Source organism: Nonomuraea sp. NPDC003201, assembly GCF_053590415.1.
Genome location: NZ_JBSFTC010000037.1, coordinates 1 through 56807, shown reverse-complemented (window position 1 = coordinate 56807; position 56807 = coordinate 1). Strand labels below are relative to the sequence as shown.

The 56807-nt window shown below is 70.2% G+C and carries 48 protein-coding genes and 1 pseudogene (1 of these 49 running past the window's edge); 22 read left to right on the top strand and 27 right to left on the bottom strand.

What is annotated here, in order from left to right:
• Positions 1-739: the 3' portion of a hypothetical protein gene (locus tag ACWDX9_RS16940; protein ID WP_449954462.1), read on the top strand. 563 nt of this gene lie to the left of the window's left edge; only the last 739 of its 1302 coding nucleotides appear in the window; its start codon lies beyond the left edge, outside the window; it ends in the stop codon at positions 737-739.
• 54 nt (positions 740-793) lie between these two features.
• Here ACWDX9_RS16940 and ACWDX9_RS16935 read toward each other — a convergent pair whose 3' ends face one another.
• The 7 genes from ACWDX9_RS16935 to ACWDX9_RS16905 all read right to left on the bottom strand — a co-directional run bounded on the left by ACWDX9_RS16935 (position 794) and on the right by ACWDX9_RS16905 (position 8113).
• Complete coding sequence (locus ACWDX9_RS16935) at positions 794-1546, bottom strand: succinate dehydrogenase/fumarate reductase iron-sulfur subunit (protein WP_350725602.1); 753 nt, start codon at positions 1544-1546, stop codon at positions 794-796.
• Positions 1543-3441, bottom strand: a complete 1899-nt coding sequence (locus ACWDX9_RS16930) for a fumarate reductase/succinate dehydrogenase flavoprotein subunit (protein WP_449954459.1) — start codon at positions 3439-3441, stop codon at positions 1543-1545. The genes ACWDX9_RS16935 and ACWDX9_RS16930 overlap by 4 nt, the downstream gene beginning before the upstream one ends.
• Positions 3442-3453: 12 nt before the next feature.
• Positions 3454-4239, bottom strand: a complete 786-nt coding sequence (locus ACWDX9_RS16925; RefSeq protein ID WP_449954456.1) for a hypothetical protein — start codon at positions 4237-4239, stop codon at positions 3454-3456.
• A gap of 195 nt (positions 4240-4434) precedes the next feature.
• A complete protein-coding gene (locus ACWDX9_RS16920) occupies positions 4435-4884 on the bottom strand; it encodes a response regulator (RefSeq protein WP_449954453.1) in 450 nt (149 codons plus the stop codon).
• The gene (locus tag ACWDX9_RS16915; RefSeq protein WP_449954450.1) at positions 4877-6022 is read right to left on the bottom strand and encodes a sensor histidine kinase; all 1146 of its coding nucleotides are present in this window, start codon (positions 6020-6022) and stop codon (positions 4877-4879) included. Before ACWDX9_RS16915 ends, ACWDX9_RS16920 begins: the two co-directional genes overlap by 8 nt.
• Complete coding sequence (locus tag ACWDX9_RS16910; RefSeq protein WP_449954448.1) at positions 6019-7152, bottom strand: PP2C family protein-serine/threonine phosphatase; 1134 nt, start codon at positions 7150-7152, stop codon at positions 6019-6021. Before ACWDX9_RS16910 ends, ACWDX9_RS16915 begins: the two co-directional genes overlap by 4 nt.
• Before the next feature lie 31 nt (positions 7153-7183).
• A complete protein-coding gene (locus ACWDX9_RS16905) occupies positions 7184-8113 on the bottom strand; it encodes a LysR family transcriptional regulator (protein ID WP_185068521.1) in 930 nt (309 codons plus the stop codon).
• Between the two features lie 134 nt (positions 8114-8247).
• Between ACWDX9_RS16905 and ACWDX9_RS16900 the strand changes: the two genes are divergently transcribed.
• The 4 genes from ACWDX9_RS16900 (at position 8248) to ACWDX9_RS16885 (ending at position 13550) form a co-directional block, all read left to right on the top strand.
• Complete coding sequence (locus ACWDX9_RS16900) at positions 8248-8997, top strand: succinate dehydrogenase cytochrome b subunit (RefSeq protein WP_449954444.1); 750 nt, start codon at positions 8248-8250, stop codon at positions 8995-8997.
• Entirely contained in the window at positions 8997-10919 is a 1923-nt protein-coding gene (locus tag ACWDX9_RS16895; protein ID WP_449954442.1) for a fumarate reductase/succinate dehydrogenase flavoprotein subunit, read from the top strand. Before ACWDX9_RS16900 ends, ACWDX9_RS16895 begins: the two co-directional genes overlap by 1 nt.
• Positions 10916-11656, top strand: coding sequence for a succinate dehydrogenase/fumarate reductase iron-sulfur subunit (locus ACWDX9_RS16890; RefSeq protein WP_449954439.1), 741 nt, complete (start codon positions 10916-10918; stop codon positions 11654-11656). The genes ACWDX9_RS16895 and ACWDX9_RS16890 overlap by 4 nt, the downstream gene beginning before the upstream one ends.
• A 424-nt stretch (positions 11657-12080) precedes the next feature.
• Positions 12081-13550, top strand: a complete 1470-nt coding sequence (locus ACWDX9_RS16885) for an AAA family ATPase (RefSeq protein ID WP_449954436.1) — start codon at positions 12081-12083, stop codon at positions 13548-13550.
• A 55-nt stretch (positions 13551-13605) separates the two neighbouring features.
• Here ACWDX9_RS16885 and ACWDX9_RS16880 read toward each other — a convergent pair whose 3' ends face one another.
• Positions 13606-14253 (bottom strand): winged helix-turn-helix transcriptional regulator, encoded by a 648-nt coding sequence (locus ACWDX9_RS16880; RefSeq protein ID WP_449954433.1) that lies wholly within the window; start codon positions 14251-14253, stop codon positions 13606-13608.
• Positions 14254-14348: 95 nt separating this feature from the next.
• Between ACWDX9_RS16880 and ACWDX9_RS16875 the strand changes: the two genes are divergently transcribed.
• Both ACWDX9_RS16875 and ACWDX9_RS16870 read left to right on the top strand, forming a co-directional pair.
• Positions 14349-14636 carry a DUF4287 domain-containing protein gene (locus ACWDX9_RS16875; protein ID WP_449954430.1) on the top strand — a complete coding sequence of 96 codons (288 nt, stop codon included), beginning with the start codon at positions 14349-14351 and terminating at the stop codon, positions 14634-14636.
• Positions 14637-14787: 151 nt separating this feature from the next.
• Positions 14788-15942 carry an RtcB family protein gene (locus ACWDX9_RS16870; RefSeq protein WP_449954428.1) on the top strand — a complete coding sequence of 385 codons (1155 nt, stop codon included), beginning with the start codon at positions 14788-14790 and terminating at the stop codon, positions 15940-15942.
• On the opposite strand, the gene ACWDX9_RS16865 is transcribed toward ACWDX9_RS16870, so the two are convergent.
• Positions 15930-16724 (bottom strand): SDR family NAD(P)-dependent oxidoreductase, encoded by a 795-nt coding sequence (locus ACWDX9_RS16865; protein ID WP_449954425.1) that lies wholly within the window; start codon positions 16722-16724, stop codon positions 15930-15932. The two genes, ACWDX9_RS16870 and ACWDX9_RS16865, sit on opposite strands and share 13 nt — an antisense overlap.
• Positions 16721-18145 carry a DHA2 family efflux MFS transporter permease subunit gene (locus tag ACWDX9_RS16860; RefSeq protein WP_449954422.1) on the bottom strand — a complete coding sequence of 475 codons (1425 nt, stop codon included), beginning with the start codon at positions 18143-18145 and terminating at the stop codon, positions 16721-16723. Before ACWDX9_RS16860 ends, ACWDX9_RS16865 begins: the two co-directional genes overlap by 4 nt.
• Positions 18146-18225: 80 nt before the next feature.
• Here ACWDX9_RS16860 and ACWDX9_RS16855 point away from each other — a divergent pair, with 80 nt between their 5' ends.
• The 3 genes from ACWDX9_RS16855 to ACWDX9_RS16845 are packed head-to-tail and all read left to right on the top strand — an operon-like array spanning position 18226 to position 19556.
• The gene (locus ACWDX9_RS16855) at positions 18226-18849 is read left to right on the top strand and encodes a TetR/AcrR family transcriptional regulator (protein WP_449954420.1); all 624 of its coding nucleotides are present in this window, start codon (positions 18226-18228) and stop codon (positions 18847-18849) included.
• 54 nt (positions 18850-18903) lie between these two features.
• On the top strand, positions 18904-19152 hold the full coding sequence (locus ACWDX9_RS16850) for a hypothetical protein (protein WP_185068507.1): 249 nt from the start codon (positions 18904-18906) through the stop codon (positions 19150-19152).
• On the top strand, positions 19149-19556 hold the full coding sequence (locus tag ACWDX9_RS16845) for a hypothetical protein (protein ID WP_364242112.1): 408 nt from the start codon (positions 19149-19151) through the stop codon (positions 19554-19556). Before ACWDX9_RS16850 ends, ACWDX9_RS16845 begins: the two co-directional genes overlap by 4 nt.
• Positions 19557-19617: 61 nt before the next feature.
• Here the strand turns inward: ACWDX9_RS16845 and ACWDX9_RS16840 are convergent, their stop codons facing one another.
• Together ACWDX9_RS16840 and ACWDX9_RS16835 are read right to left on the bottom strand one after the other, a co-directional pair.
• Entirely contained in the window at positions 19618-19833 is a 216-nt protein-coding gene (locus ACWDX9_RS16840) for a hypothetical protein (protein WP_357733298.1), read from the bottom strand.
• An 87-nt stretch (positions 19834-19920) separates the two neighbouring features.
• Positions 19921-21000 (bottom strand): serine hydrolase domain-containing protein, encoded by a 1080-nt coding sequence (locus ACWDX9_RS16835; RefSeq protein ID WP_449954415.1) that lies wholly within the window; start codon positions 20998-21000, stop codon positions 19921-19923.
• Positions 21001-21061: 61 nt separating this feature from the next.
• Here ACWDX9_RS16835 and ACWDX9_RS16830 point away from each other — a divergent pair, with 61 nt between their 5' ends.
• Both ACWDX9_RS16830 and ACWDX9_RS16825 read left to right on the top strand, forming a co-directional pair.
• Positions 21062-21562 (top strand): GNAT family N-acetyltransferase, encoded by a 501-nt coding sequence (locus ACWDX9_RS16830; RefSeq protein WP_449954412.1) that lies wholly within the window; start codon positions 21062-21064, stop codon positions 21560-21562.
• Positions 21563-21572: 10 nt separating this feature from the next.
• Positions 21573-22253: a phosphotransferase gene (locus ACWDX9_RS16825; RefSeq protein WP_449954409.1), complete on the top strand. Its 681-nt coding sequence runs from the start codon at positions 21573-21575 to the stop codon at positions 22251-22253.
• A gap of 7 nt (positions 22254-22260) precedes the next feature.
• Here the strand turns inward: ACWDX9_RS16825 and ACWDX9_RS16820 are convergent, their stop codons facing one another.
• The 5 genes from ACWDX9_RS16820 to ACWDX9_RS16800 are packed head-to-tail and all read right to left on the bottom strand — an operon-like array spanning position 22261 to position 29271.
• A complete protein-coding gene (locus ACWDX9_RS16820; protein WP_449954406.1) occupies positions 22261-22881 on the bottom strand; it encodes a phosphotransferase in 621 nt (206 codons plus the stop codon).
• 48 nt (positions 22882-22929) lie between these two features.
• Positions 22930-23610 (bottom strand): respiratory nitrate reductase subunit gamma, encoded by a 681-nt coding sequence (gene narI, locus ACWDX9_RS16815; protein ID WP_449954403.1) that lies wholly within the window; start codon positions 23608-23610, stop codon positions 22930-22932.
• Entirely contained in the window at positions 23607-24173 is a 567-nt protein-coding gene (gene narJ / locus ACWDX9_RS16810; RefSeq protein ID WP_449954401.1) for a nitrate reductase molybdenum cofactor assembly chaperone, read from the bottom strand. The genes narI and narJ overlap by 4 nt, the downstream gene beginning before the upstream one ends.
• On the bottom strand, positions 24170-25777 hold the full coding sequence (narH, locus tag ACWDX9_RS16805) for a nitrate reductase subunit beta (protein WP_449954398.1): 1608 nt from the start codon (positions 25775-25777) through the stop codon (positions 24170-24172). Before narH ends, narJ begins: the two co-directional genes overlap by 4 nt.
• Positions 25777-29271: a nitrate reductase subunit alpha gene (locus ACWDX9_RS16800; protein ID WP_449954396.1), complete on the bottom strand. Its 3495-nt coding sequence runs from the start codon at positions 29269-29271 to the stop codon at positions 25777-25779. The genes narH and ACWDX9_RS16800 overlap by 1 nt, the downstream gene beginning before the upstream one ends.
• Before the next feature lie 45 nt (positions 29272-29316).
• On the opposite strand from ACWDX9_RS16800, the gene ACWDX9_RS16795 reads away from it, so the two are divergent.
• From ACWDX9_RS16795 to ACWDX9_RS16785, 3 genes are all read left to right on the top strand, one after another.
• Positions 29317-30567, top strand: a complete 1251-nt coding sequence (locus ACWDX9_RS16795) for an MFS transporter (protein ID WP_449954393.1) — start codon at positions 29317-29319, stop codon at positions 30565-30567.
• A gap of 77 nt (positions 30568-30644) precedes the next feature.
• Entirely contained in the window at positions 30645-32333 is a 1689-nt protein-coding gene (locus tag ACWDX9_RS16790; RefSeq protein ID WP_449954391.1) for an ABC transporter transmembrane domain-containing protein, read from the top strand.
• Positions 32334-32472: 139 nt separating this feature from the next.
• Positions 32473-34230 carry an ABC transporter ATP-binding protein gene (locus ACWDX9_RS16785; protein WP_449954388.1) on the top strand — a complete coding sequence of 586 codons (1758 nt, stop codon included), beginning with the start codon at positions 32473-32475 and terminating at the stop codon, positions 34228-34230.
• A 519-nt stretch (positions 34231-34749) separates the two neighbouring features.
• Here the strand turns inward: ACWDX9_RS16785 and ACWDX9_RS16780 are convergent.
• Complete coding sequence (locus ACWDX9_RS16780) at positions 34750-35631, bottom strand: MBL fold metallo-hydrolase (protein WP_449954385.1); 882 nt, start codon at positions 35629-35631, stop codon at positions 34750-34752.
• A 66-nt stretch (positions 35632-35697) separates the two neighbouring features.
• On the opposite strand from ACWDX9_RS16780, the gene ACWDX9_RS16775 reads away from it, so the two are divergent.
• The gene (locus tag ACWDX9_RS16775) at positions 35698-36351 is read left to right on the top strand and encodes a MarR family winged helix-turn-helix transcriptional regulator (protein WP_449954382.1); all 654 of its coding nucleotides are present in this window, start codon (positions 35698-35700) and stop codon (positions 36349-36351) included.
• Between the two features lie 108 nt (positions 36352-36459).
• Here ACWDX9_RS16775 and ACWDX9_RS16770 read toward each other — a convergent pair whose 3' ends face one another.
• A complete protein-coding gene (locus ACWDX9_RS16770; protein ID WP_449954379.1) occupies positions 36460-37860 on the bottom strand; it encodes an alpha/beta fold hydrolase in 1401 nt (466 codons plus the stop codon).
• 240 nt (positions 37861-38100) lie between these two features.
• Here ACWDX9_RS16770 and ACWDX9_RS16765 point away from each other — a divergent pair, with 240 nt between their 5' ends.
• Positions 38101-39024, top strand: a complete 924-nt coding sequence (locus tag ACWDX9_RS16765) for an ABC transporter permease subunit (RefSeq protein ID WP_449954376.1) — start codon at positions 38101-38103, stop codon at positions 39022-39024.
• A gap of 186 nt (positions 39025-39210) precedes the next feature.
• Here the strand turns inward: ACWDX9_RS16765 and ACWDX9_RS16760 are convergent, their stop codons facing one another.
• Entirely contained in the window at positions 39211-41274 is a 2064-nt protein-coding gene (locus tag ACWDX9_RS16760; RefSeq protein WP_449954373.1) for a prolyl oligopeptidase family serine peptidase, read from the bottom strand.
• Between the two features lie 72 nt (positions 41275-41346).
• On the opposite strand from ACWDX9_RS16760, the gene mshB reads away from it, so the two are divergent.
• From mshB to ACWDX9_RS16745, 3 genes are read left to right on the top strand one after another with little or no spacing between them, the layout of a single operon-like run.
• Positions 41347-42252 (top strand): N-acetyl-1-D-myo-inositol-2-amino-2-deoxy-alpha-D-glucopyranoside deacetylase, encoded by a 906-nt coding sequence (mshB, locus tag ACWDX9_RS16755; protein ID WP_449954370.1) that lies wholly within the window; start codon positions 41347-41349, stop codon positions 42250-42252.
• Positions 42253-42263: 11 nt separating this feature from the next.
• Positions 42264-42680 (top strand): DUF6113 family protein, encoded by a 417-nt coding sequence (locus tag ACWDX9_RS16750; protein WP_449954367.1) that lies wholly within the window; start codon positions 42264-42266, stop codon positions 42678-42680.
• 39 nt (positions 42681-42719) lie between these two features.
• A complete protein-coding gene (locus ACWDX9_RS16745) occupies positions 42720-43202 on the top strand; it encodes a flavin reductase family protein (protein WP_397373206.1) in 483 nt (160 codons plus the stop codon).
• Positions 43203-43253: 51 nt separating this feature from the next.
• Here the strand turns inward: ACWDX9_RS16745 and ACWDX9_RS16740 are convergent, their stop codons facing one another.
• Positions 43254-44150 (bottom strand): hypothetical protein, encoded by an 897-nt coding sequence (locus ACWDX9_RS16740; protein WP_449954364.1) that lies wholly within the window; start codon positions 44148-44150, stop codon positions 43254-43256.
• Between the two features lie 135 nt (positions 44151-44285).
• Between ACWDX9_RS16740 and ACWDX9_RS16735 the strand changes: the two genes are divergently transcribed.
• Positions 44286-44708, top strand: coding sequence for a hypothetical protein (locus ACWDX9_RS16735; protein WP_364242060.1), 423 nt, complete (start codon positions 44286-44288; stop codon positions 44706-44708).
• A gap of 59 nt (positions 44709-44767) precedes the next feature.
• Here ACWDX9_RS16735 and ACWDX9_RS16730 read toward each other — a convergent pair whose 3' ends face one another.
• Both ACWDX9_RS16730 and ACWDX9_RS16725 read right to left on the bottom strand, forming a co-directional pair.
• Entirely contained in the window at positions 44768-45619 is an 852-nt protein-coding gene (locus ACWDX9_RS16730) for a hypothetical protein (RefSeq protein WP_449954361.1), read from the bottom strand.
• An 87-nt stretch (positions 45620-45706) separates the two neighbouring features.
• Positions 45707-48193 (bottom strand): penicillin acylase family protein, encoded by a 2487-nt coding sequence (locus ACWDX9_RS16725; protein ID WP_449954470.1) that lies wholly within the window; start codon positions 48191-48193, stop codon positions 45707-45709.
• A 291-nt stretch (positions 48194-48484) separates the two neighbouring features.
• Here ACWDX9_RS16725 and ACWDX9_RS16720 point away from each other — a divergent pair, with 291 nt between their 5' ends.
• On the top strand, positions 48485-49732 hold the full coding sequence (locus tag ACWDX9_RS16720) for a serine hydrolase domain-containing protein (RefSeq protein ID WP_449954358.1): 1248 nt from the start codon (positions 48485-48487) through the stop codon (positions 49730-49732).
• 83 nt (positions 49733-49815) lie between these two features.
• Here ACWDX9_RS16720 and cysS read toward each other — a convergent pair whose 3' ends face one another.
• The 4 genes and pseudogenes from cysS to ACWDX9_RS16700 all read right to left on the bottom strand — a co-directional run.
• Complete coding sequence (cysS, locus tag ACWDX9_RS16715; RefSeq protein WP_449954356.1) at positions 49816-51171, bottom strand: cysteine--tRNA ligase; 1356 nt, start codon at positions 51169-51171, stop codon at positions 49816-49818.
• Between the two features lie 18 nt (positions 51172-51189).
• Complete coding sequence (locus ACWDX9_RS16710; RefSeq protein WP_449954353.1) at positions 51190-52965, bottom strand: sigma factor-like helix-turn-helix DNA-binding protein; 1776 nt, start codon at positions 52963-52965, stop codon at positions 51190-51192.
• 119 nt (positions 52966-53084) lie between these two features.
• Positions 53085-54902, bottom strand: coding sequence for a UvrD-helicase domain-containing protein (locus ACWDX9_RS16705; RefSeq protein ID WP_449954350.1), 1818 nt, complete (start codon positions 54900-54902; stop codon positions 53085-53087).
• Positions 54903-54906: 4 nt separating this feature from the next.
• Positions 54907-56807, bottom strand: a pseudogene (locus ACWDX9_RS16700) (hypothetical protein); the annotation flags it as partial.

Below are 56807 nucleotides of genomic sequence, written 5' to 3'. Positions count from 1 at the left end.
GGCGCTGGTGCTGGTCCTGCTCGCGCTCTTCGCGGTCCTGATCTTCGAGGGACGCCTCCGCCGGATGGCCCACGTGGCGGCGGTGCGCAAGGCCGGGCCGCAGATGGGCCGGCCGGACATGCCTCCGCCTCCTCCCGGCGGCTACCCTGCGGGGCCCGGCTACTACGCCACGGCGGGTTTCCCCGCGCCCGGCTACCCGGGCGGCACGGCGTACGCGCCGATCATCAGCTTCGTCCCCGTGCAGACGTATCCGAGCGGCCCGGTCCCCGGCGGCTACGAGGAGCACCCGTACCCGTCCCAGGGCTACGCGCAGGAGCCCCCGCCGCAGCCGGTGGCGGAGCCCATGGTGCTGCACCCGGACGAGTTCGACTCCTTCAACCACGAGCCGCCCAAGCCCAAGGAGTTCCGCGACCCGTTCGAGCCGCTGGTCCCGGCGGACCCGCCGCCGGCGGACATCCCGCCGGGCGGTGGCGACCCGTACGAGGTCCCCGGCCAGGAGCGCCCGCTCGGCCCGGTCGCGGCGTCGGAGTCCGGCGACTCGGAGCCGTGGCAGGGTGGCCAGTCCCTGTTCGACCCGCCGGACCGGAACCAGGAGCAGCAGGCGTACGACCCGCCGCCCTACCTGGCGCCCGACGCGGAGGCGACCGTCGTCCAGCCGCTGCCGCCGGAGCCCGGGCAGCCGGAGCAGACCAAGGAGATGCCGGACCCCAAGCGCCGGCGCTTGGGCCGCAAGAAGTAGCCGGGAAACGAAATGAGGGGGGCTGGATCTCCAGCCCCCCTCATTCGTACGTGCCTACTTGGCGCGCTTGAAGATCTTGTTGCCGAGCCACACCAGCGGGTCGTACTTGCGGTCCGCCACGCGCTCCTTCATCGGGATCAGCGCGTTGTCGGTGATCTTGATGTGTTCGGGGCAGACCTCGGTGCAGCACTTGGTGATGTTGCAGTAGCCGAGGCCGTGCTGGTCCTGCGCCGCCTCCTGGCGGTCGGCCACGTCGTACGGGTGCATGTCCAGCTCGGCGATCCGCATGAGGAACCGGGGGCCGGAGAAGTCGGCCTTGTTCTCCTCGTGGTCACGGATGACGTGGCAGACGTTGTTGCACATGAAGCACTCGATGCACTTGCGGAACTCCTGGGACCGCTCGACATCGACCTGCTGCATCCGGTACTCGCCGGGCCGGACGCCGGCCGGCGGCGTGAAGGACGGGATCTCCCGCGCCTTCTGGTAGTTGAACGACACGTCCGTCACCAGGTCCTTGATGACCGGGAACGTCCGCATCGGCGTGACCGTGATGGTTTCGTCCTCCTCGAAGGTGGACATCCGGGTCATGCAGCCCAGCCGCGGCTTGCCGTTGATCTCCATGCTGCAGGAGCCGCACTTGCCGGCCTTGCAGTTCCAGCGCACCGCCAGGTCGGGCGCCTGCGTGGCCTGCAGCCGGTGGATGATGTCGAGGACGACCTCGCCCTCGTTCACCTCGACGGTGAAGTCCTCGAGCTTGCCCTCACCGCCCTCACCGCGCCAGACCTTGAACTTCGCCTTGTAGCTCATTTCGAAATCCCGTCGAACTCGGTCATCTCTTCGTCGGTGAGGTACTTCTTCAGCTCGTCCCGGTCGAACAGGGTGATCAGGTCGTCGCGCATGCTCGACTGGAGCTTCTCCTCGACCTTGACCGTCGAGCCGTCCTCGGTGGAGCAGACGAGCAGCTTGCGGCGCCATTCCGGGTTCATCCCGGGGAAGTCGTCGCGGGTGTGCCCGCCGCGGCTCTCCTCGCGCAGCAGCGCGGCGCGTGCCACGCACTGCGAGACCAGCACCATGTTGCGCAGGTCGATCGCGAGGTGCCAGCCGGGGTTGTAGATGCGGGACCCGGCCGCGCCGACCACCTGGGCGCGCTCCTTGAGCTTCTCCACGACCTGGAGCGCCTCGGCGACCTCCTCGGCCTTGCGGATGATGCCGACCAGGTCGTTCATCGTCCTCTGGAGCTCGTGGTGGACCTCGTACGGGTTCTCGCCGTCGCGCCCCAGCGGCTCCAGCGCCTCCTGGCGGGCCTCCTCCACGAGCTCGGGCAGGACCCGGGGCCTGGCCTCCAGCGAGTCCACGTACGCCGCCGCGCCCGCGCCGGCCCGCCGCCCGAACACCAGCAGGTCGGACAGCGAGTTGCCGCCCAGCCGGTTGGAGCCGTGCATGCCGCCGGACACCTCGCCCGCGGCGAAGAGCCCCGGCACGGCCGCCGCGCCGGTGTCGGCGTCCACCTCGACGCCGCCCATGATGTAGTGGCAGGTCGGGCCCACCTGCATGGGCTCGGCGGTGATGTCGACGTCGGCCAGCTCCTTGAACTGGTGGTGCATCGACGGCAGCCGCTTCTTGATCTCCTCGGCGGGCAGCCGGGTCGAGACGTCGAGGAAGACGCCGCCCTGGGGTGAGCCGCGGCCGGCCTTCACCTCGGCGTTGATCGCGCGGGCCACCTCGTCACGCGGCAGGAGCTCCGGCGGGCGCCGGTTGTTGGCCTGGTCGGTGTACCAGCGGTCGCCCTCCTCCTCCGTGGTCGCGTACTTGTCCTTGAAGACGTCCGGGATGTAGTCGAACATGAAGCGCTTACCCTCGGAGTTGCGCAGCACGCCGCCGTCACCGCGGACGGACTCGGTGACGAGGATGCCGCGCACGGAGGGCGGCCAGACCATCCCGGTGGGGTGGAACTGGATGAACTCCATGTTGATCAGCTTCGCGCCGGCGAGCAGGGCCAGAGCGTGGCCGTCGCCGGTGTACTCCCAGGAGTTGGACGTGACGACGTACGACTTGCCGATGCCGCCGGTGGCCAGGACCACGGTGGGCGCATCGAAAAGCACGAAATTTCCGGTCTCGCGCCAGTAGCCGAACGCGCCCGAGATCCGCTCCTCGTCCTTGAGCAGCCGCGTGATCGTGCACTCGGCGAAGACCTTGATGTAGGCCTCGTAGTCGCCGTACTTCTCGTAGTCCTCCTGCTGGAGGGCGACGACGCGCTGCTGCAGCGTGCGGATCAGCTCCAGGCCGGTACGGTCGCCCACGTGTGCGAGCCGCGGGTACTCGTGCCCGCCGAAGTTCCGCTGGCTGATCTTGCCGTCCTTGGTGCGGTCGAACAGCGCGCCCCAGGCCTCCAGCTCCCAGACGCGGTCGGGCGCCTCCTTGGCGTGCAGCTCGGCCATCCGCCAGTTGTTGAGGAACTTGCCGCCGCGCATGGTGTCGCGGAAGTGCACCTGCCAGTTGTCGGCCGGGTTGACGTTGCCCATCGCGGCGGCCGCGCCGCCCTCGGCCATGACGGTGTGCGCCTTGCCGAACAGCGACTTGCACACGATCGCCGTCTTCTTGCCCTGCTGGCGGGCCTCGATCGCGGCCCGCAGGCCGGCGCCGCCCGCGCCGATGACGACGACGTCGTATTCGTGACGCTCTGTGTTAAGCGAGTTATCCACTGAAGCTGGTCCTTACGCGTACGGGAAGGCGATGATGCCCTTGGCCACCAGGCGGACATACAGGTCGGCGCCCATGACGGAGAACATCGAGGCCCACGCGAGGGGTTGGTGCTTGGCGTTGAGCTTGGACACGAACGTCCAGGCCCGGTACCGCAGCGGGTGGCGAGAGAAGTGGTTGAGCCTGCCCGCGGTGATGTGCCTGCAGGAGTGGCACGACAGCGTGTAGGCGTTGATCAGGACGGCGTTGACGACCAGGATCCAGGTGCCCAGGCCGATCGGCTTGTGGACCAGCGCCAGGACGGCGTCGTAGGCCAGGATGAGGCCGATCACGATGGCCGCGAAGAAGAAGTAGCGGTGCACGTTCTGCAGGATCAGCGGGAAGCGCCGCTCGCCGGTGTACTTGCCGTGCGGCTCCTGGACGGCGCACGCCGGAGGCGAGAGCCAGAAGGAGCGATAGTAGGACTTGCGGTAGTAGTAGCAGGTAAGCCGGAAACCGCCCGGCAGGCCGAGAATCAGCAGCCCCGGCGGCAGTGCGTACCAGTCGCCGAACGGCGCCAGGCCGAACAGCCGGGCCCCCTCGGGACACGACGTCGCCAGACAGGGCGACGAGAACGGCGCTATGTAGGGATCGACGAAATAGCTGTTGTCGATGATCGCCCACACGCCGTAGACAAGGAATGAGCTGAGCCCGAGGAACGTCAGCAGCGGAACAAGCCACCATCTGTCGGTACGCAGGGTGCGCACCTTGACTTGCGCTCGCTGCCTTCTGACCGGAGCGTCGGGCGTAGTCTGGGTCATCGCGGACCTCTCCACCTCCCGCGGACCCGTGTCGCGCAGGGGGTCCGTGGTTTTCGTATTCGCTGGGCGCGCGGCGGCGAGCGACGGCTCAGGCGCGCGTTGGTGGGGGATACGTTACGACGACAGCATGCGAATTTGTGAGCGGGGTCACTCACAATTTCGATGCTTAGCTGTGATTCCTGTCACGTACGCCCGTCAGGGGCGCTGCCCTTGGGCGGGCAACTTAACCACAGTCACGAAAAAATCGTCTATCTGCCGGACAACCCGGATAAATTGCTCAAAATCCACCGGCTTGGACACATACGCGTTGGCATGCAACCGGTAACTGTGCAGGATGTCCTCCTCCGCCTCAGAGGTCGTCAGGATCACCACCGGGATCGTCCGCAACCCGGCGTCGGCCTTGATCTCGGCCAGCACCTCCATGCCGCTCATCCTCGGCAGGTTGAGGTCGAGCAGGACGAGGTCGGGCCGCGGCGCGTCGGTGTATCCGTCCTCGTTGCGCAGGTACGCCATCGCCTGCTCACCGTCGTTGACCACGTTGAGCCGGTTTCGGACCTTGTTGAAGTCGAAGGCCTCCTTGGTGAGCAGGATGTCACCCTGGTCGTCCTCCACCAGAAGCACCTCGATGGGGCGCCCCTCATTCATCGTCGTCTCCCGCGGCCGGCAGTGTCCAGCGGAACGTCGTGCCCTGGCCCTCGGCATCGCCGTCGAGCCAGAGCTGTCCGCCGTGGTACTCGACGATCTTGCGGCAAAGTGCCAGCCCGATGCCAGTACCCGGATACACGTCGCGGGGGTGGAGTCGCTGGAAGATCAGGAAGATGCGGTCGGCGTACTTGGGCTCGACCCCGATGCCGTTGTCGGAACAGCTGAACTCCCACATGTCGCCGGACCTGGTGGCCCCGATGTGGATGCGCGGGGACGCCTCGGAGCGGAACTTGATCGCGTTCTCGATCAGGTTCTGGAACAGCTGCGTGAGCTGGACCCGGTTGCCCTTGACGGCGGGCAGCTCGTCCCTGGTGACCGTGGTCTCGGTGTCCTCGATCGTGGCCGACAGGTTCTCCAGCGCCGTGTCGAGCGCCTTCCCCGCGTCGACCGTGGTCCGCTCGCCGGTCACCCGGCCGACCCTGGAGAAGTCGAGCAGGTCGTTGATCAGCAGTTGCATGCGCTTGGCGCCGTCGACGGCGTAGTGGATGTACTGCTTGGCCCGATCGTCGAGCTGGGAGCCGTAGCGCTGCTCCAGCATCTGCGTGAAGCTGGCGACCTTGCGCAGCGGCTCCTGGAGGTCGTGACTGGCCACGTACGCGAACTGCTCCAGCTCCCCGTTGGACCTGCGCAGCTCCTCGGCCTGGTCGTCGGCCGTCCGCCAGGCCGACACGATGCGGCCGCGCATGGAGTCGACGTGGCTGGACAGCTCGGCCAGCTCCGCCGGCCTGTCGACGTGCAGGGTGTGGTCGAAGTCGCCGGCCGCCACGGTGCGGACCTGCTGGGCGAGCTGGTCGATGGGCTTCAGCACGACGTACCGGATGATGAGGGCCAGGGCGATGCCGAACGCGAGCATCGCCGCGAAGAGCACGATCAGCGCCAGATTGAGCTGGTCGAGCTGCTGCTCGACGGCGGGCACCTGGGCCAGCGCGCGGGCCCGCGCGCTGAACATCATCGCGACCACGATCCCGGCCAGGAGCACGACGCCGGCCACCAGCCCCATGACCAGGAACCAGCGGGCCACGGGCAGCCTGCCCAGCCCGGTCGGCTCCTTGGGGGGAGGCAGCGGGTTGATGCTCATGGTCTCCTCCTCCGGACCAGGACCACGGCGAGGTCGTCGCTCAGCGTGCCCACGTGCTTGATGAGCCGGTCGAGGTCGATGGCGCCGTGCTCGCGTACGAGATCGAGCAGGCCCTCCACGCCGAGCAGCTCCTGGCCCTCGCCCACCACGGCCTCGATCAGGCCGTCGGTGTAGAGCATCATGGACCACTCGTCGCCCAGCGGCACGTCGATCACCGACCACTCCGCGTCCGAGAAGATCCCGAGCGGCGGCCCGGAAGGCGTGCCGTCGACCACCTGGACGGCGCCGTCGCGCACCAGCACCGGCGGCGGGTGCCCGATTACGCGCATCCTGGCGTGCCGCAGGTCGGGGTTGATCGTGGCCATGCACAGCGTGGTGAAGATCTCGGGGGTTTTGCGCTCGGCCCGCAGCACGGCGTCCATCGTGCGCAGCAGCGTGTCGTCCGTCTGACCGGCGAGGACCAGCGTGCGCCACGCGACGCGCAGCGCCACGCCGAGCGCCGCCTCGTCGGGGCCGTGCCCGCACACGTCGCCGACCACGATGTGCACCGAGCCGTCCGGCGTCTGCACGGTGTCGAAGAAGTCGCCGGCCAGCGTGCCGCCGCTGCCCGGCAGGTAGCGGGTGACGTGCTCGATGACCTCGGTACGCAGCAGGGGGCCGGGGAGCAGGGCGCCCTGCAGCCTGGCGTTCTCCTTGGCCGTGAGCTCCGCCTGCACGAGCCTGATCTGCGCCAGGTCGGCCCGCTTGCGCTCCATCGAGTAGCGGATCGACCTGGCCAGCAGCCGCGCGTCGACGTCGCCCTTGACCAGGTAGTCCTGCGCGCCGGCCTGGACGGCGGCCACGCCCACGTGCGAGTCCCTGAGCCCGGTGAGCACCAGCACGGCGGTGTGCGGCGCCAGCGCGAGCACCTCCTCCAGGGCTTCCAGGCCGCTCGCGTCGGGCAGCGAGAGATCGACCAGCACGCACTGGATCCGGGACGTCAGCTTGGCCCTGGCCTCCTGCAGGCTGCGCGCCCAGAAGATCTTCGGCGGCGCGGGGGCCTGCTTGAGCAGCTCCTCCACGAGGAAGGCGTCACCGTCGTCGTCCTCGATCAGGAGCAACGTCAGCGTCTCCGAAAGATGTGCCGTCAAAACGCCTCACCAGGGGGTCGGTCCGTCCAGGTCATTCTGCGATGAGATCCACCCCTTGCGGAAGCGTACCCTCGTGACCGGCCTCCACGACGAACGACAGCAGAGTCTCCCTGAACGCCTGGGCGGCCCTGGTCGGCTCGACGTCCTTGCGCTGGGCCAGCGCGATCGTACGGCTGAGCCCCGGCGGCGCGAGCGGCGTGCCGGACAGCCCGGGGCGCCCGTCGAGCACCATCGAGGGCACCACGGCCACGCCCAGCCCCGCCTCCACGAACCGCAGCACGGCGTCCATCTCGCCGCCCTGCACCGCGAACCTGGGCTCGAACCCGGCCTGCCGGCAGGCCGCCAGCGTGGCCTCCCGCAGGTCGTAGCCGCGCCTGAACATCACCATCTGGCGCCCGCGCAGGGCCTCGATCTCCATGTACGGGCCCTTCGGCCGCTCGTGGGAGGGCGCGGCCACCACCAGGTTCTCCCGCAGGATCTCCTCGGTCACCAGCGAGGGGTCGTCGCTCTGCAGCGGCATGATGATCAGCGACAGGTCGAGCTGCCCGCGCGCGAGCGCCCTGACGAGGTCACGCGAGCCGCCCTCCTCCACCAGCAGCTCGATCCCCGGGTACGCGCGGTGGAACCGGGCCAGCGCGTCGGCCATCAGCCCCGCGCAGAGCGACGGCGTGGCGCCGAGCCGCACCCGGCCCCGGCGGAGCCCGGCGAGCTGGGCCACCTCCTGCCTGGCGGTGTCGGCGTCGGCGAGGATCCTGCGGGCGAGCGGCAGCAGCGCCTCACCGGCCGGCGTCAGCGTGACGTTGCCCCGGGCCCGGGAGAACAGCGGAGCCCCCAGATCGGCCTCCAGGGCCTTGATCTGCTTGCTGAGCGACGGCTGCGCGACCCTCATGCGCTCGGCCGCCTGGGTGAAGTGCCTGGCCTCCGCGACCGCCACGAAGTACGCGAGCTGCTGCAACTGCATGTGATTTTCCTCGCACCGAGCGGCGTCGTTTCCGTGGGGCGACCGTACAAACCAGACATCATAGCCGGTGGCTATCGAAACCAGGCCCGTGATGACTTGGACGGATGATTGCTGGATACCTAGCGTCTGAAGGCGTGACTGCCACGATAGAGCGCGGCGCAGCCACCGCGCCTGTTACCGCTCCCAAGAACGCTCCAACGAGCAGGAGGCCCGGCGGGTTCCTGCGCTCGTCGAACGGCAAGAAAGCCGTCATGGCCGTCACCGGGGCCGTGATGGTGCTCTTCCTCGTCCTCCACATGCTCGGCAACCTCAAGATCTTCCTGGGCAGGGACTCGTTCAACGAGTACGCCCACGCGCTGCGTACGCTCCTGGAGCCGATCGCGCCCTATCGGACGGTGCTGACCATCCTCGAGGTCGGGCTCGTCGTGTCGGTCGTCCTGCACATGTGGGCCGCGATCTCGCTGGCCCGCCGCGCCCGCCAGGCCAGGCCGGTCAAGTACGTCGCCAAGAAGTCGCAGGCGAACGGCTACGCGACGCACATCATGCGGTTCGGCGGCCTCACGATCCTGCTCTTCCTCGTCTGGCACCTGCTGGACCTGACCTTCGGCGTCGTGAACCCCAAGGGCTTCGACTCCGCGCCCGCCGACCGGATGATCGCCGGCTTCGACGCCTCCCGGTGGTGGGTGACCCTGATCTACGTGGTCGCCGTCGTCATGGTCGGCCTGCACCTGCGGCACGGCATCTGGAGCGCCTTCCAGACCCTCGGCTGGGCCAACCGCACGCGGAACAAGGCCCTCCGGCCGGTCGCCGGGCTGGTGTCCGCCGTGCTGGTCATCGGGTTCCTGGCGCCGCCGCTCGCGATCACCTTCGGAGTTGTGAAGTAATGAAGTTCACGGAAGGCCCGGAGATCCGGGACACCAAGGCTCCGGCCGGGCCCATCGAGGAGCGGTGGGAGAAGCGGAAGTTCGGCGCGAAGCTGGTCAACCCCGCCAACAAGCGCAAGCTCAACGTGATCGTGGTCGGCACCGGCCTGGCGGGCGGCTCGGCCGCGGCGACGCTGGGTGAGCTGGGCTACAACGTCAAGTCGTTCTGCTACCAGGACACGCCGCGCCGCGCGCACTCCATCGCGGCGCAGGGCGGGATCAACGCCGCCAAGAACTACCGCGGCGACGGCGACAGCATCTACCGGCTCTTCTACGACACGGTCAAGGGCGGCGACTTCCGCGCCCGCGAGTCCAACGTCTACCGCCTGGCCCAGGTCTCGGTGAACATCATCGACCAGGCCGTGGCCCAGGGCGTCCCCTTCGCCCGCGAGTACGGCGGCCTCCTCGACACCCGCTCCTTCGGCGGCGCCCAGGTCTCCCGTACGTTCTACGCCCGCGGCCAGACGGGCCAGCAGCTTCTGCTGGGCGCGTACCAGGCGCTGGAGCGGCAGATCGCGGCCGGGACCGTGACCATGCACACCCGGCACGAGATGCTCGACGTGATCGTCTCCGACGGGCGGGCGCGCGGCGTCATCGTGCGCGACATGGTGACCGGCGAGATCGAGCGCCACCTCGCCGACGCCGTGGTGCTGGCCACGGGCGGCTACGGGAACGTGTTCTTCCTGTCCACGAACGCCAAGGGCTGCAACACGACGGCGATCTGGCGGGCGCACGAGCGCGGCGCGTACTTCGCCAACCCCTGCTACACGCAGATCCACCCGACCTGCATCCCCGTCTCCGGCGAGTACCAGTCGAAGCTGACGCTGATGTCGGAGTCGCTGCGCAACGACGGCCGCGTCTGGGTGCCGCTGCGCAAGAACGACACCCGCGCCCCCGGGGACATCCCGGACGAGGAGCGCGACTACTACCTGGAGCGGATCTACCCCGCCTTCGGCAACCTGGTCCCGCGTGACATCGCCTCCCGCGCCGCCAAGAACGTCTGCGACGAGGGCCGCGGCGTCGGCCCCGGCGGTCTGGGCGTCTACCTGGACTTCCGCGACGCCATCGGGCGTCTCGGGCGCGACGCCGTGGAGAAGAAGTACGGCAACCTCTTCGAGATGTACGAGCGCATCACCGGCGAGAACCCGTACGACGTGCCGATGCGCATCTACCCGGCCGTCCACTACACGATGGGCGGGCTGTGGGTGGACTACGACCTGCAGTCCACGATCCCGGGCCTGTTCGTCATCGGCGAGGCCAACTTCTCCGACCACGGCGCGAACCGCCTCGGCGCCTCGGCGCTGATGCAGGGCCTGGCCGACGGCTACTTCGTCCTGCCGACCACCCTCGGCGACTACCTGGCCGCCGGGCCGTTCGGCGACGTGGACGAGGAGGCCGTGGCGGAGGCCGAGATCAAGGTCCGGAGCAAGATCGACCGGCTCCTGGCCGTGAACGGCACCCGTACCCCCGACTCCTTCCACCGCGAGCTGGGCAAGCTCATGTGGGACTACTGCGGCATGGAGCGCACCGAGGAGTCGCTGCGCAAGGCGCTGGAGCGCATCCCCGAGCTGCGCGCGGAGTTCTGGCAGAACGTCAAGGTGAGCGGCACGGCGGAGGAGCTGAACCAGGTCCTGGAGAAGGCCGGCCGCGTCGCCGACTTCTTCGACCTGGCCGAGCTCATGTGCCTGGACGCCCTGGTCCGCACGGAGTCCTGCGGCGGCCACTTCCGCGCCGAGTCCCAGGACGCCGACGGCGAGGCGCTGCGCGACGACGAGCACTTCGCGCACGTGTCGGCCTGGGAGTCCACGCCCGACGGGCCGGTGCTGCACAAGGAAGCGCTCGAGTACGAGTACGTCAAGATGAGCCAGCGGAGCTACAAGTGAACCTGACCCTCAAGGTCTGGCGCCAGAGCGGCCCTACCGACGCCGGCCGGATGGTGACCTACCGAGTCGAGGACGTCTCCCCGGACATGTCCTTCCTGGAGATGCTGGACGTCCTCAACGAGCGTCTCATCCTGGAGGGCGACGACCCGATCGCCTTCGACCACGACTGCCGCGAGGGCATCTGCGGCATGTGCGGCATGGTCATCAACGGCGTCGCCCACGGCGAACAGCGCGCGACGACGACGTGCCAGCTGCACATGCGCCACTTCGAGGACGACGCCACGATCACCATCGAGCCGTGGCGCGCCGCCCCCTTCCCCGTCGTCAAGGACCTGGTCGTGGACCGCAGCGCCTTCGACCGGATCATCCAGGCGGGCGGCTTCGTCTCGGTCCCGGCCGGCTCGGCCCCGGACGCCCACAGCATCCCCGTACGCAAGGAGGACGCGGACGCGGCCTTCGACGCGGCGACCTGCATCGGGTGCGGCGCGTGCGTGGCGGCCTGCCCGAACGGCTCCGCCTCCCTGTTCACCGCCGCCAAGATCACCCATCTGAGCCTGCTGCCCCAGGGCCAGCCGGAGCGCCTGTCCCGCGCCAAGGCCATGGTGGACCAGATGGACGCGGAGGGGTTCGGCGGCTGCACGAACACGGGAGAGTGCACGGCGGTGTGCCCCAAGGGCATCCCGCTGGACACCATCGCCCGCATGAACACCGACTACCTGAAGGCCAACGCCAAGTAGTAGGTTGCGCGGCTCCACCCAGTGGGCCGCCTGATGCCCGCCCCGAGCAAAAAGGGCTTCCCAAAGGGAGCGCTTCGCGCTCGGGGCTCAGGCTGTTTCCATAAGGCGCCTATCGGCGCGCCCCACGCCTTCGGCGGCCGGCCGGGCCCACCCCCCGTTGCCTGGTTACCGGCTGGGCCTGCCGGAGCCCGCCCCGGACCAAGGTCTTCGCCCAGCAGGGGCATACCTTGCAGCGATTCGACAACGCATTGGCCTGGTCTTCGGCTGTACGAGCGGTAGCCGTACGGATATAGGCACTGAGACCGCTGATCTCGTGGGTTGCAATTCAAACCGGCCCATTCGCGGATGTCCCAGCCGTATGCCGAGCTATGATAGTCATGCCTATCATAGCTGTGACCATGATTACCTGGATGGTGGTGGCGGCATGCTTCGTAAGCCGGAGCGCCTGTTCGGGCGTGACACGGAATGGGAGGAACTGGCTGATTTCGCCAGTGCCCCCGCGAACGGTGCCACCTTGGGGCTGGTCTACGGGCGTCGGCGTCAGGGCAAGACTCTCATGCTCGAACTGCTCGCCCAGGAAACCGGCGGCCTGCTTTTCGCCGCCACCCAGCAGACCGAGGCACAGAACCTGGCCGATCTCGGCGCCGCCTACGCCGCCTATCGCGGGCTGCGGCAGCCGGTCTCGTTCGGCAACTGGCGGGAAGGGCTCGACGAACTGCTCCGGCTCGGCGAGGAGCGGGCGATGCCCGTGATCGTCGACGAATTCCCCTACCTGGTCTCCGCGACCCCGGCGCTGCCGTCGTACCTGCAGCAGGCGTTGAGCCCGACGGGATACGCGAAGGAGCACACTCGTACCCGTCTGATCCTCTGTGGCAGCGCGCTGACCACGATGGCTCAGTTGCTGGGTGGAGGTGCGCCACTACGAGGCCGAGCGGTGCTCGAGCTGATCGTGCGGCCTTTCGGGTTTCGCGATGCCGCTGCCTTCTGGGGCCTGACCGGCGACCCGGAGCTGGCTTTCCGGGTGCATGCCCTCGTCGGAGGTACCCCCGCGTATCTGGAGATGTGCGGTGGGTCAGGTCCGGCTGATCTGGACGGGTTCGATCGATGGGTGCAGCGGCGGTTGCTGAATCCCGCCTCGGCGATGTTTCGGGAAGGTGGGCTGCTGCTCCGGGAGGAGCCTTCGATTTCCGACCCCACCTCGTACGCGGCCACGCTGAGCGCCATCAGCGCGGGCAACCAGCGTCGCTCGGAGATCGCCGCCGCCCTCGGCCGCCCCGTGAGCGCGTTGGCACATTTGCTCAACGGGTTGCGGAGCATCGGCCTCGTCGAGCAGGTCGACGACGCGTTGCGTGACAAGCGAAGCGTTTTCCGGATCGCCGAGCCGATCGTCCGCCTGCACCAGTTGATCACGCAGCGCCGCGAGCCCGAGCTCGTCAGCGGCCAGGCCGCCCGCGTCTGGCGTGCCAACGCCGACACGGTTGCCTCGAAGATTTACGGTCCCCACTTCGAAGACCTCGCCCGGGAGTGGTGCTTCCTTCATGCCTCCGGCGACACGCTCGGTGGGATGGCCAGTGCCGTACGCCCGAGCGCAATCCCCTGCCCAGCGCACCGCAAAGGACATGAACTCGACATCGTGGTGACCGAGACCGATTCCTTCGCCACCGATCGGATCATCGCGATCGGTGAGGCCAAGGCCACGCTCGCACCTATGGATGTCCCTCAGCTTCAGCGGCTGGATCACCTGCGTGCGCTGCTTCCAGACACCCGGATCGGCAAGCAGCCCAAACTGCTGTTGTTCGCACGCTCCGGATTCACCGGCGATCTGGTGGAGGCGGCGCGCGGGCGGGCGGACGTTGAGCTCGTAGACCTGAACCGCATGTATGCAGGGGGCTGACGTGCGCGCCGCCATGTGCTTCGCGGGGCGGCCATCCGGCCAGCAGGGGGAACGATCAGAAGCGGAACATCTCGGCGAATCGACCGAGTAGCGCGGGATCGCCTTCTATGCGCACGCTGCCGTCGTGGAGTACTTCGTCAGGGGTCCTGCTGCCACTCATCAGTTCGCGGATGGGGTGGCCGGTGAGCCGTTCGATGACGAGGTCGGGGGCGGGGTGCGGGCCGATGCCGATCGTGAGCATTCCATCGATGATCTGCAGGCGGAGCGTGAAGTCGCCCATGCGGACCTCGTAGCCGACGGTGACTCCCAGGGCTGCTTCCGGCCGGTAAGTGGTGCGGAAGGACATGGCGACCGACTCGGCGGTGACGAGCTCGCCGGGGCGAGGCTCGGTGAGTGTCCGCGCGCCCCAGCGGCCCAGCGCGATCAGCGCCGGTTCGAGGTCGCGTCCGTAGTCGGTGAGCTCGTAGACGACCGCGCGTTCGGGATGCGGTAGCGCGAGACGGGTGGCCAGTCCTGCCTCTTCGAGCTGTTTGAGGCGGGCCGACAGGATGTTGGTCGGGATGGCGGGCAGGCCCCTGTGCAGGTCCGTGAAGCGCTTGGCCCCGGTGAGGAGGTTGCGGATGATCAGCATGCTCCACCGTTCGCCGACCATCTCCATCGCGCGGGCCAGGCCGCAGAACTGTCCGTACTCCCGGGACGCCATGATGCGGATCTTACATCATGCTTCAGTTGACAAACGATACTTGCAAAAGACAAGCTTGCTGCTCGCAGGGCCTCCCCCGGGAAATGGAGAAACGCATGTCGTTCCAGGCGTACCTCGACAACATCGAGAACAAGACCGGACTGACTCCACGTGAGTTCATCGCGCTGGCGAAGGAGCGCGGCTTCGACGAACCGTCCGTGAAAGCCGGAGTGATCATTGACTGGCTGAAGCAGGACTACGACCTTGGACGTGGGCACGCGATGGCGTTGGTGCACGTGATCAAAAAGGGGCCGAAGATCGACGCCAAACACGTCGGCAGCTCGGGTTCCCATCGCGATGAGTCCGACACGCTATGGCTGGACGGCAAGAACAACCGGCCCTGACGAGTTGACCCGGTAGCCCGGAGCAAGGGCATCGGCGTCTGGGAGCCGCACCTGCTCGCAACCGCGAAATCCCCCTGTCCTCGATAAAATGGGTGGGAAATCCTTCCTGGTCACGCCAGACTGATCAAGAACCAGTGAGGAGATTTCACCCGTGCCAAACCAGCCCGCACCGAACCTGCTGTCGTGGGCCAGCGAGATCGACGAAGGCGCGATCACGCAGGCCGCGCGCACCGCCCGCCTGCCGTTCGTCTCCGGCCACGTCGCTCTCATGCCCGACGCGCACGTCGGCATCGGTGCGACGGTCGGCTCGGTGATCCCCACGGAAAACGCGATCATCCCGGCAGCCGTCGGCGTGGACATCGGCTGCGGCATGGTGGCCACCGAGACGACACTCACGGCCGCCGACCTGCCCGAGACCCTCGCCGCCCTGATGCCGATGGTGGAGCACCGCATCCCCGCCGGCGTCGGCAAGGGGCACGAGGATCCGGCGGTCGACCGTGCGCTCAGCGACCTCGGGCTCCCGCACACCGACCTCACCCCCAAGCAGGCCAAGAAGGTGAGCGACCAGTTCGGCACGCTCGGCTCGGGCAACCACTTCGTCGAGGTCTGCCTGGACGAGCGGGACCACGTCTGGACCGTGCTGCACTCGGGGTCGCGCGGCATCGGCAACCAGCTCGCCCAGATGCACATCACGGGCGCGAAGAAGCTGATGAAGGAGCAGACCGCCGGCCTGGAGGACCCGGACCTGGCGTACCTCGTGCAGAGCACGCCGGAGTTCACCGCGTACATCGAGGACATGCTGTGGGCGCAGCACTACGCCATGGCCTCGCGGGCGCGGATGGACCGGGTCCTGATCAACGCCCTGTTCAGGGTCGTCGGCAAGGGCGAGCGGGTCCGTACTATTAATTGCCATCACAACTTTACGCAGCAGGAGAGCCACTACGGCAAGACGTTGTGGATCACCCGCAAGGGGGCCATCAAGGCCGACACCGGTGACGAGGGAGTGATCCCGGGTTCGATGGGCACGCGCTCGTACATCGTGCGCGGTCGCGGCAACCCCGAGTCGTACAACTCGTGCTCCCACGGCGCGGGCCGCCGCATGTCGCGGACGAAGGCGAAGCGGGAGCTGTCCGCGGCTTCGCTCAAGGCGGCGATGGGCGGCCGCACCTGGAACGCGGATCGGGCCGCCGCGCTGGTGGACGAGCACCCCGAGGCGTACAAGTCGATCGACCAGGTGATGGCGGACCAGCGGGATCTCGTGGAGGTCCAGCACACGCTCCGCCAGATCTTCAACTACAAGGGGTAGGGCACTCGGTTCCCCGCCGAGTCGATCATCTTCAGCGTGAGCTCGTGGAGTCGTTCCGCGGCGGCCGGGTCGAAGGACCCGGGGTCGAGGGCGATCCGGCGCTCTCGCATGAAGGCGCTGAGCGGCTCGGCGGGCGGGTCGTCGATGCGGGCGACGATCGGTTTGATGCCCTCCTCGACCGGCAGTCCGTGCTTCTTGAGCGCCTCCACGTGCGCGGCGGTCGTCGCGTCGTACTCGCCGGCGACGCTCGTCGAGACGCCTCCGGGATGCATGAGGACATAGCGGGTACGGCGGCCGTGCCGGGCGGCGAAGGCCACGCCGAGCAGATCGTTCGCCTTGCCGGCCTGGAACTGGGCGGTCATGCCGTCGTACCCGCGTTCGAGCATGAGGTCGTGCCAGCGGATGGGGTCGGTCGGCTGTCCGGGGCCTGAGACGTTCACGACGAGGCGGGGCGCGGTGAGGCCGTGACTGAGGAGGAAGCGGCTCAGGTAGTCCAGCGCGAACGTTCCCTCCAGGCCCTCCGCCGTCACGAACCGGTGCGTGCGGAAGTAGCGCGCGCACAGCACGAGCGCGTCCACGGCCGGGAATTCGGCGTTGATCTCGGCGATCACCCGCCGGTTCTCGCTGATCAGGCTCAGGTCCGCCGGGATGAACACCGCTCCGGGCAGCGCCTTGGACCTGTCGCGCCCGATGACGGCCACGGTGTCGCCCCGTTCGAGGTAGGTGCGGGCGAGGGCCCGTCCCATGCCGTCCGTTCCGCCGCTGATCACCAGTGTCCTCATGACGCGCTCCTCGCGGGCTCCGCTTCCGTCACGGGTTCCGTACGGGGGCGGGCCGGCAGCAGCGGGACGGCGGCCAGGATGATCACGATCACTGCCACGACGAGCCAGAAGATGCCGTGGAAGCCGGTGATCACGTCTCCGGACGTCTGGAGGATGAGCGTGACCACGGCGACGCCGAGCGCCGCGCCGAGCTGGTTGAGCATGTAGAGCACCGAGCTGCCCTGCGCCACCATGGGCGGCGGCAGCGCCCGGTAGAGGGAGCCCATCGTGGGCGCGCTGAAGCACCCGCTGCCCAGCCCGATCGTGAACGCCGCCAGCGCCGGCCAGATCTCGGGCGTGTCCGCGCCGATCCGGGTGAAGGCCAGCGCGCTGAGCCCGGCCAGGAGCGCGCCGCCGGTGGCCAGGCCGCGGGCGCCGAGGCGGTCCGAGAGCCGTCCGGCCAGCGGCATGGCGAGCGCGCCGCCGAGCCCCAGTGGCGCCATCAGCAGCCCGGCGGCGAGCACGCCGTGCCCGTGGGCCTGCTGGTAGTACAGGGGCAGGGCGAACAGGGCGGCGAAGAGGGCCAGCCCGCCGAGGCCCATGATCGCGACGCTGGCGGTGAAGCCCCGGCTGGTGAACAGCCGCAGGTCGATCAAGGGCGAGGTGCGGCGCCGCAGCGCATGTACGGCGTAGGCGAGCAGCAGCGCGAGCCCCGCGCCCAGCGGGAGCAGCGCCTGCCAGGCGGTGAACGCCCCCTGTTCGGCCGTCTGCGACAGGGCCAGGACGACGGCCGCGAACCCGGGCCCGAGCAGCGCCAGCCCCACGACGTCGAGCCGCGCCGACGACCCCTCGGACGGCTCGTCGGCGGGGATCACGCGCAGCGCGAGCAGCAGCGCCACCAGGCCGACGGGCACGCTGAGCAGGAACATCCAGCGCCACGACAGGCCGGCCAGCACGGCGCCGCCCGCGATCGGCCCGAGCACGGGCCCCAGGGACAGGACCACGCCCATCAGGCCCATCACCCGCCCGGCCCGGCGCGGCCCGGCGGCGCGGGCCAGCAGGATCAGCACGAGGGGGTCGAGCAGCCCGGCCCCGAACCCCTGCACCACGCGGAACACGATCAGGGCGCCCACGTCCCAGGCCACCCCGGCCCCGAGCGATCCGGCGAGGAACAGCGCCAGCCCGGCCAGCCACAGGCGCTTGCCGCCGAAGCGGTCGACGGCCCAGGTGGTGAACGGGATGGTGGCCGTCACGGCCAGCAGGAACCCGGTGGACGTCCAGCCGATCGTGCTCAGCGAGGTGTTGAAGGTCGCGGCCAGGGTGTCGATGGCGACGGCGGCCATCGTGCTGTTGAGGATGCCCAGCAGGCCGCCGAGCAGGATCACGCCGATCATGCCCAGCAGCCGGGCGTCCAGCCGGTCGTCCGGCATATTTGAACTCATGGGTTCAAACTAGTTATCTCATACGTTCGCTCGCAACCCGTACGTCCATGAAGTTGAACTAGCGGGTACAATTCGGAGGCATGGCCACCACCACGCGCGGGCGCATCGACAAGCGGCAGGCGATCCTGGATGGCGCGTTCGCCGTGTTCGCCCGGCTTGGCTACGCGCAGGCGTGCGTGCAGGACATCGCGGACGAGGCGGGCGTGGCCAAGCCGACGGTCTACAACCACATGACGGACAAGGCCACCCTGTTCAGGAGCGCCGTCGAGGCCGCCGCGCAGCTGACGCTGAACGCCCGCCTGGCCGCCCTGGAGCCGCTGGCCGACCCGGGCGAGGATCTGCGCGCCACGCTGGAGGTCGTCGCCGACGAGCTGCTGCGCCTGCACACCGACGGGCGCTCGTGCGCGCTGCGCCGGCTGCTCTTCTCGGAGATCATTCGCTTTCCCGACATCCTCGACATCGTCAAGGAGAGCGGCCCCGACCGCCTCAACCAGGCCCTCGCCGACCGGATGGCCCGGCTCGCGCTCGCGGGGCGCCTGCGCGCCGCCGATCCCGACATCGCGGCCGAGCAGTTCATGGCCCTGCTCATCGGCCCGCTGGAGGCCCGTTCCCAGATGGGCACCCGTACGATCCCGGAGGCCGAGCTGCGAGAGCTGGCCCGCGCCGCGGTCCGGGCGTTCCTCGACGCCTGGGGTGCTGACTAATCTCGCCGACAAGGTCCCTTGTCGGTAGCGGGCAAGCTATATAGTCTGCCGCGTGTGGTGGAACGAGACGACTATGCGGCCATCCGCGATCGGATCATCGGGCTCTCGCACACCCATGGCTTGCGCTGCGACTGGGCGGAAACGACGAAACGCCAGCGATTCCTCCTGCTGTGGGACGCCGAGGGCCGGGTCGCGGCCCGCGCGATCGTCCCGCTCTACCCTGGGGAGACCCCGCACCTGGTGGACTCCCTCGAACGGGGGCTCGCGCACCTGTTCGGTGACGACTGGCTGGAGGATCCATGACCGCGGACCGCGTTGACGTTCACATCACCCTGGCGGGCAGCCTGTGGCTGGCCCAGGTGGACGGCGTGGCCGGCGGCATGTCCGCCCGCACGTTGAAGGAGCTGCACGGGGACGTCGCCGAGGGGCTGCCGTTCCTCTTCGCCGACCGCCCGCAGGCGCCCAAGCCCGCCTACCACTACGCGCTGCCCGGCCTGTCGGAGCAGGACCTCGACGACTTCGCCGCCCTCCAGCGCCAGGCCGCCGCGATCGCCGAGGACTACACGCGCACGCTCAAGAAGCGCGTCAAGCACATGCACGAGCTCGGCCTGTCGGACGGGGACATCGGCGAGTTGCTCGGCCTGACCAAGCAGCGCATCCAGCAGATCCGCAGCAGCGCGAACGACGAGTCCCGCCAGGTCTCCTAGCGGCGTCCCGGCACGCGAACGGCGCCCCCTCTCGCGAGGAGGCGCCGCCTGGAAACGGGGACTACCTGACCCAGAGGTAGTACCAGCCGGTGCCGTTGAGCGAGCACTTGTACTCGTTCCAGCCCTCACGCTTGTACGACTGGCCCATGTCCACACACTTGCTGTAGCTGGTGTATTCGCCGATGTATGTCCAGCTGGCCGCCTGGGCGGGGGCGGCGATGCCGATGGCGGCCAGCGCCGCGATGCCCGCGGCGACGATACCTGCACGAACGCGCATGCGTGATCTTCCCTTTCCTCCGGGGGGTTCCGCATACAACGATCATGGACGGCCCTACAAGACCGCTATAGAGCGGCCACAAATGCGTCAGGAGGACAACGCCTGGTAGGCGGCCAGCAGGAAACCCATGCCGCGGTCGTCGCCCTGGCTGAGCATCCGGTTCATCACGTACGCCACCGTCATGCGGGCGTCGAGGTCGATCACGACCAGCGAGCCGCCCATCCCGCCCCAGAAGCACGTACGCGGCTCCAGCAGCCCGTAGCCCATGCCGTACCACATCCGCGTGCCCAGGACCCGGTCGAAGCCCCGGAACTGCTCCTCGACGGCCCGCGCGCAGCCCTCCTCCGACAGCAGCCGCACGCCGCGCAGCGTCCCGCCACAGGCCAGGACCGACTGTACGAGGCCGACCGAGCGGGCGTTGCCGTGCCCGTTGCCGGCCGGGATCTCGGCGCGCCGCCAGGGGGTGGTGTTGGCCTCCTCGGGCCGCAGCGCGGGATTGGCGGGCAGGTCGGGCGGGGCTTCCATGGGCGTCGGCGGTGGGATGACGGGGGCGACCCGGGGGTCGTGCTCGGCGGCGAGGCCGATGTGGAAGTCCGCCCCCAGCGGCCCGGCCACCTCCTCGGCGAAGAAGGCGCCCAGGCTGCGCCCGGTGACGCGGCGGACGACCTCCCCGACCAGGAAACCCTGGGTGATCGCGTGGTATCCGGCCTCGGCGCCGGGCTCCCAGCGCGGCGCCTGCCCGGCCAGCCGCGTCGTGGCCAGCCGCCAGTCGTAGAGGTCCTCGACCGTCATCGGCTCGTCCCAGCTGGGCAGGCCGGCGGTGTGGGAGAGCAGGTGGCGTACGAGCACCCGCTCCTTGCCCGCGGCGGCGAACTCCGGCCAGTAGGCGGCGACCGGCGCGGCCAGGTCGAGCTCGCCCCGGTCGGCGAGGATCAGCGCGCACAGCGCCGTCATGGGCTTGGTGGTGGACCAGACGTTGGTGATGGTGTCGCGCTCCCAGGGGACGGTACGGGCCGCGTCGGCGTACCCGCCCCAGATGTCCACCACCGGCTCGCCGTCCACGTGGACGGCCACCGAGGCGCCGACGTCGTCCTTGTCCAGGGAGGCGGCCAGCAGCTCGCGCACCTCGCCGAAGCGGTCCTCGCACACACCATGGATCTCGGCCATGGACGGAACGTAGCCCGGCTCCCCGCGGGCGGGCCACGGATTTTTTGGCATACTCCTGGTCATGGTCGTGCTCGAGACGGAACGACTTGTCATGAGGCCGCTGACGGGCGATGACTTCGACGACTACGCCAGGATGCTCGCCGATCCCGAGGTCGCGGACGGGCTGGCGGAGAGCGTGGGGACCTCCCGGGCCGACGCCTGGCGGAGCCTCGCCACGTTCATCGGGCACAGGGAGATCCGCGGCTACTCGCATTGGGCGCTGGTCGAGAAGGCCACGGGCCGGTTCGCCGGGCGGGCGGGGCCCTGGCGGCCCTACGGCTTCCCGGGGCTGGGGGTCGGCTGGTGCCTGGCCCGCGACCACTGGGGCAAGGGCTATGCCACCGAGGCGGCACGGGCGGCCCTCGACTACTGCTTCGGCACGCTCGGCGCGACGGAAGTGATCTCTCTCATCCTGCCCGGCAACGCGCGGTCCGTCTCCGTCGCCGAACGCATCGGCCACTCCCACCTGCGCGATACCGAGTACCGAGGACGGCAGGTCCACGTCTACGGCCAGCGTCGGTAGGCTGCGCCGCATGGAGGTCGGCGAGCTGCTGGGGTCCGGGCGCACCGCGGACGTCTACGCGATCGACGACGAGCGGGTCCTGCGCCGCTACCGGATCCCGATCGACGCGCGGCGGGAGGCGGCGGTCATCGCGCACGTGGCCGGCCACGGATATCCGGTGCCCGAGCTCTACCCCGACGCCGGGGCGGCCACCGAGCTGGTGATGGGGCGGCTGTCGGGGCCGACGATGCTGCGGGCGCTGTTCGACGGGGAGATCACGGCCGAGGAGGCGGGCGGGATCATCGCGGGGCTGCTGCGGCGGCTGCACGAGATCCCGGCGCTGGCGTCCGCCGATCCCGGTGACCGGGTGCTGCATCTGGACCTGCACCCCGACAACGTCATGCTGACGCCCCGGGGCCCGGTCGTGATCGACTGGTGCAACAGCCAGGACGGGCCGCCCGGGTTCGACTGCGCGATGTCCGCGGTGATCTTCGCGCAGGCGGCCGTGGACGAGGTCGCGTTCGCCGAGGTGGCGCGGCGGGGCCTCGTCGCGCTGGTCGCCGGGCTGGGCTCCGCCATGGACTTCGGCGAAGGGCTCGACCGGGCCGGGGCGCGCCGGGCCGCCGACAGGGCGCTCACCGAGCGGGAGGCCGGGCTGGTGGACGCGGCGGTGGAGCTGATCCGCGGCCTGCGGCTCCCTGGGGCGGGCTGAGCCGCCGCTACTCCGTCCAGGCGGCCGTGGTTTCGAGGCGTTCGTGCCAGAGCTTCTCGCCCGCCCCGCCGGGCTCCCAGCGGGCGCAGAAGTCGATCAGGTCGCGACAGCGCGCCACCATGGCCTCCCGGCGCTCCTCCCACGAGGGGACGGGCCCGTCGTAGGCGGCGAAGAAGCGCGAGAGGAGCGGAACGTGCTCCGGGTGGTGGCTGCGGATGATCCACTCGCACCACGCGAGGTCCTCGACCGGACGCCCGGGGTGGGCCCACTCCCAGTCGAGAATTGCGGTCGTCCGGAACGTGGCCGGGTCGAACAGCATGTTCTGCGGGCCGAAGTCGCCGTGCACGATGCCCAGCCGGTGGATGCCGCTCAGGACCCGGCCGCACTCGGCGAGCACCTCGGCGCCGTGCCCCTCGTCGATGAGGTCCTGGCCGTGGGCGCCGGAGACGAAGCGGGTGGTCAGGCTGGTCGAGGTGACCTGGTGAACGCGGGGGACCGGGAGCCGGCCGCGCAGCCGGCGCAGGTATCTGCTCTCCGTGCCCAGCCGGAACGCCGCCTCCGGGCCCTGGTAACACTTCACGACCAGGGCGCCGTCGCCGACTGTGCTGTTGGTGTACCCGTGCTTCACAAGGGTCGATTCTGGCCTACTCCCGCCCCTGCCAGACGCCCCGGCACGCTATCGCGTGCGACTCCGATACACGATGTAAGGACGGAACAAATAGCCCAACGGGGCGGAAAGAGCATGCACCAGGCGGCTGAACGGGAAAAGTACGAACAGTGCCATCCCGATGAGCGTGTGCACCTTGTAAAGGACGTCGGCCTGACGCATCGCGGCGGCGTCCGGCTGGAGGATGAAGATGCCGCGGAACCAGGGCGCGACCGTGGTCCGGTAGCTGACGTCGCTCGGCACGTACCCCGCGACCGTCGTCACCAGGCCCGCCACGATCGAGGCGGCCAGCACCGCGTACATCGCCTTGTCGTTGGCCGTGGTCGCCATGAACACCGGGCCGGTGGCGCGGCGGCGGTAGATCAGCAGGGCCAGCCCCACCAGCGTGACCAGGCCCGCGAGCCCGCCCCAGACCAGGGCGTTCAGGTGGTAGGCGGCGTTGGAGACGCCGATGGCGTCGGTCCAGCTCGCCGGGATGAGCAGGCCGGTAACGTGGCCGACGATCACGAAGATCAGGCCGTAGTGGAACAGCGGGCTGGCCACGCGCAGCAGCGGGCTCTCGTAGAGCTGGGACGAGCGGGTCGTCCAGCCGAACTTGTCGTACCGGTGGCGCCAGATCAGCCCGCCCACGAAGACCACCAGGGTCAGGTACGGCAGGACCACCCAGAGCGTGCTCTCCGCCCAGCTCACAGGTAACCTCCCACGGTCTCGGCCGGCGGCCCGGCCTGGGCCAGGCGCGTGGCCTGGAGCCGCTCGGCGGCGGTGATCGGCGGCAGGGCCGCGCACACCGCGCCGATCACGTACGCGTACGGCGAGTCGCGATCGGTCAGGGCTGTGAGCAGCAGCTCCAGCCCCGGCCTGTGCTCCCTGAGCAGCTCGGCGCCCGAAGGATCGAGCGCGGCGAACTCCAGCAGCACCGGCAGGAAGTCGGGCAGTTCGTCGTCCATCAGCTCCCACCCGGCGGCCCGGTAGCGCTGTTTCAGCGCGGCCAGCGACCGGCCGCGGCGGCGGGTGTCGCCGTCGGCGTAGTAGGTGAGGTAGAGGCAGCAGCGCCGTTGCAGGTCGAACGTCTCCACATAGTGCGCGGCCAGCTCGCCGGGCCCGAGGTCGGAGACGCGCGACAGGAACGTCCCGAAGTGCGGCTCGGCGGCCTCCTTGATGAGCGGGAGCCGGTGCCAGAAGCGCTCGTCGGGATAGGCGAGGAGGTGGGCGGCGGCCTGCCAGACGACGGCCCCCACGACGGCGCTGCTCATGGTCTTCTCCTCTTGGTCGGGAACAGGCCGGCGGGGGCGCCGCGGCCGTCCCAGTTGAGCAGGTTCACCCGGTCGTGGGTGACCTCGTCGCTGGTCTGGCGCTGCTTCAGGGCGTGGAAGGTCTCCACCGACACCGGGACGGGCCGGCCCGACGCCTCGCCGAACGGGCCCTGCATCCCGGGCCCGCCGTCGTAGTCGAGGCTGCAGCCGCCCTCCTCCACGATCCCGGGCGGGATGTTCCCGTAGGCGGTCGGGATCACGTACCGCTCGTCGTACTTGGCCAGCGCCAGCAGCCGGTACATGTCGCGTATCTGCTCCTCCGACAGGCCCGTCTCCGCCAGGACGGGCGGCTCGCCCAGGTTGACCGAGCGCATGTACGAACGCATCGCCGCCAGCCGGCGCAGCGCGGCGGTCACGGGCGCCGGGTCGCCGGCGGAGAACAGTTCGGCCAGGTAGCCGACGGGGATGCGGAGCGACTCGATGGCGGCGAACAGGTTGACCGCGTCCTCGCCGTCGTGGCCGCCTTCGGCGAGCGCGTCCACGACGGGGGAGAGCGGCGGGACGTACCAGACCATCGGGAGGGTGCGGTACTCCGGGTGCAACGGCAGCGCTATCCGATATTTCTTGATCAGGTCGTACACCGGGGATCTCCGCGCGGCCTCCACCCAGTCGGCGGGCAGGTCCGCGGCGTCCACCGCCGGGTCGTACGGGTCGACGAACAGGTCCAGCTGGGCCTCGTACAGATCGTGCTCGTCGGCCACCGAGGCGGCCGCCGCCACGCGTTCGGCGTCGTACAGCAGGACCCCGAGGTAGCGCAGGCGCCCGACGCAGGTCTCCGAGCAGACCGTCGGCAGCCCGACCTCCACGCGCGGGTAGCAGAACGTGCACTTCTCTGCTTTGCCGGTCTTGTGGTTGAAGTAGATCTTCTTGTACGGGCAGCCCGTCACGCACATGCGCCAGCCCCGGCACTTGTCCTGGTCCACCAGGACGATGCCGTCCTCGGCCCGCTTGTACAGGGCGCCCGACGGGCACGAGGCCACGCACGACGGGTTGAGGCAGTGCTCGCAGATGCGCGGCAGGTAGAACATGAACGCCTGCTCGAAGGAGAGCTTGACCTGGTCCGACACCTTGGCGAGCACGGGGTCGGGCGAGGGGTCGCCGCCGAGGTCGTCGTCCCAGTTGGCGCTCCACTCGATCTTGGTGGGCCGGTTGCTGATGAGCGACCTGGGCGGCGCGACGGGGACGTCCTCGGAGAGGGGCGCCCTGATGAGGTTCTCGTAGTCGTACGTCCAGGGCTCGTAGTAGTCCCTGAGCGCGGGCATGAGGGGGTTGGCGAAGATGGTGAGCAGCTTGCGGAGGCGGCCGCCCGCCGTGAGCTTGAGCCTGCCCCTCCTGTCGAGCGTCCAGCCGCCGCGCCAGCGTTCCTGGTCCTCGTAGCGCCTCGGGTAGCCCTGGCCGGGGCGGGTCTCGACGTTGTTGAACCAGACGTACTCGACGCCCGCCCGGTTGGTCCAGGTCTGCTTGCAGGTGACCGAGCAGGTGTGGCAGCCGATGCACTTGTCCAGGTTCATCACCATGGCGATCTGGGCCATGATCGTGGCCATCAGAAGCGCACCTCCTGTGATCTGCGGCGGATGGTGGTGATCTCGTCGCGCTGGTTGCCGGTGGGGCCGAAGTAGTTGAAGCCGTACGAGAGCTGGGCGTAGCCGCCGATCATGTGGGTGGGCTTGATGAGCACCCTCGTCAGCGCGTTGTGGATGCCGCCCCTGCGGCCGGTCGCCTCCGACTTGGGCACGTCGATCAGGCGCTCCTGCGCGTGGTACATGTACACCGTGCCCTTCGGCATGCGGTGCGAGACGATCGCCCTGGCCACGACCACGCCGTTGCGGTTGACCGCCTCGATCCAGTCGTTGTCCGCGATCCCGAGCCCGGCGGCGTCCTCGACCGACATCCAGATCGTCGGGCCGCCCCTCGACAGCGACAGCATGAGCAGGTTGTCCTGGAACTCGGAGTGGATCGACCACTTGCTGTGCGGGGTCAGGTAGCGCAGCGTGCCCGCCTCGCCGAACAGCGCGGCCAGGTCCAGCGGCGGGCGGTAGATCGGCAGCGACTCGCCGTACTCGTGCATCCAGTCGTGGTCGAGGAAGAAGTGCATGCGGCCGGTGAGCGTGTGCCAGGGCTTGCCGTTCTCGACGTTGATCGTGAAGGGGGAGTAGCGGCGCTCGTGCGACTCCTTGCCCGACCACTCGGGGCTGGCGGTGACCTGCACCGGTCTGGCCTGGGTGTCGGAGAAGACGATCCGGTGCCACACGTTGACCAGGTCCTCGAAGTCGGTGCCCGTACGTTCGGCGAGCTGCCTGAAGCCCTGCGCGGCCAGCCTGCCGTTGCTGACACCCGACAGCGCCAGGATCGCCTCGCACGCCTTGGCGTCGGTGTCGAGCTCCGGCCGGCCCTTGGCCACGCCGCGCGGCACCAGGCCGCACGCCTGGCCCAGCCAGGCCACCTCCTCGTCGGGCATGAACGTCACGCCCTTGACCGGGATCCCCAGCTTCTCCGTGAGGGGGCCGAGCGCCGCCAGCTTCTCGGCGATGGCGCCGTAGTCGCGCTCCACCACCTTGAGCTCGGGCCCGCCGCCCATCGCCAGCTCGCCCGGGGTGTCGTGCTGGTACGCCGTCGCGACCACGTCCCTGCGGATGCCGAGGTGCTTCTCGCCGAGCTTGCTGAAGGTGCGAGCGATGGCATGAAAAGCCGAAAAATCGGTCTTTGTCTCCCAGGGTGGGCTGATCGCCGGGTTGAACGCGTGCACGAACGGGTGCATGTCCGTGGACGACAGGTCGTGCTTCTCGTACCAGGTGGCGGCCGGGAGCACGATGTCGGAGAAGATCGTCGAGGACGTCATCCTGAAGTCGAGCGTGACCAGGAGGTCCAGCTTGCCGCTCGGGGCCCGGTTGTCGGGGTCCTCCAGGTTCGAGATGGCGCCGAGGAGGTGGTGCTGGAAGTACTCGCTGCCCTTGGCGGAGGAGCCGAGGAGGTTCGAGCGCCAGAGCATGAGGATGCGGGGCCAGTTGCGCGGGTCGTCCGGGCGTTCGGCGGCGTAGCCGAGCCGGCCCGAGCGGAGCTCCTCGCGCGTGTACGCGATGGGGTCGTCGGCGTCGCCCAGCTCCAGGGGGTTGCGGTCGAACGTCGGGGCCATCGGCATCCAGCCGTTCCTGACGGCCTCCGCCACCAGGTCCGCGGTGCGCTTGCCGCGGAACTTGCCCGGGCCGAGGGGCGAGGCCAGGTCGCCCGCGTCGAAGTGGTCGTAGCGCCACTGGTCGGTGTGCAGGTACCAGTACGGCGTGCCCGGGACCTGCCGCGGCGGCCGCGCCCAGTCGAGGGCGCCGGCCAGCAGCGCCCAGCCGCCCAGGGGCCGGCACTTCTCCTGGCCCACGTAGTGCGCCCAGCCGCCGCCGTTGCGACCCTGGCAGCCGGTCAGCAGGAGGAGCGACAGGAACGCCCGGTAGATCGTGTCGCCGTGGAACCACTGCGTGGTGCCCGCCCCGAGGATGATCATGCATCTGCCCCGGGTCGACTCGGCCGTCCTCGCGAACTCTCTGGCGATCTTCACCGCCCTCCCGGCGGGCACGCCCGTGATCTCCTCCTGCCAGGCCGGCGTGTACGGCTCCCCGGCGTCCTCGTAGCCCGCCGGCCAGACGCCGGGGAGTCCGTCGCGCGCCACCCCGTACTGGGCCAGCAGCAGGTCGAACACCGTGGTCACCAGGTGCTCCCCGACCCTGGTCACCGGTACGCCCCTGCGTACCGAACCGCCGCCGTCGAAGCGGGGCAGCAGGACCTCGGCCGGCTCGCCCCCGTACAGGGTGAGCTTGGGGTCGGTGCCGAGGTCGAGGTTCCAGCGGCCCTTGCCGGACTCGGTCCAGCGGAAGCCGGCCGAGCCGTTCGGCACGACGGGCTCGCCGGCCTCCGACATGAGCACGGTCTTCCACTCGGCCGCCTCCTCCTGGGAGCCCAGGTCCCTGGCGGTGAGGAACCGGCCGGGCACGTACGCGCCCGCGCGCTCCTCGAGCCGGACGAGGAACGGCAGGTCGGTGAAGCGCTTGACGTAGTCGGTGAAGTACGGCCTCCCGCGCTCGACGAAGAACTCCTTCAGCAGCACGTGCCCCATGGCCATGGCCAGCGCGCCGTCCGTGCCGGGCCGCACGCTGACGAACTCGTCGGCGAACTTGGCGGCGTCGCTGTAGTCGGGGGAGACCACGACGACCTTCTGGCCCCGGTAGCGGGCCTCGGCCATCCAGTGCGCGTCGGGGGTGCGGGTGACGGGGACGTTCGCGCCCCACATGATCAGGTACGCGGCGTCCCACCAGTCGGCCGACTCCGGAACGTCGGTCTGGTCGCCGAACACCTGGGGGGAGGCCACGGGCAGGTCGGCGTACCAGTCGTAGAAGGAGAGCATGGCGCCGCCGATCAGCGACAGGAACCGCGAGCCGACCGCCTGGGAGACCATCGACATGGCGGGGATGGGGGAGAAGCCGGCGATCCGGTCGGGGCCGTACCGCTGGATGGTGTAGACGTGGGCGGCGGCGATCATCTCGGTGGCGAGGTCCCAGGTGACGCGGACGAGGCCGCCGGTGCCTCGGGCGGACTGGTAGCGACGCCTTTTCAACGGGTTTTTCACGACATATGCCCATGCATCCACGGGGTCGCCGTTCAGGCGTTTCTTCGCTTCCAGGTACATCTCGACGAGGACACGCCGGGCGTACGGGTAGCGGACCCGGGTCGGCGAGTAGGTGTACCAGGAGAAGGCGGCGCCGCGCGGGCAGCCGCGCGGCTCGTACTCGGGGCGGTCGGGGCCCACGCTGGGATAGTCGGTCTCCTGCGCCTCCCAGGTGATGATGCCGTCCTTGACGAACACCTTCCACGAGCACGAGCCCGTGCAGTTCACGCCGTGCGTGGAGCGGACCACCTTGTCGTGACTCCACCGGTCACGGTAGAAGATGTCTCCCTCGACGCCGCCTTTCAGGTAGAGGGTGTGCAGATCGGCGCTGGTAACCGACCTGCGCAGATAGCGACCGGTCTTCAGCAGCAGCTCCTCCGCACTCATACCCCCACTTCATCACAGATAGTGACTGTCTGTTACACAGGGTGCATGTCTGAGCTTCGTAAAGGTCAGGTGTCGAACCTGGCCCTGGCCACTGCGGCGTTCGCGGTGACGTTCTGGGCGTGGAACCTCATCGGGCCCCTGTCCGGGAGCTACAGCAGGCAGCTGGGGCTGTCGCCGACCCAGACCTCGCTGCTGGTGGCGATCCCGGTGGTGGTCGGGGCGCTGGGGCGGATCCCGGTGGGGGTGCTCACCGACCGGCTCGGCGGGCGGCGGATGTTCGCGGCCATCTGCTTCGTGTCGATCGTGCCGGTGTTGTTCGTCGGGTGGTCCGCCTCGTATGGGTGGCTGCTGTTCTGGGGGTTTCTCCTGGGGATCCCGGGGACGTCGTTCGCGGTCGGCATCCCGTTCGTGAACGCCTGGTACGAGCCCGCGCGCAGGGGGTTCGCGACCGGGGTCTTCGGGGCGGGCATGGGTGGCACGGCGCTGTCCTCGTTCTGCACGCCGCGGCTGGTGGAGGAGTTCGGGCGGGCGGGGGCTCATGTGCTGATGGCGGCGGTGCTGGCGCTGATGGGGGTGATCATGCTGGGCGGCAGCCGGGACTCGCCCGTGTGGTCGTCGGCAGGGTCCTCCGCAGGGTCCTCCGCTGGGTCCTCCGCAGGGTCGGCCGCAGGGTCGGCCGCGGGGGCGCCGGTCGGATCGGTCGCGGGGGCGTCGGCGTTGGCTGGGATGCGGGAGGCGGTGCGGATCAAGGCGACCTGGCAGTGCGCATTCCTCTATGCGGTGACTTTTGGCGGCTTCGTAGCCTTTTCCACTTATCTCCCGACATTGCTGCAGAACGTGTACCGCTTCGCTCAGACCGACGCCGGGCTGCGTACGGCCGGGTTCTCGATCGCGGCCGTGCTGTCGAGACCGCTGGGCGGGGCGCTCTCCGACCGGATCGGGCCGGTCAGGGTGCTGTTCGTGTCGCTCGGCGGGACCGTGGTGATGGCGCTGGTGCTGGCCCTGCGGCCGCCGCCCGAGGTGCCTGCCGGGGTGAGCTTCGTGCTCATGGCGTTCTTCCTGGGCCTCGGGACCGGCGGCGTGTTCGCGCTGGTGGCCAGGCTGGTCGAGGCGTCCAGGGTGGGGACGGTGACCGGGCTCGTCGGGGCCGCCGGAGGGCTGGGCGGGTACTTCCCGCCGCTGGTGATGGGGGTCGTCTTCACCGCGACGGGGGCGTACACGGTGGGGTATTTGCTGCTGGCGGTGACTGCGCTGGCGGCGCTCACGTACACGTACCGGGCATTCCGGACGCTCTAGTGGCGGGTTTTCGTACGTTCCAGCTGCTCGAAAACCGTTTGCCGAGCCGGGGTGCGGCTTGTCAACCTTGTCAGGCCATGCGATCCCTTCCTGAAGCCGATCCCGGCGTGCCCGACATTCGCAGCCCGTTCCGCTATCTGTGGTGGAACGCGCGGCGGCAGTCGGCACACCTTCTCGCGGGCATCGGCTTCGCCACCCTGTGGTGGCTGGTGCAGGCGCTGATGCCGGCGGCGCTCGGGAAGGGCATCGACGCCGTCACCGCCAAGGACACCGGAGGGCTGCTGCTCTGGGCGTCGATCCTGTTCGGCCTGGGGCTGATGCAGGCGTTCACCGGGATCATGCGGCACCGGATGGCCGTCTACAACTGGCTGGCCGCCGCGTACCGCACCGTGCAGCTGACCGCCAGGCAGTCCGCCCGGCTGGGCGCCACGCTGCCGAAGCGGCTCTCGACCGGTGAGGTCGTCAGCGTCGGCAACTCCGACATCGCCCACATCGGCAACTCCATCGACATCCTGCTGCGCGGCACCGGCTCCATCGTGGCCATCGTCACCGTCACGGTGATCCTCATCTCGACCTCGCTGCCGCTCGGGCTGCTGGTCCTGTTCGGGGTGCCGCTCATGACCGCGGCCGTGGGGCCGCTGCTCAGGCCCCTGCACAGGCGCCAGGCCAGGCAGCGCGAGCTGTCCGGCGACCTGTCCACCAGGGCCGCCGACATCGTGGCGGGCCTGCGGGTGCTGCGCGGGATCGGCGGGGAGCAGGTGTTCACCGACCGCTACCGGGCCGAGTCGCAGCGGGTCCGGCGGGCCGGGGTGAGCGTGGCCGGGATCGAGTCCGTGCTCGAAGGCGCCCAGATCGTGCTGCCCGGCCTGCTCATCGCGGCCGTCACCGGCGTCGGCGCCTCGTTCGCCGTCGCCGGGGAGATCCCCACCGGGCAGCTCGTCGCGTTCTACCTCTACGCGGTCTTCCTGATCGGCCCCATGCGGACGCTCACCGAGGCCGCCGACAAGCTCACCAAGGGCCACGTGGCGGCCGGGCGGGTGATCCGGATCCTGTCCATCCAGCCCGAGGTCACCGGCGGCACCGGCACCAGCGCGGGCGGCGTGCTGCGCGACTCGTACAGCGGCGTGACCCTCCAGCCCGGCTGCCTCACGGCGGTCGCGGCGGACACCCCCGATGACGCCATCGCCATCGCCGACCGGCTCGGCCGCTATGCCGACGGCGACGTCACGTTCGGCCCGGTCGACCTGTCCACGCTGCCCATCGACGAGGTCCGCGCCCGCATCCTGGTCGCCGACAACGGCGCCCGGCTGTTCACCGGCCGGCTGCGCGACGAGCTCGACGTGCGCGGCGAGGCCTCCGACGCGCAACTGCGCGAGGCCCTGCACGCGGCCTGCGCCGAGGACATCGTGGAGGCGCTGCCCGACGGGCTGTCCGCCACGGTGGCCGAGGCGGGGCGGGAGTTCTCGGGCGGGCAGCAGCAGCGGCTGCGCCTGGCCCGGGCGCTGCTGGCCGACCCGGAGGTGCTCATCCTGGTCGAACCCACCAGCGCCGTCGACGCCCACAGCGAGGCCCGCATCGCCGAACGCCTGGCCAAGGCCCGGGTCGGCAAGACCACGCTGATCTGCACGACCAGCCCGCTGGTGCTCGACCGTACCGACCACGTCGTCTATGTGCAGGACGGGCGGGTGCTCGCCGAGGGCACGCACCGGCAACTGCTGGACAGCTCGCCACATTACGCCGCCACCGTGACCCGTGGAGAGGACTGACCTCATGCCCCGGACCCACGGGAAGCGCTGCCCCCTGCCCACCCTCGGCTCTCAACTCTGGGACGAATGGGACCACCGGCGGGCATGGTGCACATTCGGAACGCTCGCCCGCTCGTTCGTTCGGAAGGGGTGAAGCACGATGGCCCGCGAGATCTTGCCGGTCGCCGATCGAAAACAGGTGCGCGCCTACGCCAGGCGGCTCACCCTCCGCTACCCGCGACAGCTCACGATCGCGCTGACCCTGCACGGCCTGGCGGCCGTCGCGGGGCTGGCGGTGCCGTGGCAGCTCGGCGGGCTGGTGGAGGACGTCCAGTACGGCGTCGAGGTCAACGTCGCGGTCGTGGCCGCCGCCATCGGGGGCTTCCTGCTGCTGCAGGGTGCGCTCATGCGGTTCGCGGTGCTGGCCTCCGCCAGGCTCGGCGAGAAGGTGCTGGCGGAGCTGCGCGAGGAGTTCGTGGACCGGGTGCTCGGGCTGCCGCTGTCCACCGTCGAGCGGGCCGGGTCCGGCGACCTGATCACCCGTACCTCGCGTGACGTGGACGCGCTGTCCCGCACCGTACGGAACGCCGTCCCGGAGACGCTGATCGCCCTGGTCACCTTCCTGATCACGGTCGGCGCGCTGCTGCTGGTCAGCCCCCTGCTCATGCTGCCGATGCTGATCGCCGGGCCGGTGATCTGGGTCTCCACGCGCTGGTACCTGAAGCGGGCACGAGACGGCTATCTCCGCGAGAACGCCGCCTATGCCGACATGACGGAAGGGCTGGCCGAAACCGTCGAGGGCGCCCGTGCCGTGGAAGCGCTCGGCCTGCAGGCGCGCCGCCGATCACGTACCGACGACGACATCAGCCGCTCCTTCGCCGCCGAGCGCTACACGCTGGGGCTCCGCACGGTGTGGTTCCCCGCCGTCGAGCTCGGCTACGTGATCCCCGTCGTGACCACACTGCTGGTCGGGGGCCTGTTCTACACCAATGGCTGGGTGGCGCTCTCCCAGGTGGCCACCGCCACGCTCTACGCGCAGCAGCTGATCGACCCGCTGGACAGGTTCCTGATGTGGATCGACGAGTTGCAGGTGGGCGGGGCGTCCATGGCCCGGCTGCTGGGCGTGGCCAACGTCCCCGACGACCGTGCGGCCGGCTCCTCGCGTCCCTCGGGCGAACTCCTGGAGGCGTCCGACGTCCGGTACGCGTACCGGGAGGGCCGGGACGTGCTGCACGGCGTCTCCCTGACCGTCCGGCCCGGCGAACGGCTCGCCATGGTGGGCCCTTCGGGGGCCGGAAAGTCCACACTGGGCCGGCTGCTGGCGGGCATCCACGGACCGCGTACCGGCTCGGTGTCCGTCGGCGGGGTCCCGCTCGTGGACCTGCCGCTGGACGAACTGCGGGGGCACGTGGCGCTGGTGACGCAGGAGCACCACGTGTTCAAGGGCTCGCTGCGCGACAACCTGCTGATCGCCCGCCCGGACGCCTCCGACGCGGCCGTACGCCAGGCGCTCGAAGCAGTGGACGCCCTGGGCTGGGTCCTCGCCCTGCCTGAGGGCCTGGAGACGGAGGTGGGCTCCGGCGGCCTGGCGGTCTCGCCCGCCCAGGCGCAGCAACTCGCCCTGGCCCGCCTGGTGCTCGCCGACCCGCACACCCTGGTCCTGGACGAGGCCACCTCCCTCATCGACCCCAGAGCGGCCCGCCACCTCGAACGCTCGCTGGCCGCCGTCCTCGACGGCCGCACCGTGATCGCGATCGCCCACCGCCTCTACACGGCCCACGACGCCGACCGGGTGGCGGTCGTGGAGGACGGCCGGATCAGCGAGCTGGGCTCCCACGACGACCTGGTGGCGGAGGGCGGCTCCTACGCCGCCCTCTGGACCAGCTGGCACGGCGCCCCAACCACCACCTCCTCCTGAACGACCCACCCCAACCGAAACCCCGGGTGAGCTGGGTGTCGAGCGACGTGGCAGCCTCCGCGCTTGCACTCGGGCGTCAGGCACTGCGGGCGACACACCGCTGGGACATCGGGCGCCGCTGCGCTGGACGTCGAGTGGGGTATCGGCCTCCGCGCTGCACCCGGGCGTCGGGCAGCGGGGGCTACGCGCCGCGCCAGGACGTCCGAGGAGCGCCGTGCTGGGTATCGGATGGCGCCGCTGCGTTGGACGTCGGGTGGTGTTGTCGACCTTCGCGCTGACACTCGGACGTCGGGCAGTGGGGAAACGCGCCGCGCCGGGACATCGGGCGCCGGGAGATGGGGGCTACGTGCCGCGCCGGGACATCGGGCGCCGGGAGATGGGGGCTACGTGCCGCGCCGGGACGTCGGGCGCCGGGAGATGGGGGCTACGTGCCGCGCCGGGACATCGGGCAGTGAGGTGGTTCATGCGCTGCACCGGAGGCGTCAGACGGCGACGCGCGGGTGTTGGGCAAATGGGGGGTCATGCCACGGGCACCCAGGTCGGGCCGTCGTCGGTGGTGTGGTCGACGCGGCCGAACACCACGTCGGCGAAGTGCACGCCGAAGCCGATCGTGTCCGGACGCTGCAGCTCGTTGACCAGCCGGTGCCGGTGCACCGTCGACTCCACCGAGTCCAGGTCCGAACCGGCGAACCAGTCGGGATGCCGGATCTGGGCTGAGGAGTGCAGCGCGTCGCCGAACGCGATCAACCGCTGACCGCCGGACGCGATCGTGTAGGTGGCGTGCCCGAACGTATGCCCGGGAGCCAGCGCCACCCGCACTCCCGGGAAGATCTCCTCGTCGTCCCGCACGGTACGGACCCGGGGCGCCAGCGCGGCGAGCATCTCGTCGGTCGTCCCCTGCTCAAGGCTCAGCTGCCGCTGCTCCCATTCGGGCTCGGAGATCAGGTAGTCGGCCTCGGTGAACGCGGGACGGTTGCTACCGGGTGCGGGGTGCCAGGCCCAGCCGAGGTGGTCGAGGTGCAGGTGGGTGAAGGCCACTGCCTCGATCTCGTTGGGCCGCCGACCCAGCTTGGCGAGGTTGTCGAGCAACTCGCCACCACGGATGGAGCCGATCTTCGGATTCTCCGGATCGTCGGGTACGGACACCGGCCCAACGCCGGCATCGATCAACAAGGCCCTCTCGCCGTACTCCACCAACAGCGCACCGATGCTCCCTACGAGGTTCCCCGTGTGGTCGAGGAAGGCGGCGTTGTCCTTCCAATCCTGCTCTGTCGTCTCGAGCAACCACCCGTACGGCTTGAGCTGCACCGCGCCGTCAGGCACATAACTGATCTTGAGCTCGCCGAGCTGCAGGGAACGGGCAGAGGACGGCCGACGCAGCCGCTCTTCGTAGCTGTTCATGGCAGAGAAACTTACAACTAGAACTATTAAAGCTGCAAATATGCATACTTGAGCTATCCTGACGCTGTGAAGTCGCCCGAGCCCGCCACAACTGCCAGCCTTGCCACCACCAGTGGTGACGCCGCCAGCCCTGCCACCGCGAGTGGTGATACCGCCGGCGATGACGCCACCAGGCTTGCCACCACGAACGGTGACGCTACGAGCGGTGACGCGGCCAGGCTTGCCACCGCCAGCGGCGACGTTACGAGCGGTGGTGTCACCGGTGTGGATGTCACCCGTGTGGATGCCGCCAGTGGCAGCGCTGCCGGCAGCGCGGAGCGTGCCCTTGCCGAGCGGAATCTGTGCGGCCTCGTCGGTGCGTTGGCCAAGCAGATCGAGGGCCATATCAGGGAGCGGGCGGTCGCGCTGGACCTGACGGCGGCCCAGGCGGTGGCGCTGCGCGAACTCACCGGCCCGATGACCATGCGTGACCTGGCCGATCGGATGAGTTGCGAGCCGTCGAACGCCACCTTCGTCGTCGATCGGCTGGAGGAGCAGGGCATCGTCGAACGGCGCCCTCATCCCGGTGACCGCCGGGCCAAGCAACTCGTGCTGACCTCCGAAGGTGTCGCGCTCCGCGAGCGACTGATCGACCTGCTCACTGAGGGCTCACCCTTGGCCCGGCTCACTTCGGAAGAGCAGGCCGCCCTCAACGACCTCCTCACACGGGTGGTGCGATAAGCGGGTGGCGCGATAGCCGGAGTCCGGTGATCGCGCGGGGGTTGCGCGACGTGTGCGGTGTGGGACGTCATGGGGAGGGCGTCCGATTGTGGGGTCAGGGGTGTGGCGTCAGCATTCTGTTTTGGTGGGGGGCAGGGTGCGGTCGGTGAAGTAGCGGTTGATGTGGTCGCGGGCGCAGGGGTTGGCGCCGTAGAGCGTGTGGCCGGGGCCGTTGTGGCGGATGGTGGCGCTGCCGGGCACCTGGGAGAGGACGCGGGTCACGGCGTCGGACTCGCCCCAGGCGCCTGCTCCCAGCATGGGTGGGAGGCCCTTGGGGAGAGGGGTGGGCGGGTTGGTGACCGGTTGGGGCCAGCCGATGCAGCCCAGGGTGGCTGAGGCGAGGGTGTTGGCCGTGCCGGTGTTGGGGGCCACGCGTTGCAGGCGCTTGATGGCGGCGGTCATCTCCTTGCGGTTGGCGAAGCGGGGCCAGTCGGCGCATTCGGTGACGCCGGTGGCCTGGTCGGGGTAACGGGCGCCGCGTTGCGGGACGAAGTCGGAGGCGTCGCCGTCGGCGGCCTTGCGGATCGCCTGGGCGAGTTTGGGCCAGGCGGCGGTGCCCTGGCGGGCCAGGCCCAGGGCGAAGCTCTGGAGGTCGCGGGTCTTGTAGGCGACGTTGGCGGTCTTCGTGGGGATGGGGGTGCGGTCGGCTCGGGCGATCAGGGTGCGCCAGAGGGCTGGGACGTCCGCGCAGTCGTTGGAGGCGCACCAGGTGAAGAAGCGTCGCAGGAACTGCTCGTTGGACTTGGCCATCTCCTCCAGCTCGCGCTCCCAGTCGGCGGCGCTGTGGCTCCACGTGCCGTCGAGGACCATCGTGCGGATCCGGTCCGGGAAGAGGCGGGCGTAGTCCTGGCCGTAGAAGCCCGCGTAGGAGGCGCCGTAGTAGTTGAGCTTGTCGTCGCCGAGGGCCTTTCTGATGGCCTCCATGTCTCTGGCCTGGTCCGCCGAGCTCATGTTGGCGAACAGCTCGGGATCCTTGAGCCGGCAGGCCTCGGCGTAGCCGCGGTTGGTGTCGGACAGGCGGCCGAAGTCGGCGTCGTCGCGGGGTGAGTCGGGGATGGGGACGCGGGTCCAGGCGCATTGCAGGCCCGTGCTGAGGCCCCCGAACTGCTCGCCGTAGCCGCGGGTGTCCCACGTGACGATGTCCATGCGTTCGCGGAGCTTGGTCCACCAGTCGGAGGCGGACTGCGTGATGCCGATGCCGGGGCCGCCGGGGCCGCCGTAGGCGATCAGGACCGAGCCTTCGGACTTGCCGGTGGCCTTCAGCCGGCCCAGCTTGAGGGTGATCTTGCGGCCGTCCGGCTTCTGCCAGTCGGCCGGGACCTGGAGGTCGCTGCACTCCATGCCGATCTTGTCATTGGGGCAGGTCTGCCACTGCTGCGGCCCGCCGGCGGTGACCGCCGCGGACGCCGAGGTGGTCGGCAAGGTCCCCATGCCCAGCAAGGCCAGGGTGATGGTGAGGGGCTTGAGCATGGCGTTCACGATGCCGGAGGGGGAGGTGGAAGCGCGTCGGACCAGGGTTTGGTCTTTTGGGGGTGCGGGTCCAACCAGGGGTTGTCAGACCGCTGCACGCCCCGACCGGTTGGCGAGGGTTTGTGGGGACACTCGACCCAGTGCCGCCGGGCTCGGCCTGGAGACGAAGGCGGCCAGGACGGGCCGTTGTGGGTGGGATGGGCCTTGCGGCGGTGGGGTGGCGTTGTCACGATCGACGGCGTGGGCAAATGGCAGTGGGTCTGGGAAGGCGCGCTCGGGGTCGTCACGGTGCTGGGGCTGGCGATGGTCCTGTTCACCGCTCCCGGCGGGCACCTGCTGAACATCCTCGCGTCCTCCGCGCCGCTCGGCCTGGTCGCCGTGGCGCTCTCCCTGTCGATGCGCGCCGGCACGCCCAACCTGGCCGTGGGCTCGGTCGCCGCGCTGTCCGGAGTGCTCATCGCCTCCGTCGTGGTCGTCCTCGGCATGCCGCTGGTCGTCGGGGTGCTCCTCGTCATCCTGCTCGCCGCGCTCTCGGGGCTGGTCATGGGGGCGTTCACGGTGCTGCTGGAGGCGCCGGCCTGGGCGGTCACGCTCGCCGCCGCCGTGGTCTGCGACGCGTTGTCGCTCGCGTTCACCCAGGCCAGGACAATCCTCCTGCCGGAGGCGCCGTCGCTCTCACCCGTGGTGGGGTTCGCGGTGTTCGCCGTCGTCTCGGTGGCGGGCGGGCTGTTGTGGGCGCGGCGGGAGTTCCGGCAGTGGCTGGCCAAGGGGTGGGTCGGCCCTCTCGTCGGGCTGGCCGGGTCCTGCGTGCTCGCCGCTTTGGGTGGGTTCGTGCTGCTGTTGCGGCTGGGAGCGGCGCAGCCGGGCTCTCAGGGGCTGTTCACCATGGTGTTCGCGCTGGCGGCCGTTCTCCTGGGCGGCACCGGCCTTCCGAGCCTTTCGAGCCTTCCGAGCCCTTTGAACGGCGCCGGCGCGGCGAGCACGGTGGCCGACGGGGGACGTGGGGGCGTCGCCGGCACCCTGCTCGCCGTGCTCATCCTGGCGATCGTGCAGGGTGAGCTCACCCTGCTGGCGGTCCCCACGTACGTCATCATGATCGTCCTGGGTGGCGTCGTGATCGCCGGTCTGGCCGTGTCCCGAGCGCTCGATGCCTTACGTCAGTGAAGCCCACGTCGGTGAAGCCCACGTCGGTGAAGCCCACGTCGGTGAAGCCCACGTCGGTGAAGCCCACGTCGGTGAAGCCCACGTCGGTGAAGCCCCACGTCGGTGAAGCCCCACGTCGGTGAAGCCCACGTCGGTGAAGCCCCACGTCGGTGAAGCCCACGTCGGTGAAGTCCCCGCGTCGGTGGGTCAGCCCAGTGACTTCTTCAGGAAGTCGACCTGGAGCAGCAGCAGGTTCTCCGCCACGACCTCCTGGGGCGTCATGTGCGTCACCCCGGAGAGCGGGAGCACGCTGTGCTGCCGGCCCGCCGCGAGCAGGGCGGACGACAGGCGCAGCGTGTGGGCGGCCACCACGTTGTCGTCGGCCAGGCCGTGGATCAGCAGCAGCGGGCGTTCGAGCTTGGACGCGTCCGCGAACAGCGAAGAGTTCTCGTACACCTCGGGCTGCTCGTCCGGATGGCCCAGGTATCGCTCGGTGTAGCACGTGTCGTACAGCCGCCAGTCGGTCACCGGTGCCCCCGCCACCGCCGCGTGGAACACGTCCGGTCGCCGCAGCACTGCCAGCGCGGCCAGGAAGCCGCCGAACGACCAGCCGCGAATGGCCACCCTCGTCAGGTCGAGATCGTCGGGATACTGCTCGGCCACCCCCTGCAGGGCGTCGATCTGGTCGTCGAGCGCGGGGGTCGCCAGGTCGTTCAGCACGGACCGCTCGAACTCGGGGCCCCGGCCAGGGGTGCCGCGCCCGTCCGCGACGATGACCGCGAAGCCCTGCTCGGCGAACCACTGGCTCTCCAGGAACGCGCCGCGCCGGTTGAGCACGCGCTGCGCGTGCGGCCCGCCGTACGGGTCCATGAGGACCGGCAGCCTCCCGGAGCCCTGCTCGTGCCACGAGGGCAGCACGACGGCGGTGGCCAGCTCGCGGCGGCCGGAACGGCCGAGCGAGACGCGCAGGTCGAGCCCGGGCCGCTCGGCGAACGACGGGATCGGCACCGCCATGCCGTCGCGCCGCACGACCGTGGTCGAGACGCCCTCGGCGTCGAGGCTCTGCTCGGTCAGGACGCCCACGCCGCCGGACATCCGCCCCGAGAACACCCCGGAGCGGGTCGAGACGGGCAGCAGCGAATGACCGTCCCACGTCCACAGGTGAACCTCGGTCGGATCGCCGCTCGCGCTGAACAGCACGCTGTCGTGATCGACGTCGAGCACCGCCCGCACCTGCAGCGTGGGCGGGGTGACCGCGCGGTCGCCCACGAAAAGCCGGTTGCCACCCTCCGAAGCGGCCACCCACACCAGCGACCCGTCGTCGAGGTGCGCGGGCACGCCGGACACGATGTCGACCCAGGCCGGATCGGTGTCCTCGCGCACCAGCGCGGTCGCGCCCGTCGCCGGATCGACCGTGAACAGCCGCATCGTGCGCTGGTCGCGCGTCAGGGTCACGATCGACAGCGCGTGGGAGTCCCAGGCCGCCGTTGTGAGGTATTCCTCCTCGTACGGCACCGCGACCCGCGACCCGTCGAGCCCCAGCACGAACAGCTCGGTGACCGCGTTGGGCGTGCCGGCGGCCGGATAGCGCTGGGCCGACGCGGGACGGTCGGGGTTGGCCGGGTCGGCGATGTGCCAGACGTGGACCGGGGCCTCGTCGGAGCGTTCGACCAGCAGCGCGTCGCCCGACGGCGCCCACCAGTAGCCGCGCATCCGGCTCATCTCCTCGGCGGCGATGAACTCGGCCAGCCCGTACGTCACGGTCTCCGACTCCGGCGTGGCCAGCGCGCGGTCCTCGCCGGACGCGAGGTCCTGGACGCGCAGCGCGCCGCCGGTGACGTACGCGACATGTCCCCCGTCCGGGGACAGACGGGGATCGATGACCGCGCCCGGCGTGTCCAGCCGGCGGGCCTGACCGGTCGCGAGGTCCACGACGTAGAGAGCGCCGGACAGGGCGAAGGAGGCCCGCGTGACGTCCGTGTCGGTGGCGTACGCGACCACGCCGCCCGCCGCCTCCCGGCTGCGCTCGCGCCTGGCCCGCTCCTCCGGCGGCAGGTTCTCCTCGTCGGCGTCGAGCGCGCGCGGGTCGACGACCAGGCGCTCGACGTGGGTGTCGGTGTCGAGCTCCCACAGGCACGTCACCGGATCGGTGCCCGATTTCGTACGGAGGAAGACCACCCGGCCGCCGTCCGGAGTGATCGTGAAGCTCCTGGGCACTCCGAGGGTGAACCGGCGGGTCCTGGCAGACAATCGCGGGAAGCTCTCGCTCATGCGCCCAATCCTGCCACCGCCGATGAGGAACCTGCGCAATGGCGTCCGGAGCCCGTCGGTACGCTCATCCCTATGACTGATCGACGGCTCCTCCTCGTACACGCCCATCCGGACGACGAGTCGATCGGCACCGGGGCGACCATGGCCAAGTACGCCGCCGAGGGAGCTCACGTCACGCTCGTGACCTGCACTCTCGGCGAGGAAGGCGAGGTCATTCCCGCCGATCTCGCCCACCTGGCCGCCGACCAGGACGACGCGCTCGGGCCGTACCGGATCGACGAGCTCGCCGCCGCCTGCCGGGCGCTCGGCGTCGAGGACCACCGCTTCCTGGGCGCGCCGGGCCGCTGGCGGGACTCGGGGATGATGGGGGTGGCGTCCAACGACCACCCGAAGGCGTTCTGGCGCGCCGACCTCGACGAGGCGGCGGGAGAGCTCGTCAAGGTCATCCGTGAGGTACGCCCGCAGGTCCTCGTCACGTACGACGACAACGGCTTCTACGGGCACCCCGACCACATCCAGGCGCACCGGGTTTCGCTCAGAGCGTTCGAGCTGGCCGCGAAACCGGACTTCGGCGAGGGCGAACCGTGGCAGATCGCGAAGTTCTACCACACGGCCCTCGCCCGATCCGTCATGCGGCGCACGACCGAGGCGCTGCGCGGGGCGGACGTCGGCTTCCTGGTGGAGGACGTGGAGGACATGCCGTTCGGCAACGCGGACGAGGACGTCACCACCGAGATCGACGCCCGCCCGTGGATCGGCGCCAAGATGGAGGCCATGCGGGCGCACGCCACGCAGATCGTCGTGGACGAACCGTGGTTCGCGCTGTCCAACAACATCGGCCAGGAGGTCCTGGGCGTGGAGCACTACCGGCTGGCCATCGGCGTGCCCGGACCCGCCGTGCCCGGCCCGCCCATCGAGGCGGGCGGTCTCGGCGAACCGCACACCCGCGAGAACGATCTCTTCGCGGGCATCCACTAACCTCGTGCGACATGGAACATCGCAGCCAGGCCGAGTCGGCGCTGGGCGGAGCGGCGTACGGCATGCTGTTCGTGCTCGGCGTCGTCATGGGGGTCGTGGGCGGCTTCACGCATGCGGTCCGGCAGATGGGGCCCGTGCCGATCGCGGCGGTCGTGTGGGTGCTGGCGTTGTTCGCGGTGTGCCTCGGGGCGGGCAAGCTGATGCGGGGCAAGCTCGGGGCTTTCATGACGGCGGTCGGATGGCTGCTGGTCACGATGCCGTTCACGCTGAAGCTGAGCGCCGGCGATCTGGTGATCGCGGATGGTCCGCCCGGGTACGTGTACCTGTACGGAGGGTTGACGGCCATTGTGGCGGCCTATCTGCTTTCGCCCTCGTCAGAGGGGGGATCGTGGCTCTTGCATGGGTACCCTCAGAAGAACTCTATGTAGCGGCATAAAGTAGCGTTCGTGCATTCCATCGAGCGGCCAGTGGACCCTGAGACTTACCGCAAGGTCGTCGGTCGCTTCGCCACCGGAGTCGCGATCGTCACCACCAGGCTGGACGATGTCGATCATGCGATGACGGTGAATTCGTTCACCTCTGTCTCCCTCGATCCGCTCCTCGTGCTGTTCTGCGCGGAGAAGGTGGCCCGGTTCCACGACGCGGTGCTGGAGGCGGGGGTGTGGGGGGTCTCCGTGCTGCCCGCCTCGATGGAGGACGCCTCGCGCTTCTTCGCCCACCGGGGCCGGCCGTTGAACGGGCAGCTCGCGCGGTGGCCGCATCACCTGGGGGAGTCGGGGGTGGCGTTGTTCGACGGGGCCATCGCGACGGTGGAGTGCGTGACGACGGCGGTGCACGACGGCGGGGACCACTCGATCGTGGTGGGCGAGGTGACGGCCCTGGACACGCCTTCGGACGGGGCGCCGCTTCTGTACCACGAAGGGCAGTACAAGACCCTCTGGCGGGCATGAGCCGGGCCAGGCGCGTGGCCTGGCCCGCTCACTTGCTCGCCTCCCGGCCGGCTACTGAGTGGTGGCGCTGGTCGATTCCGACGGCGTGGTGGTCGCAGTCGCCGTCGGAACGCTGGTGCCGGTCGGCGTCACCGTGTCCGGCGGGGTCTCGGAGGGGAGCTCCGGCTCCTCCGCCGGCGGCGGACAGGTGGGGATCCCCGGCGCGCTCTCCGTCGGTGTCACGGAGTCGGTCGGGCTCGTGGTGGATGTCTCGGTCGGGCCCGTGGTGGGGGGCGTGGTCGGGGTTTCGGTCGGAGTTCCGGTGGGAGTTTCGGTCGCGCTGTCAGTCAGGGTCGGGGTCGGCGTCGGCGGGTCGGTGACCGGCGGGGACTCCGTGCCCGTGGCGGTGGGTGTCACCGTGTCCGTCGGCCCGGTCGTCGGCGGAGGGGTCTCCGTCGGAACGGTCGTCGGCGGCGGCAGGGTCTCCGTCGGCTCGACGCTCGGCTCGATGCTCGGCCGGCAGGTGAACGTCACCGTCTGCGTGACCGTCGGCCCCGGCTCGGTGACCGTGACCTGCTCCTTCACCGTCACCGTCGGGAGGGGCGTCATGGTGACCGCCGGTTTGCCCTTTTTCTTGTATGTGCCCCGGCCGAGCCGCTCCGTGGACTCTCCCGAGCCCTCGGTCACCGGGAAGTCGACGCTGGTCGTCTTGCAGGATCTGCCCTTGCAGACCCGCTGCTTGATCGAGAAGAGAGCAGCTTGCGCGTCTGTGATCGATACATTCAGGTAGGAGACGCCTCGCCTCTTGACTACCTTCGTCGTGGCGGTGTACTCCCCGATCGTGGGAGTCTCCGTGGGTGCCGGACTCGTGGTCGGGACGGTGGTTAACGCCACGTTTGCGCCTAGAGCGCCTAGTCGGTTGTCAGTGGATCGTAGGGGATCGGTCGCTGACGTCTGGGTGATCGCCACTCCGCCGGCTCCTGCCAGTGCGACGGTGCCGAGCAGCGCGCCCAGGATGGAGAATCTCATAATCCTGCTCTTGTGGGAGATTTCAGGACGGGGATCATTATTCCGACTTGTCAAGATTGGTCAAGACTGAGACGCATGGACAGGCGCTTCCGGTTCCGGCGGGTGGCGAACTACGTGAACCTCGCCACACCGCTCGGTCTGCTGATCTCGATCATCGGTGGCGCGACCAGGAACCCCGGCCCCGACGGGCTCATCCTGGCCTTCGGCTACCGCTACCGCTTCCCCATCGCGGGGGCGTTCACCGTGGGAAACGTCGTCCTGACCAGGTGGGACGCGCTCCCCGATCGACTCGTCCGCCACGAGGGCCGGCACGCCACCCAGTGGGCCTGGTGCGTCGGCCTCCCCATGCTGCCGCTCTATCTGCTGTCGATGCTCGTGTCGGTGATGGTCTGCGGCAACCAGGCCACGTACAACCTCTTCGAGCGCCTGGCCGACCTGGAGGACGGCGGCTACCCCCGCGCCCGGCTGTGGTGGCGACGGCGGAGCGGCGGCGAGTGAGACCGGGGCGCGTGAGGCGGGGGCGCTTGCCCTCCGGGGTCAGCGGGTGCCCTCCGGGGTCAGCGGGGCGCTCCCTGCGGTGCGGGAGCGCGTCTTGACGAGCCCTTCAGGCCGCCCAGCATGAGCGAGGCGATGGCCAGGCCGGAGATGGCGCCGGCGCAGAGGACGGAGGCGGTGGAGGGGGACACGGGCTCGATGCCCGCCAGTGCCAGGGCCGAGACGGCGGTGGCGGTGGCCACGTAGAGCCAGGTGGCCAGGCGGATCCAGCGGACGCGGGAGCCCTCGGAAGGCAGCGTGCGGGACAGCAGCCAGGACAGGGCCGGCAGCAGGAGGACGCCGTGCATGAAGATCGCGTGCGCGGGTTTCAGGGCCGTGGCCACCGTGTACGCGAGCTGCTGGTTTCCCGTCACCACCTCGACGACGCCACGGGCGATCATGACGGCGCCGAACGCCATGGCGGCGAGGAGCGTGGCGAAGCCCGCGCGGACGGCCAGGCGCATGCTCGGGGCGAGGTCCGGATCGGGACGGAACGCGGCGATCGTCATGACGATCCCGATGGCGACGAGGACGCCGCCGCCTGCCGCCAGGGTCCTCGCGACGGCCGTGTCGAAGGCGGTCTCCATGTTGAAGTGGGACGGGACGCCTCGCCAGGCCTGGAGGGTGATCAGGGCCACCTCCAGCGCGGACGCCACCGCGAAGGCGCCGACCACGAGCGGGCGGGCGCGGAGCCGGACGAACTGGGAGACCCAGGTGAGGGTCAGCACGCTCAGCCCGAACGACACGCCGAACGTGAACGGCTTGCGCCACGACACCGCGCCTTCCCACGGCCCGCCGTCCACGACGAACACGCCCAGGTGAACCAGGCCCGCGAGCACCAGCAGGACTCCGATGAGGTACCAGAGGCGATTCATGCCGCCATGGTGGCAAGGCGGCGGGGGCCGGCGCGTCGGCCCGGGGTTTGGATCGCCTCTACAACCCTGGTCGTACGACCCGGGCGGTCAGGGGGTGAGCTTGAGGGTGTGGACGGCCGCCTTCTTGATCGACTCGGGCTTCGCGTACATCGGCAGCAGGTCGCCCTTGGCCCAGGCCTCCGCCTGATCCCAGTAGTTGTCGTGGAAGGCGTGTCCGGAGGCGCCCGTCAGGTTGATCCATCGGGACTTGTCCGTGTCCGACAGGTCGACGATCATGCGCATCGACGGGACGGCGGTGATCTCGTACCCCTTCTGGACGTTCCACCCCGTGGCGTTCACGGCGTCCTTGCCCCCCGCCACGGCCAGCGGCCCGCGGTTGAACAGGGCCTCCACCGGAGCTATCCCCGAGGTCCCCAGCGAGCCGTTGACCAGCTTCAACTGGTGCAGGTCGCCCCAGCGCCAGGACTTGACCTCGGGCCCGAGCCGGTCCGACAGCTCCTGGTACGCCGAGGCGAGCGCCTGGCGGAGGATGTCGTCGCGGGTCTCCTTGATGTTCTTGGTGGTCACGTCGTCCCAGAAGGGGTCGTCAGGAGCGTCCAGCAGGCGTCTGACGACCTCGTACCAGCGGTCCCCTCCGGCCGGCCGCGCCGCCTCCGGCAGGTCGTCGTCGAACGTCAGCGTGAGCACCTGCCGCCACACCGCGTTGAAGTAGGCGGCGGCGGTGGAGTCGAGGCCCTGCATGCGGTCCCACGTCTTCAGCAACTGCCTGGCCTCGCCGCTGGGCCCTGCCAGGTCCACCCGCATCAGGGCCGGGATCAGCGTCTCGGCGAAGCCGTTGTACGTGTCCTGCTGGATCGCCGACATGGTCGCCGCGTCGATCGGCCCCTTCTTGAGCGCTTCCTTGATGCGGTCGCGGATGCGTTCGGAGCGGTAGCCGTGCGCCCAGTCCTTGGTCAGCAGGGGTTTGTACCGCTTGGGGTCGATGACGGCGTTGTTGGCCGTGACGATGAACCCGTCGGCCGGGTTCTCCACCGAAGGTAACTGGTCGTACGGGATGGGGGCCGTCAACCAGTCGTACTCGCCCGTCCATCCCGGGACGGGCCACGTGCCGTCACCTTTGGCCCGCACGGGGATGCGCCCGGGAGCCTGGTAGCCGATCCTGCCCGTGGTGTCGGCGTAGATCAGGTTCTGGGACGGCACGTCGAACAGCGCCGCCGCCGCCCTGAACTCCTGCCAGTCGCCCGCCTTGTTCAGCGCGAAGACGGCGTCGGCCGTCCGGCCCGGCGTCAGCGCGGTCCACTGCAGCGCCACCGCGTTGGCCTCGCCGCTGGGTTTGGCGCTGCCGATGACGTCGTTGATCAGCGGCCCGTGCCGGGTGCTCCTGACCGTGATCGTGACCGGGGCGCCGCCCGCGACCTTGATCTGTTCCTTCCTGGTCTCCAGCTTCACCTGCTGGCCCTTGTACAGGTACGTGTCGCCCTGCACCTGCTCCAGGAAGAGGTCGGCCACGTCGGGGCCCAGGTTGGTGAAGCCCCACGCGATCTTGTCGGTGCGCCCGATGACCACACCCGGCACACCCGAGAACGTGAACCCGGTCACGTCGTACGGGCACGCCTCCGTGATCTTCCTGCAGTGCAGCCCCGCCTGGTACCAGACGGAGGGCATCTGCGGCGACAGGTGCGGGTCGTTGGCCAGCAGCGGCTTGCCGCTCTTGGTGTACTCGCCGGAGACCACCCACGAGTTGGACCCGATGCCCTCGCGGTCCTCCGTGCCCATCGTGCTCGGTACGGCGTCCAGGGTCTTGGCGGCCTGGGCGATCGCGCGGTCGGCGCGCTGCTGGGGCTCGGCGTGCTGGTTGAAGCGCCCCTGGTCGATGGTGCCCTCGGTGACGATCGGGCTGTGGCGGTCATACGGGTAGCCGGGGTAGAGCTGCTCGACGCGCTCCTTGGGCAGCTTGGTCAGCGCCAGCGCCCGGTCGATCTCGTCCTCCATGTTGGAGCGCAGGTCCCAGGCCATGGCCTTCAGCCAGGCCACGGAGTCGGCCGCGGTCCACTTCTCCGGCTGGTAACCGCCGTTCTGGATCTTCAGGATGGAGTATTCGAGGCTGCGGTCGGAGGCGTTCGGGTTGGCGCTGAGCCAGGCGTTCACGCCTCTCGCGTACGCGTCCAGGTAGTCCCGGGTGTCCTGGGCCAGGTCGGGGAGCTCCTCCTCGGCGACCTTGCGCCAGCCCATGGTCCTGATGGCCTTGTCGTTCTCGACGGTGGCCTTGCCGTAGAGCTCCGAGAGGCGGCCGGAGGTCAGGTGGCGGCGGAAGTCCATCTCGTAGAAGCGGTCCTGGGCGTGGACGAACCCTTGAGCCATGAACAGGTCCGCGGCGGTGTCGGCGTAGATGTGCGGGATTCCGTATTTATCCCGATAAATCTCCACATTCCCGGTTAGGCCTGGCAGCCGCAGCGACCCGTCCACCTGCGGGAACGACTTCCGCACCGTGTAGACGAGGACCCCTGCCAGCACCAGGACCAGCGCGAGCACTACGGACAGCACCCGAGCGAACCACCGCAACGGCCGCGGCATCCACGCGTAGGGCCTCACCGACACCTCCATCTCCGCCGAACTGGCATCAAGTCTGTCAGCCCGAGATCACTCCTCCGGCCGCCTTCCGCAACCCTGGGAGGAGGACTTGAGGGGCCTGGTTACGGGCGATCACCCCTCCCTCACTCGCCGCGTCCGCCAAGCAGAGGGCGACCCCGGTGCTCCCTCGTGAGAGTGAGTGAGAAATCGATCGCACCGGCGATCCGCGACGGCGGCGCTGATCGACAGGATGGGCGCATTCCACCTGCGCCCCTCTCACTTGGAGATGCTCCGATGAAGCTGTCAGCCGCCTGTCTCGCCCTCGCCACCCTCCTCGTGGCGACGCCCGCTCAAGCGGCCGCCACCACCCCGGCCCCCTCGACCCCGGCCCCCACCACCTCGGCCCCCACGCCGGGTGCCTGCCCGCCACCGGCCGTGGTCCGGCCCGATCCCGCCGCGCCGGTCCCTCCCGTCAACGCCACCGCGCTGGAGCAGTCCATCAAGGACCTGCCCGCGGCCGACGCCACCGCCGCGATCGTCCGGGTGGGCGGTACGAAGGGCTCGTGGCAGGGCGTCACCGGCGTGGCCGACATCACCACCCGGCGCCAGGCCTCCGCGCACGTACGCTTCCGTGCGGGCAGCGTGACCAAGATGTTCACCACCGCGGTCGTGCTGCAGCTCGTGGCCGAGGGCAAGGTCTCACTCGACGGAACCGTCCAGGACTACCTGCCCGGCCTGCTGCCCGACGCCTACCCCGAGGTCCGCGTCGGTCAGCTGCTCAACCACACCAGCGGGCTGCCCGCACCCGAGCTGCCCGGCACGTTCGACTGGGTCTACCGGACCCGGTTCAAGACCTGGACGCCTGAGGAGTACGTCGGGCTGGCCGTTCGCAACCCGATCGAGTTCGCGCCCGGCACCAGGCAGCACTACCTCAACACCAACACGTTCGTGGCGGGCATGCTGATCGAGAAGATCACCGGACGTTCGTACGAGCGCGAGGTCACGTCCAGGATCCTGCGCCCGCTCGGCATGCGGGACAGCTACCTGCCCGGCACCTCGCCCCGCATCCGCGGCCCGCACCACAAGGGCTACCAGTCCGTGCCAGCGGGCTTCGACGGCGCCATCGCCTACGGCGCGGGCCACGTGGTCGACATGACCGAGACCAGCGTCACCTCGACCTGGGCCTCGGGCGATCTCATCTCCACCGCCGCGGACCTGGAGAAGTTCGTCAAGGCGCTGTTCTCGGGGAAGGTCGTGCCGGCCGCGCAACTGGAGCCGATGTTCACGGTCCCGGACGTGACGATGTTCGACAAATGCGGCAACCAGCCGGCCGTCTACACCTCGGGCATGACGCGGCTCGTGCTGCCGGGCGGGATCGTCGCCTACGGCAAGACCGGCGCGCGGTACGGCTACGCCGCCGGCGTCGGCGCGACCCGTGACCTGAGCCGGGTCCTCGTCTACTCGGTCAACTCCACCGACGCCAAGGCATCGGGCCAGAACGACAGAACGCTGCGCATCGCCCTGGCCGCCTTCTCCCGATGAGCCGCCGGTGCAGGGCGCATCGTGCCCGAGCGGGATCACCGCGTCGGGTGTCGCCGCTCCCTGCCGGCCGACCGTTGTGGGGGTCAGGTCCAGGTCTGGCCGTCTGGGGTGTCCGCGACGCGTACCCCCATCTCCGCCAGCTCCTCCCGCAGCCGGTCCGCCTCCTCCCAGTCCCGGGCCTCCCGCGCCCGGTCCCGCGCCTCCAGGAGCTCCCCGGCCCCGGGAGGCAGCACCCGCGCCTTGCCGATCTCCGTCGAGAGGTCGAGCCCCAGCACCTGGTCCAGATGCAGGAACGTCTCGAACTTGGCCCCGGGCGCGACGGACTCGTCGCGTTCCAGGTCCCGGAGGATGCGCAGCGCGGACGGCGTGTCCAGGTCGTCGGAGAAGGCGGCCTCCACCCGTTCCGCGTAGTCCGCGGCCATCGGCGCGCTGGGCGACTCCGACCATTCGGCCACCCGGGCGCGCCACCGCCGCACCGTGCGGTCGGCGGCTCGCAGGGTGTCCCAGGTCAGGTTCAGCTGCTGCCGGTAGCGGTGCTCCAGGAACGCCATGCGTACGGCGAGCGGGTCGAGCCCGGCCGCGGCCACGTCCGACAGCAGCACCACGTTCCCCGTGGACTTGGCCATCTTGCGGCCGTCGAACAGCAGGTGCTCCCCGTGCACCCAGTGCCGCACCACCTCGTGCCCGGTCGCCGAGTTGGACTGGGCCCGCTCGTCCTCGTGGTGCGGGAAACGAAGGTCGATCCCGCCGACGTGGATCTCGAAGCTGGAGCCGAGGAAGCGGAGCGACATGGCCGAGCACTCCACGTGCCACCCGGGGAAGCCGCGGCCCCAGGGCGAGTCCCACGTGAGGTCTCCCGAGGAGGGCTTCCACAGGGCCCAGTCGGCGTGGAAGCGCTTGCGCGGGTCGACGGCGTCGATGCGGTGGGCTGGCTTGAGCGAATCCAGACGATTTCCCGAAATTTCGCCGTAAGTGGGGAAGGTTTGGACGTCGAAGAACACCGACCCGTCCGGCACCTCGTACGCGTGCCCCCGCTCGATCAGCTTGGCGATCAGCTCGATCATCAGGTCGACGGTCTCGCTCGCCCGGGGCGTGTGCTCCGGCGGGCGGAGGTTGAGCGTCGACGTGTCGTTCCTGAAGGCGTCCTCGTAGAAGCGGGCGAGCTCGCCCACCGAGCGCCCCTCCGCCCGCGCCTGCTCCAGGACCTTGTCGGAGCCGGCGTCGGTCAGGTGGCCGACGTCGGTGATGTTCTGGCAGGCCAGCACGCGTACCCGCCGCCGTTCGAGCACCCGCCTGATCAGGTCGGACAGCAGGTACGTACGGAGGTTGCCCACGTGGGCGTGGCGGTAGACGGTCGGCCCGCACGTGTACATGCGCACCGCCCGCCCCGCGACGATCTCCTCGACCTGCCGGGCACGCGTGTCGTAGATCCGGAGCATCCTCCGAGCCTAGCCGCGTCAGCCCCCCAGGAAGCCGAGGATGTCCCGGTCGCCGCGCTCGCGCAGCCTGCCCAGCACGTCCTCGCGCCCGGCCGTGTCGGGCATCCCGATCCTGGCCCCGATCAGCCGCAGCCCCTCAAGCTCCGAGCTGACGGGGGCGGTGTAGCCGATGAGATAGAGGGCGCGGTTCACGGGCGGCATCCCGACGGGCGCGGCAGGCAGGTAGCGGGTCAGCAGCTCGCCCCCGTCCGACACGGTCAGGAACACGTGATCGCCCTCGCTCGCCTTGAAGTCGGCCAGCACGTTGCGGATCGACCCCATGGTCGGCTGGTTGTGCCAGCTGATCACCACGTCCCCGGACGGGGTGGAAGCGGTGAGCTGCCCGCCCGGCGCCATCCCCAGGTACGCCGCGAAACCTGTGGGCAGCGGTGAACCGGACCCGCGCAGGTGCTCGGCGTTGACGTCCACCCGGTGCCACCAGCGGCCGTCGCGGGAGCGGAAGCTGCGCCGCGTCTCCGACACGTCCTTGCGCGGCTGGTACGGCTCCGCCTCCCCGGTCGGCGAGGTGCCGGCCACCCGGATCCAGCCCCGCTGCGTCCGCTCGAAGCCCGGCCCGCCCGAGTACGCCCGCACCGAGCTCTCGCTGACGTCGTACTTGGCGGTCAGGTTGGTGACGATCGTGCTCACCGAGGCCTCGCCGCCGGCCCGCTCGATCTCCCTGGCGATCATCTCCCTGATCCCCAGGTACTCGTCGCCGCCCCATCGCGTGAGGCCGTACTTGTTGCGGTCGACCCGGCGGAAGCGTTCGTCGGCGGTGAGCTGGTTGCGGATGCCGACCAGGCTGTAGTCCTCGCCGATGCGCTCCTGGATCTCCTCGGGCGACAGCGGCGCGCCCGCCACCGCCAGCACCGCCTCGGCCTTCTCGTTGATGCTGCGCGGCCACGGCACGACGTGCTGGCCCAGCACGCGCAGCTGCGGCACCGCCAGGATCCACCGCTCGGCCACGTCCTCGCGCACGCCGAGCTGGGTGACCATGGTCACCGCCTCGCCGAGCGGCCGCGGCCCGTCGGCGAACAGCTGCCGCGTCTTCTCCCGGAGCTCGTCGGCCCCGCCCGCCACGAGCCACCCGTCGGACTGCTCGTAGCCGGTCAGCAGCGTACGCACGAACCGCCACGCCGGGATCCCCAGCGAGCGCAGCTCGGCCCGGTGCCACGGCACGGCGGCCTGCAGGTCGTCGGCCGGGACCGCGGAGCCGAGCCGGCCGCGCAGCCAGGAGACGTGCGCGACGAGGGCCGACGCGTCCGGCTTGCCGAGCCAGGCCTCCACGTGGTCGCGCAGGTCGCGTTCGATCTGCCGGATCCGCTCCCGCGTGACCGAGAAACGCTGGGCCAGCTCGTCCAGCGTGGCCCGCTGCGCGGCGTAGAGCCGGTCGCGGGCGATGGCCCGCTGCCGGTCGTCCAGCGCCCCGAACAGGTCGTCGATCAACTCGGGCAGCGGCCTGTCCGGCCTGGACGGCGCGGGCGCGGCCTCGGGCGCCGGTTCGAGCAGCCGCTCGAACACGCCGGTGAACAGCTTCTGCACCACGTCCTTGCCCAGCGTCTCCGGCGTCCGCTCGGCCTCGGCGGGGTCGGAGAAACGCAGCAACGGGAGGATGTCGCCGACCATCAGATGACCCCAGCAGGCCACGGCGAGGTCGGCCAGGCGGCCGGCCACGGCCTGCGTCCCGACCATGGCGCACGCGCGATCGAGGGGGATCGCCTGCCACCAGGCCTCGGGCAGCTGTGGCTCCTCCACGATCGGCGCGATCTGACCAGGGGAGGTCCATCGCAGGGGTGGCGCGAGGTCGCTCAGGCTGAGGTTCATTGACGTCCAACCGGCAAAGGGAAGATATATCCGCAGTTCAGACTATGTGATTAGAGTGACAAAAACGGGCTGCCTCTTCCGGAATGGGAGATATAGAGCATCGCACGAGCCCGCGTGCAGGCGACGAACAGTATGCTCCGTTCACGTTGCAGGGCACGAGCCCGAGCGTCGGGTTCCTCGGGCGGCGGCTCGGGCACCACGCCCTCCGCCACGCCGATGAGCGCCACCCGCTCGAATTCCAGCCCCTTGAGATGTTGGAACGTCGAGGCCCGTACGTCCAGCCCGTCCAGCGCCCGCCTGGCATCCCGCACGAGCCGCGGATTGCGCGCGCCGACGGCGATCTCGTCCGCGGGCACGCCGTCCGCCAGCCACGACTCGACCGTGCTCCGCAGTCCGGCCAGCTCCGACTCCGGCGTCTCGTACGCCCTCACGATGGGCCGGTCGCCGTTACGCGTCGAGCGGAAGCCGTACATATTGGTCGTGCCCTTGACCAGGCCGCTGGCCGGGCCGCCGCGCAGCCGTATCACGAAGGACAGCAGCTCCTGGGGCATCCGGTAGGAGTGCCGCAGCGTGTGCTGGACGGCGGGGATGCCGACCGCGCCGAGCGCCACCCGCGTGTCGGTGATCCGCTGGTGCGGGTCGCCGACCACGAACAGGTCGTCGCGAGCCCGCGGCACCGCCGCGCGCAGCAGCCGCCACTGCGACGGGCTGATGTCCTGCGCCTCGTCCACGACGATGTGACGGTACGGCTTGCGCCCCGGGTCCACGTCGTCGAGCAGGTCGCCCGTCGCCAGGGAGAGCAGCCGGAGCGCCTCGTCCGTGAGCTGGGCCAGCGTCCGCGCCCCCGGGCCGACCAGCGCGGGGCGGCGGCCCTCGACGTCGGCCACGATGCGCAGGGCCAGGCGTTCGGTGTTGCCGACCTCGACCCGCTTGCGGACCACCTCGTCCTCGATCAGCAGGTCCAGCTTCGCCGACAGGTCCTCGGCCAGCGCCTGGGAGAACGTCACGAGCAGCACGGGCCCCGACCCGTGCGCGGCCAGGTGAGCGGCCCGCTGGAGGGCGACGACCGTCTTGCCGGTGCCCGCCCCGCCCACGACCAGCACCGGCTGCTCGAAACGGGCGGCCCTGGCCAGCCGGTGCTGCGGCGGGTCGAGAAATGTGCACCAGGCAGGCAGCCCGAGCACCCGGTCCAGCTCCACCTTGTCCGCGACGAACGCCGCCCGGTCGGGGCTGCGGCGCAGCGCCGCGTGCAGGTCCTCGGGGTCGATCGGCCCGGTGTCCTCGTCGGAGGCGCGCCAGGCGTCCAGCTCCCGCCACGCCTCGGCGAGCGTGCCGCCGCGGGCCAGCACGGCGAGCGGGACGTGCTGGGTCGGCGGGAGCAGGGGTTCGAGCGCGGCCACGTCGGCCTCGGTCGTGATCAGCCTGAACAGCGGCAGCGCGTGCACGTCGAGGCCGAGCCCCATCAGGTCGCCGTCGCAGATCGGGTCGTACAGTCCGGACGACCTGGCCGATCGGCGTAACGCGGGCTCGACGCGTTCGAGCGCCTCGGCGTCCCACTCCTCGACCACGCCGATCACGGGGTTGACCCCGAACCTGAAGCGTCGCGCGTACGACCAGGCCTCGGGGTCGGGCAGCACCGTACGCAGCCAGTACACGTCCCGCTGCCGCACCACCACCCCGCGATGGCCCTCGGCCAGCCGCAGCGTCGCGACCCGCGGATCCCGGCAGCCCCTGACCCGCTGGGGGTGCGGGGCGCCGGCCACGTTCAGCAGGAACCGGCGCAGCGCGACAACGGCGTCCCTGCGCACCGGCTGAGCCAGTGCGCCGAGCTCCCTGGGAAACTCAGGGCCGATCGCGAGCCGCGGCACCGGCTCAGTCCAGGAGGGCGAGCAGGTCGCGGTCCCCGCGTTCGCGGAGCCTGGTGAGCAGGTCAGGGAGCGCGACCGGTCCCGTCATGCCGATCCTGGTGGCGATCACCCTGGCCGCCTGATCTCGGGTGCCGCCCGGGGCCGTGTAACCGACCAGCCGGAGCGCCTTGGTGATCTTCTCGGCGCCCTGTGCGGCGACCGGGAGGTGCCTGGCCCTGAGCACGCCCTCGTCCGACAGCGTCAGGAACAGGTGCCCGCCCTCTCGCGCGCCCACGTCCACCAGGAGGCGTTCGATGGATTCGAGCACCGGCTTGCCGTGCCACGTCATGGTCAGCTCGCCCGCGGCGCTCCTGACCGTCCGGCTCTCGCCGGGGGACAGGCCCAGGTACGAGGCGAACCCCGTCGGCAGCGTGCACTCGCCGCCGGCCAGCTGCTCGGCCGTCACGTCGATGCGCAGCCACCAGCGTCCGTCGGGCTGCCTGAAGCAGCGCCTGGTCTGTGAGACGTCCTTCAGCGGCTGGTACGGCTTGTGCTCCCCGGAGTCGCCGTTGGCCTCCTCCACCTGCGAGGGGGCCGGGGCGAACGCCTGGAACTGCGGCGGGCCCGGGGGAGGGGACGGCGGCATCTGGGGCGAGCCGAACGCCGACTGCGGCTGCAACTGGGGCTGCGGCTGGGGGGACAGCGTCGCCAGCACGAACTGCCAGGCCGGGACCTCCAGAGCGCGGATCTCCACGTTGTGCCATTCGGCCGCGCCGATGAGCTGCTCCTTGTGGGCGGCCGGGCCCAGGGTCCTGCGCAGCTCCTCCAGATGGGCCCGGTACGGGGCCGCCTCCTCGCTCGACAGCCAGTGGTCGAGGCGGGTACGGAGCTCGTCCTCGGTGGCGGAGATCTCGGCCGGGGGGACGGCGAAGAGCTTGGCCAGCTGGTCCACGGCGGAGGGCTCGTCGGTGAAGACGCGGTTCTGGGCCACGGCCCAGCTCTTGTCGTCGAGCCCGGCGAACGCGGCCTCGATGAGGTCCGGCAGCGGCTGCCTCTGCGACGGGGCGGGCTCCTGCTCGGCGGCGATCGCCTGGGCGGGCTCCGGCTCGGGCGCCTCCTGGGCGGCCGGCTCGGGAGCGGGCTCGGGGGCGGGCTCCTCGGCGGCGTCGAGCACGGACTGTGGTTCGGACTGCGGCTCGGGCTGTGGTTCGGGCTGCGACTCGGGGGCGGGCGCCTCGTCGGCGGCCGGCACCGGCTCAGCGCCCTCGGCCGCGCCCTGCTCCGAAATGACGCCCTCGGGCTCGCTCTCATGCGAAGCGACGGCCTCGGGCGCCTCCTCATGCGAGGCGGCCTCGGGCTCGTCCTCCTGAGGAGCGGCATCCTCGGGCGCGCCTTCATGCGAAGCGGCGACCTCGGAGACGTCCTCGGAGGCGTCCTCCTGGGGAGCGGCGGCCTCGGGCTCGTCCTCGTGAGCTGCGGCGTCCTCCGGCGTGACGGCCTGGGGCTCGTCCTCCTGGGGAGCGGCGTCCTCAGGCGTTCCCTCGTGGGACGCCACGGCCTCCTCGTCCGCCGGGCGCTCGGCCTCGGCGGGCTCGGGAGCGGCCGCGTCCTCCTCGGGCTCGGGGTCGTCGATGACGGACCCGGCGGGGACGAAGTGGGCGACGGGCTCGGGGTCGTCGTCGATCACCGACCCGACGGCGGCGAACCGGACCACGGGGTCGGGCTCCTCGACCGGCTCGGGGGCCGGCTCCTCGGCCACGGGCTCCGGCTCGGCCGCGCCCCTCCCCGGCTCCCCGGCGGAGCGCGACGACGGCCCCTCAGGCGAGGGTGCCTCAGGCGAGGGGCCGTCAGACGCCGGCCCCTCGGCGGCATGCGACGACGGCGCGTCGGCGGGGACGAGCGCGGGCTCGGCCACCGCGGCGGGCG

Excerpts from the sequence above, each read along its gene's own strand:
- ACWDX9_RS16935 (WP_350725602.1), bottom strand. The coding sequence starts at position 1,546 with ATGAGCTACAAGGCGAAGTTCAAGGTCTGGCGCGGTGAGGGCGGTGAG.
- ACWDX9_RS16925 (WP_449954456.1), bottom strand. The coding sequence starts at position 4,239 with ATGACCCAGACTACGCCCGACGCTCCGGTCAGAAGGCAGCGAGCGCAA.
- ACWDX9_RS16920 (WP_449954453.1), bottom strand. The coding sequence starts at position 4,884 with ATGAATGAGGGGCGCCCCATCGAGGTGCTTCTGGTGGAGGACGACCAG.
- ACWDX9_RS16915 (WP_449954450.1), bottom strand. The coding sequence starts at position 6,022 with ATGAGCATCAACCCGCTGCCTCCCCCCAAGGAGCCGACCGGGCTGGGC.
- ACWDX9_RS16905 (WP_185068521.1), bottom strand. The coding sequence starts at position 8,113 with ATGCAGTTGCAGCAGCTCGCGTACTTCGTGGCGGTCGCGGAGGCCAGG.
- ACWDX9_RS16895 (WP_449954442.1), top strand. The coding sequence starts at position 8,997 with ATGAAGTTCACGGAAGGCCCGGAGATCCGGGACACCAAGGCTCCGGCC.
- ACWDX9_RS16885 (WP_449954436.1), top strand. The coding sequence starts at position 12,081 with ATGCTTCGTAAGCCGGAGCGCCTGTTCGGGCGTGACACGGAATGGGAG.
- ACWDX9_RS16880 (WP_449954433.1), bottom strand. The coding sequence starts at position 14,253 with ATGGCGTCCCGGGAGTACGGACAGTTCTGCGGCCTGGCCCGCGCGATG.
- ACWDX9_RS16875 (WP_449954430.1), top strand. The coding sequence starts at position 14,349 with ATGTCGTTCCAGGCGTACCTCGACAACATCGAGAACAAGACCGGACTG.
- ACWDX9_RS16865 (WP_449954425.1), bottom strand. The coding sequence starts at position 16,724 with ATGAGGACACTGGTGATCAGCGGCGGAACGGACGGCATGGGACGGGCC.
- ACWDX9_RS16860 (WP_449954422.1), bottom strand. The coding sequence starts at position 18,145 with ATGAGTTCAAATATGCCGGACGACCGGCTGGACGCCCGGCTGCTGGGC.
- ACWDX9_RS16855 (WP_449954420.1), top strand. The coding sequence starts at position 18,226 with ATGGCCACCACCACGCGCGGGCGCATCGACAAGCGGCAGGCGATCCTG.
- ACWDX9_RS16845 (WP_364242112.1), top strand. The coding sequence starts at position 19,149 with ATGACCGCGGACCGCGTTGACGTTCACATCACCCTGGCGGGCAGCCTG.
- ACWDX9_RS16840 (WP_357733298.1), bottom strand. The coding sequence starts at position 19,833 with ATGCGCGTTCGTGCAGGTATCGTCGCCGCGGGCATCGCGGCGCTGGCC.
- ACWDX9_RS16835 (WP_449954415.1), bottom strand. The coding sequence starts at position 21,000 with ATGGCCGAGATCCATGGTGTGTGCGAGGACCGCTTCGGCGAGGTGCGC.
- ACWDX9_RS16830 (WP_449954412.1), top strand. The coding sequence starts at position 21,062 with ATGGTCGTGCTCGAGACGGAACGACTTGTCATGAGGCCGCTGACGGGC.
- ACWDX9_RS16825 (WP_449954409.1), top strand. The coding sequence starts at position 21,573 with ATGGAGGTCGGCGAGCTGCTGGGGTCCGGGCGCACCGCGGACGTCTAC.
- narJ (WP_449954401.1), bottom strand. The coding sequence starts at position 24,173 with ATGAGCAGCGCCGTCGTGGGGGCCGTCGTCTGGCAGGCCGCCGCCCAC.
- narH (WP_449954398.1), bottom strand. The coding sequence starts at position 25,777 with ATGGCCACGATCATGGCCCAGATCGCCATGGTGATGAACCTGGACAAG.
- ACWDX9_RS16800 (WP_449954396.1), bottom strand. The coding sequence starts at position 29,271 with ATGAGTGCGGAGGAGCTGCTGCTGAAGACCGGTCGCTATCTGCGCAGG.
- ACWDX9_RS16795 (WP_449954393.1), top strand. The coding sequence starts at position 29,317 with ATGTCTGAGCTTCGTAAAGGTCAGGTGTCGAACCTGGCCCTGGCCACT.
- ACWDX9_RS16790 (WP_449954391.1), top strand. The coding sequence starts at position 30,645 with ATGCGATCCCTTCCTGAAGCCGATCCCGGCGTGCCCGACATTCGCAGC.
- ACWDX9_RS16785 (WP_449954388.1), top strand. The coding sequence starts at position 32,473 with ATGGCCCGCGAGATCTTGCCGGTCGCCGATCGAAAACAGGTGCGCGCC.
- ACWDX9_RS16780 (WP_449954385.1), bottom strand. The coding sequence starts at position 35,631 with ATGAACAGCTACGAAGAGCGGCTGCGTCGGCCGTCCTCTGCCCGTTCC.
- ACWDX9_RS16770 (WP_449954379.1), bottom strand. The coding sequence starts at position 37,860 with ATGCTCAAGCCCCTCACCATCACCCTGGCCTTGCTGGGCATGGGGACC.
- ACWDX9_RS16760 (WP_449954373.1), bottom strand. The coding sequence starts at position 41,274 with ATGAGCGAGAGCTTCCCGCGATTGTCTGCCAGGACCCGCCGGTTCACC.
- mshB (WP_449954370.1), top strand. The coding sequence starts at position 41,347 with ATGACTGATCGACGGCTCCTCCTCGTACACGCCCATCCGGACGACGAG.
- ACWDX9_RS16750 (WP_449954367.1), top strand. The coding sequence starts at position 42,264 with ATGGAACATCGCAGCCAGGCCGAGTCGGCGCTGGGCGGAGCGGCGTAC.
- ACWDX9_RS16735 (WP_364242060.1), top strand. The coding sequence starts at position 44,286 with ATGGACAGGCGCTTCCGGTTCCGGCGGGTGGCGAACTACGTGAACCTC.
- ACWDX9_RS16730 (WP_449954361.1), bottom strand. The coding sequence starts at position 45,619 with ATGAATCGCCTCTGGTACCTCATCGGAGTCCTGCTGGTGCTCGCGGGC.
- ACWDX9_RS16725 (WP_449954470.1), bottom strand. The coding sequence starts at position 48,193 with ATGCCGCGGCCGTTGCGGTGGTTCGCTCGGGTGCTGTCCGTAGTGCTC.
- ACWDX9_RS16720 (WP_449954358.1), top strand. The coding sequence starts at position 48,485 with ATGAAGCTGTCAGCCGCCTGTCTCGCCCTCGCCACCCTCCTCGTGGCG.
- cysS (WP_449954356.1), bottom strand. The coding sequence starts at position 51,171 with ATGCTCCGGATCTACGACACGCGTGCCCGGCAGGTCGAGGAGATCGTC.